Origin of the sequence: Streptomyces desertarenae, from assembly GCF_042681365.1 — a bacterium.
Taxonomy (GTDB): Bacteria; Actinomycetota; Actinomycetes; order Streptomycetales; family Streptomycetaceae; genus Streptomyces; species Streptomyces desertarenae.
In genome coordinates, this window is sequence record NZ_JBHUFU010000003.1 from 365479 (window position 1) to 422108 (window position 56630).

The 56630-nt window shown below is 75.5% G+C and carries 49 protein-coding genes and 1 riboswitch (2 of these 50 only partly in view); of the genes, 20 read left to right on the forward strand and 29 right to left on the reverse strand.

Annotated elements, in window-relative coordinates:
- The 8 genes from ACFSJS_RS07735 to ACFSJS_RS07770 form a co-directional block, all read right to left on the reverse strand.
- On the reverse strand, positions 1-228 hold the start of the coding sequence (locus tag ACFSJS_RS07735; protein WP_380898190.1) for a SpoIIE family protein phosphatase. 1890 nt of this gene lie to the left of the window's left edge; the window shows 228 of its 2118 coding nt (coding positions 1-228); it begins with the start codon at positions 226-228; the stop codon falls past the left edge of the window.
- A gap of 58 nt (positions 229-286) precedes the next feature.
- Positions 287-1933 carry an FAD-dependent oxidoreductase gene (locus ACFSJS_RS07740; RefSeq protein ID WP_380898337.1) on the reverse strand — a complete coding sequence of 549 codons (1647 nt, stop codon included), beginning with the start codon at positions 1931-1933 and terminating at the stop codon, positions 287-289.
- The gene (locus ACFSJS_RS07745; protein WP_380898192.1) at positions 1924-3258 is read right to left on the reverse strand and encodes a lycopene cyclase family protein; all 1335 of its coding nucleotides are present in this window, start codon (positions 3256-3258) and stop codon (positions 1924-1926) included. The genes ACFSJS_RS07740 and ACFSJS_RS07745 overlap by 10 nt, the downstream gene beginning before the upstream one ends.
- Positions 3259-3361: 103 nt before the next feature.
- The gene (locus ACFSJS_RS07750; RefSeq protein WP_380898195.1) at positions 3362-4375 is read right to left on the reverse strand and encodes a DUF5914 domain-containing protein; all 1014 of its coding nucleotides are present in this window, start codon (positions 4373-4375) and stop codon (positions 3362-3364) included.
- Positions 4372-5529, reverse strand: a complete 1158-nt coding sequence (locus tag ACFSJS_RS07755; protein ID WP_380898197.1) for a phytoene/squalene synthase family protein — start codon at positions 5527-5529, stop codon at positions 4372-4374. The genes ACFSJS_RS07750 and ACFSJS_RS07755 overlap by 4 nt, the downstream gene beginning before the upstream one ends.
- Positions 5526-7172: a phytoene desaturase family protein gene (gene crtI, locus ACFSJS_RS07760; RefSeq protein ID WP_380898199.1), complete on the reverse strand. Its 1647-nt coding sequence runs from the start codon at positions 7170-7172 to the stop codon at positions 5526-5528. The genes ACFSJS_RS07755 and crtI overlap by 4 nt, the downstream gene beginning before the upstream one ends.
- 22 nt (positions 7173-7194) lie before the next feature.
- Positions 7195-8523, reverse strand: coding sequence for a polyprenyl synthetase family protein (locus ACFSJS_RS07765; RefSeq protein ID WP_380898200.1), 1329 nt, complete (start codon positions 8521-8523; stop codon positions 7195-7197).
- A 391-nt stretch (positions 8524-8914) separates the two neighbouring features.
- Positions 8915-9484, reverse strand: coding sequence for a TetR/AcrR family transcriptional regulator (locus tag ACFSJS_RS07770; RefSeq protein ID WP_380898202.1), 570 nt, complete (start codon positions 9482-9484; stop codon positions 8915-8917).
- A 70-nt stretch (positions 9485-9554) separates the two neighbouring features.
- Between ACFSJS_RS07770 and ACFSJS_RS07775 the strand changes: the two genes are divergently transcribed.
- The 3 genes from ACFSJS_RS07775 to ACFSJS_RS07785 all read left to right on the forward strand — a co-directional run bounded on the left by ACFSJS_RS07775 (position 9555) and on the right by ACFSJS_RS07785 (position 11582).
- Positions 9555-10046 (forward strand): FBP domain-containing protein, encoded by a 492-nt coding sequence (locus ACFSJS_RS07775; RefSeq protein ID WP_380898204.1) that lies wholly within the window; start codon positions 9555-9557, stop codon positions 10044-10046.
- A gap of 95 nt (positions 10047-10141) precedes the next feature.
- Positions 10142-10873 (forward strand): class I SAM-dependent methyltransferase, encoded by a 732-nt coding sequence (locus ACFSJS_RS07780; RefSeq protein ID WP_380898206.1) that lies wholly within the window; start codon positions 10142-10144, stop codon positions 10871-10873.
- A 280-nt stretch (positions 10874-11153) separates the two neighbouring features.
- Positions 11154-11582, forward strand: a complete 429-nt coding sequence (locus ACFSJS_RS07785; protein ID WP_380898207.1) for an OsmC family protein — start codon at positions 11154-11156, stop codon at positions 11580-11582.
- A 102-nt stretch (positions 11583-11684) separates the two neighbouring features.
- Here the strand turns inward: ACFSJS_RS07785 and ACFSJS_RS07790 are convergent, their stop codons facing one another.
- Both ACFSJS_RS07790 and ACFSJS_RS07795 read right to left on the reverse strand, forming a co-directional pair.
- Positions 11685-12329, reverse strand: coding sequence for a class I SAM-dependent methyltransferase (locus ACFSJS_RS07790; protein WP_380898209.1), 645 nt, complete (start codon positions 12327-12329; stop codon positions 11685-11687).
- Positions 12329-13354: an NAD(P)/FAD-dependent oxidoreductase gene (locus tag ACFSJS_RS07795; RefSeq protein WP_380898212.1), complete on the reverse strand. Its 1026-nt coding sequence runs from the start codon at positions 13352-13354 to the stop codon at positions 12329-12331. The genes ACFSJS_RS07790 and ACFSJS_RS07795 overlap by 1 nt, the downstream gene beginning before the upstream one ends.
- Positions 13355-13452: 98 nt before the next feature.
- Here ACFSJS_RS07795 and ACFSJS_RS07800 point away from each other — a divergent pair, with 98 nt between their 5' ends.
- Entirely contained in the window at positions 13453-14043 is a 591-nt protein-coding gene (locus tag ACFSJS_RS07800; protein ID WP_380898214.1) for a helix-turn-helix domain-containing protein, read from the forward strand.
- 150 nt (positions 14044-14193) lie between these two features.
- On the opposite strand, the gene ACFSJS_RS07805 is transcribed toward ACFSJS_RS07800, so the two are convergent.
- Together ACFSJS_RS07805 and ACFSJS_RS07810 are read right to left on the reverse strand one after the other, a co-directional pair.
- Positions 14194-16431, reverse strand: coding sequence for a SpoIIE family protein phosphatase (locus tag ACFSJS_RS07805; RefSeq protein WP_380898216.1), 2238 nt, complete (start codon positions 16429-16431; stop codon positions 14194-14196).
- Between the two features lie 528 nt (positions 16432-16959).
- Positions 16960-17769: an SAM-dependent methyltransferase gene (locus ACFSJS_RS07810; protein ID WP_380898218.1), complete on the reverse strand. Its 810-nt coding sequence runs from the start codon at positions 17767-17769 to the stop codon at positions 16960-16962.
- A 191-nt stretch (positions 17770-17960) separates the two neighbouring features.
- Here ACFSJS_RS07810 and ACFSJS_RS07815 point away from each other — a divergent pair, with 191 nt between their 5' ends.
- Both ACFSJS_RS07815 and ACFSJS_RS07820 read left to right on the forward strand, forming a co-directional pair.
- The gene (locus ACFSJS_RS07815; RefSeq protein ID WP_380898220.1) at positions 17961-18509 is read left to right on the forward strand and encodes a DUF2165 domain-containing protein; all 549 of its coding nucleotides are present in this window, start codon (positions 17961-17963) and stop codon (positions 18507-18509) included.
- Positions 18510-18704: 195 nt separating this feature from the next.
- Entirely contained in the window at positions 18705-19322 is a 618-nt protein-coding gene (locus ACFSJS_RS07820; RefSeq protein WP_380898222.1) for a YceI family protein, read from the forward strand.
- Positions 19323-19401: 79 nt separating this feature from the next.
- Here the strand turns inward: ACFSJS_RS07820 and ACFSJS_RS07825 are convergent, their stop codons facing one another.
- The gene (locus ACFSJS_RS07825; protein ID WP_380898224.1) at positions 19402-20487 is read right to left on the reverse strand and encodes a glycoside hydrolase family 5 protein; all 1086 of its coding nucleotides are present in this window, start codon (positions 20485-20487) and stop codon (positions 19402-19404) included.
- A 300-nt stretch (positions 20488-20787) separates the two neighbouring features.
- On the opposite strand from ACFSJS_RS07825, the gene ACFSJS_RS07830 reads away from it, so the two are divergent.
- Complete coding sequence (locus ACFSJS_RS07830) at positions 20788-21291, forward strand: DUF6098 family protein (RefSeq protein WP_380898226.1); 504 nt, start codon at positions 20788-20790, stop codon at positions 21289-21291.
- Positions 21292-21408: 117 nt separating this feature from the next.
- Entirely contained in the window at positions 21409-21885 is a 477-nt protein-coding gene (locus tag ACFSJS_RS07835) for an ATP-binding protein (protein ID WP_380898228.1), read from the forward strand.
- A 172-nt stretch (positions 21886-22057) separates the two neighbouring features.
- Here ACFSJS_RS07835 and ACFSJS_RS07840 read toward each other — a convergent pair whose 3' ends face one another.
- On the reverse strand, positions 22058-22888 hold the full coding sequence (locus ACFSJS_RS07840) for an NAD-dependent epimerase/dehydratase family protein (protein WP_380898230.1): 831 nt from the start codon (positions 22886-22888) through the stop codon (positions 22058-22060).
- Positions 22889-23200: 312 nt separating this feature from the next.
- Between ACFSJS_RS07840 and ACFSJS_RS07845 the strand changes: the two genes are divergently transcribed.
- Entirely contained in the window at positions 23201-24163 is a 963-nt protein-coding gene (locus ACFSJS_RS07845; RefSeq protein ID WP_380898232.1) for a 5-dehydro-4-deoxyglucarate dehydratase, read from the forward strand.
- Between the two features lie 304 nt (positions 24164-24467).
- Complete coding sequence (locus ACFSJS_RS07850) at positions 24468-26030, forward strand: sodium:solute symporter family protein (RefSeq protein ID WP_380898235.1); 1563 nt, start codon at positions 24468-24470, stop codon at positions 26028-26030.
- A 107-nt stretch (positions 26031-26137) separates the two neighbouring features.
- On the opposite strand, the gene ACFSJS_RS07855 is transcribed toward ACFSJS_RS07850, so the two are convergent.
- Positions 26138-26641, reverse strand: a complete 504-nt coding sequence (locus ACFSJS_RS07855) for a hemerythrin domain-containing protein (protein WP_380898237.1) — start codon at positions 26639-26641, stop codon at positions 26138-26140.
- A gap of 265 nt (positions 26642-26906) precedes the next feature.
- Here ACFSJS_RS07855 and ACFSJS_RS07860 point away from each other — a divergent pair, with 265 nt between their 5' ends.
- Positions 26907-28121: an ATP-binding protein gene (locus ACFSJS_RS07860; protein WP_380898240.1), complete on the forward strand. Its 1215-nt coding sequence runs from the start codon at positions 26907-26909 to the stop codon at positions 28119-28121.
- A gap of 7 nt (positions 28122-28128) precedes the next feature.
- On the opposite strand, the gene ACFSJS_RS07865 is transcribed toward ACFSJS_RS07860, so the two are convergent.
- Positions 28129-28470 carry an SCO4225 family membrane protein gene (locus ACFSJS_RS07865; RefSeq protein WP_380898242.1) on the reverse strand — a complete coding sequence of 114 codons (342 nt, stop codon included), beginning with the start codon at positions 28468-28470 and terminating at the stop codon, positions 28129-28131.
- Positions 28471-28678: 208 nt separating this feature from the next.
- On the opposite strand from ACFSJS_RS07865, the gene ACFSJS_RS07870 reads away from it, so the two are divergent.
- Positions 28679-29344: a response regulator gene (locus tag ACFSJS_RS07870; RefSeq protein WP_380898244.1), complete on the forward strand. Its 666-nt coding sequence runs from the start codon at positions 28679-28681 to the stop codon at positions 29342-29344.
- Between the two features lie 266 nt (positions 29345-29610).
- Entirely contained in the window at positions 29611-29946 is a 336-nt protein-coding gene (locus tag ACFSJS_RS07875; RefSeq protein WP_380898339.1) for an SCO4225 family membrane protein, read from the forward strand.
- Positions 29947-29963: 17 nt separating this feature from the next.
- Here the strand turns inward: ACFSJS_RS07875 and ACFSJS_RS07880 are convergent, their stop codons facing one another.
- The 12 genes from ACFSJS_RS07880 to ACFSJS_RS07935 form a co-directional block, all read right to left on the reverse strand.
- Positions 29964-31319 (reverse strand): aminotransferase class V-fold PLP-dependent enzyme, encoded by a 1356-nt coding sequence (locus ACFSJS_RS07880; protein ID WP_380898246.1) that lies wholly within the window; start codon positions 31317-31319, stop codon positions 29964-29966.
- A 260-nt stretch (positions 31320-31579) separates the two neighbouring features.
- Positions 31580-31697, reverse strand: a riboswitch (SAM riboswitch).
- A gap of 110 nt (positions 31698-31807) precedes the next feature.
- The gene (locus ACFSJS_RS07885) at positions 31808-32608 is read right to left on the reverse strand and encodes a pectate lyase (protein WP_380898248.1); all 801 of its coding nucleotides are present in this window, start codon (positions 32606-32608) and stop codon (positions 31808-31810) included.
- Between the two features lie 280 nt (positions 32609-32888).
- A complete protein-coding gene (locus ACFSJS_RS07890) occupies positions 32889-33518 on the reverse strand; it encodes a hypothetical protein (protein WP_380898251.1) in 630 nt (209 codons plus the stop codon).
- A gap of 128 nt (positions 33519-33646) precedes the next feature.
- Complete coding sequence (locus tag ACFSJS_RS07895) at positions 33647-34270, reverse strand: GNAT family N-acetyltransferase (protein ID WP_380898253.1); 624 nt, start codon at positions 34268-34270, stop codon at positions 33647-33649.
- Entirely contained in the window at positions 34267-36513 is a 2247-nt protein-coding gene (locus tag ACFSJS_RS07900; RefSeq protein ID WP_380898255.1) for a penicillin acylase family protein, read from the reverse strand. The genes ACFSJS_RS07895 and ACFSJS_RS07900 overlap by 4 nt, the downstream gene beginning before the upstream one ends.
- The gene (locus ACFSJS_RS07905; protein WP_380898257.1) at positions 36510-38105 is read right to left on the reverse strand and encodes an MFS transporter; all 1596 of its coding nucleotides are present in this window, start codon (positions 38103-38105) and stop codon (positions 36510-36512) included. The genes ACFSJS_RS07900 and ACFSJS_RS07905 overlap by 4 nt, the downstream gene beginning before the upstream one ends.
- A gap of 6 nt (positions 38106-38111) precedes the next feature.
- Positions 38112-39941, reverse strand: a complete 1830-nt coding sequence (locus ACFSJS_RS07910) for an IucA/IucC family protein (protein ID WP_380898259.1) — start codon at positions 39939-39941, stop codon at positions 38112-38114.
- The gene (locus tag ACFSJS_RS07915; protein WP_380898261.1) at positions 39938-40510 is read right to left on the reverse strand and encodes a GNAT family N-acetyltransferase; all 573 of its coding nucleotides are present in this window, start codon (positions 40508-40510) and stop codon (positions 39938-39940) included. The genes ACFSJS_RS07910 and ACFSJS_RS07915 overlap by 4 nt, the downstream gene beginning before the upstream one ends.
- Positions 40507-41808 (reverse strand): lysine N(6)-hydroxylase/L-ornithine N(5)-oxygenase family protein, encoded by a 1302-nt coding sequence (locus ACFSJS_RS07920; protein WP_380898263.1) that lies wholly within the window; start codon positions 41806-41808, stop codon positions 40507-40509. Before ACFSJS_RS07920 ends, ACFSJS_RS07915 begins: the two co-directional genes overlap by 4 nt.
- Positions 41809-41830: 22 nt before the next feature.
- A complete protein-coding gene (locus tag ACFSJS_RS07925; RefSeq protein ID WP_380898341.1) occupies positions 41831-43333 on the reverse strand; it encodes a pyridoxal phosphate-dependent decarboxylase family protein in 1503 nt (500 codons plus the stop codon).
- 199 nt (positions 43334-43532) lie between these two features.
- A complete protein-coding gene (locus ACFSJS_RS07930) occupies positions 43533-44426 on the reverse strand; it encodes a siderophore-interacting protein (RefSeq protein WP_380898265.1) in 894 nt (297 codons plus the stop codon).
- Between the two features lie 85 nt (positions 44427-44511).
- Entirely contained in the window at positions 44512-45552 is a 1041-nt protein-coding gene (locus ACFSJS_RS07935; protein WP_380898267.1) for an ABC transporter substrate-binding protein, read from the reverse strand.
- A gap of 132 nt (positions 45553-45684) precedes the next feature.
- On the opposite strand from ACFSJS_RS07935, the gene ACFSJS_RS07940 reads away from it, so the two are divergent.
- From ACFSJS_RS07940 to ACFSJS_RS07955, 4 genes are all read left to right on the forward strand, one after another.
- Complete coding sequence (locus ACFSJS_RS07940) at positions 45685-46749, forward strand: FecCD family ABC transporter permease (protein ID WP_380898343.1); 1065 nt, start codon at positions 45685-45687, stop codon at positions 46747-46749.
- A complete protein-coding gene (locus ACFSJS_RS07945; protein ID WP_380898269.1) occupies positions 46746-47774 on the forward strand; it encodes a FecCD family ABC transporter permease in 1029 nt (342 codons plus the stop codon). The genes ACFSJS_RS07940 and ACFSJS_RS07945 overlap by 4 nt, the downstream gene beginning before the upstream one ends.
- An 83-nt stretch (positions 47775-47857) precedes the next feature.
- Positions 47858-48715 (forward strand): ABC transporter ATP-binding protein, encoded by an 858-nt coding sequence (locus tag ACFSJS_RS07950; protein WP_380898345.1) that lies wholly within the window; start codon positions 47858-47860, stop codon positions 48713-48715.
- 160 nt (positions 48716-48875) lie between these two features.
- Complete coding sequence (locus ACFSJS_RS07955; RefSeq protein ID WP_380898271.1) at positions 48876-49685, forward strand: SAM-dependent methyltransferase; 810 nt, start codon at positions 48876-48878, stop codon at positions 49683-49685.
- An 84-nt stretch (positions 49686-49769) separates the two neighbouring features.
- Here the strand turns inward: ACFSJS_RS07955 and ACFSJS_RS07960 are convergent, their stop codons facing one another.
- The gene (locus ACFSJS_RS07960) at positions 49770-52835 is read right to left on the reverse strand and encodes a SpoIIE family protein phosphatase (protein ID WP_380898273.1); all 3066 of its coding nucleotides are present in this window, start codon (positions 52833-52835) and stop codon (positions 49770-49772) included.
- A 335-nt stretch (positions 52836-53170) separates the two neighbouring features.
- On the opposite strand from ACFSJS_RS07960, the gene ACFSJS_RS07965 reads away from it, so the two are divergent.
- The 3 genes from ACFSJS_RS07965 to ACFSJS_RS07975 form a co-directional block, all read left to right on the forward strand.
- Positions 53171-54358 carry an ROK family transcriptional regulator gene (locus ACFSJS_RS07965; RefSeq protein WP_380898275.1) on the forward strand — a complete coding sequence of 396 codons (1188 nt, stop codon included), beginning with the start codon at positions 53171-53173 and terminating at the stop codon, positions 54356-54358.
- Positions 54359-54604: 246 nt separating this feature from the next.
- Positions 54605-56149: a sugar ABC transporter ATP-binding protein gene (locus ACFSJS_RS07970; protein WP_380898277.1), complete on the forward strand. Its 1545-nt coding sequence runs from the start codon at positions 54605-54607 to the stop codon at positions 56147-56149.
- Positions 56146-56630, forward strand: partial view of an ABC transporter permease gene (locus ACFSJS_RS07975; RefSeq protein WP_380898347.1) — the 5' end (the start) only. 565 nt of this gene lie beyond the right edge of the window; 485 of the gene's 1050 nt are visible here — the first part of the coding sequence; it begins with the start codon at positions 56146-56148; the stop codon falls past the right edge of the window. The genes ACFSJS_RS07970 and ACFSJS_RS07975 overlap by 4 nt, the downstream gene beginning before the upstream one ends.

Below are 56630 nucleotides of genomic sequence, written 5' to 3' on the forward strand. Positions count from 1 at the left end.
CTCGTCGAACAGCTCCAGCCAGTGGCTCTCCGCCAGGTCGGCGAACGCCTGCCGGACGGGCACGCCCAGGGGCCGGTCCCCGAAGACCTCCCGGTAGGCGGCGTTCAGGTACGTCAGCAGGTGCTGCCTGCCGCGGGTGACCATGACGCAGGCGGGAGCGGGGTCGAACACCTCCAGGGGGAGCCCGCTGGCCTCGACGGCCCCCGAGCCCGGACGGAAAAGCGACATATGGAACATTATCCAGTAAAAGCCTCCCGTTGTCGGAGGAGGAGCCGGGGCCGGCGCCTCACCGCCGGCGGCCGCCGGCGGCCCCCCGGTCCGCCGCGGCATCCGCGGCGGAGGGCAGGCGCCCCCATGCCGCGGCGAGCAGCCGCAGCGGGGCCGAGCGTCCCCTGAGCGGCACCGTCAGCAGCGGGTGCCCGCGCACCCCCCACAGGGCCAGCAGGGCGTTGGCCGCCTGGAAGCCCGTGGTCGCCGCCCGCTCCATCAGCGCGACCGGCAGCGGGGTGCGCACCAGGTCGCCGGCGAGCACGAGCCGGGGGTGGCCGGTGCGCACCCCGGGCCGGTCCCGCCAGGTGCCGACGGCGAACAGCGGGCAGTCCCGGCGCCACTCGTGCCGCTCGTCGACGGGGGAGGCACCGGCCGTCTCCGGGTAGACCCGGGCGAGTTCGGCCAGCGTCCGCCGGCGCACCGCGTCGCGGTCGGCGGCGGGGTCGACGGCGTAGGCGTGCAGTTCGACCACGCTGCCGCCCGTCCGAGCGGCCCAGCGGGCGGCCTCGCCCTCCCAGCGCTCCAGGACGCTGACGTTGTCCAGCGGCCCGTAGCCGCCGGTGCCCAGGAAACCGGGGCGGTCGGCGTCCACGGGGCGGTCCAGCCAGTAGCGGGAGACCAGGAACGGCGGCGCCTCCCGGAGCCGGCCCACCGCCGCCCGCCAGCCGGGCCCGCCCAGCCCGGGGGAGTCCTCGACCAGGGTGCGCAGCCCCGGCCCGTCCAGGGCGAGGACGACCGCGTCGTAGTGCTCGGCGCGCTCGCCGCCCGCTCCGCCGCCGGAGACGACGGTGAAGCCGTCCCGCTCCGGGCGCACCGTCCGCACGGCGGTGCCGGTGCGGACGGCGGCCCCCAGCCGCTCCAGCCGCCGGGCCAGCGGGTCCCACAGGGCGGCGGGGAACGGCTCGTTCGGCACGTCGAAGAGCAGCCCCTCGGCCGAGCCCAGGAAGTAGATGTGGAACATCAGCGCCAGCTCGGCGGCCGACAGCTCGCGCGGATCGGCGAAGAAGCTCCGCGAGAACACCTCGAAGGCCAGGTGGCGGGCCGCCTCCGGGAAGCCCGCGGAGTCCAGGAAGTCGGCGGCGCCGATGCCGTCGAGCCGCTCGTGGACGTCCGGGACCCGCACGTCCAGCAGGGGCAGCGCCGCGCGCGGATCCATGGACGCCAGCCCCGAGGGGGTGAACGCCGGGCTGAGCACGGTGAAGCCCAGGACGCTCCACGGCGGGGTGCGCGGGACGCGGGCGAAACCGTCCCGGGCGCCGCCGCTGTGCCGGAGCGGATAGTCGGGCAGCGCGGTGAGCATCGCCAGGTCCGGGTCGATGCGGCGCAACAGGTTCCGCAGGTTGTAGTACTGCCGGAAGAAGGCGTGGAAGCCCCGGCTCATGGTGACGGGCGTGCCGTCGGCGAGCCGTGTGGGCCAGCCGGCCACGCGCCCGCCCAGCACGTCCCGGCGCTCCATCAGGTCCACCGCCACGCCGCGTTCGGCCAGCGCGGTGGCGGCGGTGAGCCCGGCGATGCCGCCGCCCACCACGGCGGCGCGGACCGCGCCGGAGACCCGGGGCGCGCCGGCGGGCGCGGGCCGGTGGACGGCGGACCGGTCGCGGGCGAGCCGGGCACGGCGGGGCGGGAACGGGTGCGGGAACGGGTGCGGGAACCTCAACGGGATGCCTTTCTGTGGGCGGGGCCGGGAGGACCGGGGGTTCCGGGGGGACGGGAGGGCCGGGGCGGTCCGGGCGGCGGGCGGGAGGGGCCCGGCGCCCCGCAAGACGGCGCGCCGCCGGGCGCCCGGCGGCGCAGCAGGGGGAGTTCGGCCAGGGACAGGGCCATCGGCAGCACCGGGGAGCGCAGCCCGATCGCCACCTCCTCGCACGGCGACGATCCGCCGTCGAGGAAGCGCAGCACGCTGCGGAGGGGGGTGCGGCGGAAGAGGTCGGCGAAGAACAGCGCCCCGTCGATCCGCCCGGTGGCCAGGGCACGCAGCAGGGCGGCGTCCATGGCCAGGTGACGGCGGGCGTGCGGCCTGGGCGGCAGCGGGGTGCGCCCGGCGGCCAGCGCGGCGGCGATCCGGGCGCTCTGGCGCCGGGCGGCGGCGAAGGTGTAGCCGGTGGCGGGACGGGTCGCGCCGCCGGCCGTGCCGATGCGGAAGACCGACCGCCCGGCCCGGCGCGGGAAGTGCCCGTCGGTCATGGGGATGACGCCCTGCTCGGTGCCGGTGACGGTGAAGGCGCCCAGCGGCCGCACCCGCCGCGTGTAGTGCCGCAGCGCGGCCTCGTAGCCCGCGTCGTCCAGGACCGAGGGCGAGAACTCGGTGTACTCCACCAGGGCCTCGCGCGGTGAGAGCGGCAGCACGTAGGCGAAGGAGAGCCCGCACCGGGGCTGGGGCGTGCGCAGGTCCATCAGCTCGGCCGTCCGCGGGTCGAACCGGTCCTCCTCGGTGCGCACGAACCAGCCCCGGAAGTGCTGGAGCAAGGTGGTGCGGGCCGGCGGCAGCGCACCGGGCGGGCGGGAGTCGAAGACCCAGCGGCCGGCGACGGCGAAGGGCCGTCCGCCGTCGCCGGTGCCGGTCGCCCGCGCACCGCGCGGGCCGTCGGTGATCCCGGTGACGGTGCCCACGATCCGCACCACCCGCGGATCGGCGGCCATCCGGGCGTCGGCCGCACGGAGGAAGTCGGAGGAGCGGACCATCCGGTAGCGCCGGGGGGAGGCCCCGCCCGCGGTGCCGCCGTCGGGAGTGCGCACCAGCAGCCGGCCCCAGGAGGCGGCGACCAGGCCGTCGAGCCGCCGGGAGCCGGCGCTCCCGTCCGGGGTCTCGTCCTCCCAGAAGCACCAGGTGCGGCCGGGGCTGCGGACCGGCCCCGGGGGCGGCTCCACCACCGCGATCCGGTACCCCCGGGGCAACCCGGCGTCCAGCAGGTGCTCGACCAGCGACAGGCCCGCCGCACCCGCGCCGACCACGACGACGTCCGCCGCGACGACGTCCGTCTCCGTCACCTCCGCCTCCCTCCGGGGTGCGGCGCCACCGCGCCCTCCCCGCCCGCGCCCCCGGGCGGGAGCGGGCCGGCCGCGGGCGACCCGTGCGGGGACGGCGCCGCGGTCATGTCGCACCGGGGAAGCGGCCCTGGCCGCGCAGCAGCCGGCGGCGCTCGGCGTAGGCCAGGTCGTCGCGCCACAACCGGGCCGCGGCCCGCTGCATCAGCGGGCGCAGCAGCGGCGCGGCGGCCCGGGCGGCGGCGAAGCCGGGCCGCTCGGAGGTGGCCAGCACGGCCTCGACCACGGCGGTGCGGGGACGGGGGTCGCCGGGCGCGGTGAGGGGCGTGGCGTGGGTCTCCACCACGGACGACACACCCTCGCCGCCGACGATGCGCATCACCACCGTGCGCGGCTCCGGCGCGGTGAACTCCGCGCGCACCGGCACCCCCATCCGCGGGCCGACGCGGTAGGCCACGTCCACCAGGAAGCGGTCCCCGTTGACGGCCGGGTCGGGCTCCTCGACGACCGTCAGCCGGGTGAAGGCGTAGGGGTGGAACCAGGCGCCGTGCCACGGGTCCAGCCGGTTGGCGACCACGTCCTCCGGCTCGCAGTCGCCCACCACCGTCGTCACCGCGTCCACCGAGGCCCTGGGGTCCGGGCGTTCGGGCAGGCGGGGGAGCCCGGTCGGCTCCTCGCCGCCGGCGCGGTCCAGCCGCACCCAGACCAGCACCCCGTCGTCGTGGGCCGGGAAGACCTCCCAGCCGGGCATGCCCCTCCCGGTCAGGGCGAGGCCGTGCCAGTGGCAGATCAGCCTCCCGGACTCCACCACGCTGTCGCGCAGCGGCGCCCCCAGGTGCGGGCAGGCACCCGGTCCGGCCGCCACCCGGCCCGACTCCGTCCGCCACGCGACGACCTCCACTCCGGCGACCGTCCGCCCGAACGGGCGGCCCGGTCGGACCTCCCGGGCGGCCGCCAGGACGTACCAGTTGCCCGAGGGCCGGGCCGCGGCCCGCTTCAGCGCGTCGGCGATGAGCTGCGGCCGGGCCGCGCGCCAGGTGGGCTCCTGGCGGCTCCAGCCCGGATCGGGGATCGGCCGCAGCGGACTGAGCCGGCCGCGCCGGCCGGTCGGACGCTTCACGAGGGGACTCCTCCTGTGCGGTGGCGGGCACCCCGGGCGTGCCGGGGCTCCTCTGCGGGGGCGGGCGGGGCCGTGCGGGAGGCGGCGGCGGGGCGGGGCTCCGGGGCCCCCGGGTCGTGGACGCCCCGCCACCGCCACCGCCGCCGCCGCGGTCCGCTCGCGGCAGGGGGAGCGACGGGGGCGCCGGGCGGGCGGAGAGCGCCGGGCAGGTCGCCGGTGAGGGCGCCGCGGACGCGGGAGACGGCGATGCCGGCCGCCCCGCCGAGCACCACGGCCGCCCGCCGGCGCCGGGGCACCACGGCGCGCCGGTGCAGCACCGCGTGGCCGATGGCCTCGATCCGGTCCAGGATCCCCCCGTAGAGGACGAACGCGGTCCGCACGCAGGGCCGGGAGACCGGGTGCAGCATGGGGATGCCGGGCTCGGCCTCCCGGTAGACGCCGCGGGCGGCCTCGCACAGCTCCCGCAGCGCGGACCGCACCCGGGGGTCGGTGCGCCCGGTGCGGCGGCACCACAGCAGCAGCTCCCGGTCGACGCCGTGTGCGGCGAGCCGGTCCAGCGGCAGGTAGATCCGGCCGCGGTCCAGGTCCTCGCCCACGTCCCGCAGGAAGTTGGTGAGCTGGAAGGCGACCCCCAGGGCGGCGGCGTGCGGGGCGGCCTCCTCGCGCGGCGCCACCGTGTCCAGCACGGGCAGCACCTGGAGGCCGATCACGGCCGCCGAGCCGTGCACGTAGCCCATCAGGTCCTCGTGGGTGGCGTACTCGGTGACGTGCAGGTCCATGGCCATCGACCGCATGAAGTCGGCGAAGTGCCGCGGATCGACGGCGTAGCGCGCCGCGGTGTCGGCCAGGGCGGCGACCACGGGGTGGTCGCTGCGTCCGGTGCGCAGCGCCTCGGACAGCTTGCCGTCCAGCTCCGCCAGGGCCGCGGCGCGCCCCTCGGGGGTGAGGCCGGGGCCGAGGCCGTCGACGATGTCGTCGGCCCAGCGCGCGAAGCCGTACAGGGCGTGCACGGCCGGCCGCTGGCGGGGCGTGAGCAGCCGGGTGGCCAGGAAGTACGTCCTGCCGTGGCGGGCGTTGAGCTCCCGGCAGCGGGTGTAGGCGGCCCGCAGCGCCGGGTCGTGGATGCCCGCCGCGTCCAGTTCGCGGTCCGTCATGCCGGCGCTCCCCCGCCGGCGCCCCCCGCGGCCGGACCGGCGGGCTCCGCAGGGGCCGCGCCCGGTGCCGGGCACGTGCCCGGCAGCCGCGTCCGCGACGGCCGCGCGCCCGGCCGTCCCGCGCCCGGGGCGGCTCCCGCCCGCCCCGCCGACGCGCGGCCGCCGGGGCCGGTGACGCGGGCGGCGGCGAGTTTGCCGGAGACCACCACCGTGGGAACCCCGACGCCGGGCGTGGTGCCGCAGCCGGCCAGGACGACGTTCTCCCAGCCGCGCGGCAGGTTCCGGGGCCGGAACGGGCCGGTCTGGGCGAGGGTGTGGGCGGCGGAGAACGGGGTGCCCGCGGCGTGTCCCCGGCGGGCCCAGTCGGCCGGGGTGACCAGGCGCTCGGCCTCGATCGAGGCGCCGAAGCCCGTCAGGCCCCGGCGTTCCAGCTCGGCGACCAGCCCGTCGCGGTAGCGGGGGCCGAACCGGTCCCAGTCGCGCGGTCCGGTCACCAGGTTCGGGCAGGGCGCGAGCACGTAGTGCAGGTGCCTGCCCGGCGGCGCGAGCGCGGGATCGGTCGCGGTGGGTCTGGTGATCAGCAGCGACGGGTCGTCCATCGGCTCGCCGGTCCGGGTGAGACGGCGGAAGGTCCCCTCCCAGGACGCCCCGAACGACAGCGTGTGGTGGGCCAGTTCGTCCGGCCAGGTGCGGTCGCCGCCGGCGTGCAGCACCACGGCGGAGGGCGCGTAGCGCAGCGGCACCGGGCGGCGCGGGGCACCCCCCAGCAGCCGGTGGGCGGCGGGCAGGTCGCAGGTGAGGATCAGCGCGTCGCACGGGAGGCGCTCCCCGTCCGAGGTGCGGACCGCCGTGGCGCGCCCGCCCGGCGAGCGCTCCAGCCCCGTCACCTCGGCGCCGTACACGAAGCGCGCACCGGCGGCCTCGGCCGCGTCCGCCATGGCGCGGGGCACGGCGTGCATGCCGCCGCGCGGGAACCAGACGCCGGCGACGGTGTCCATGTAGGCGATGACGGCGTACGCGGCCAGGGCCCTGGTGGGCGGCACCCCGGCGTACAGCGCCTGGAAGGAGAAGACGCGGCGTAGCCGCTCGTCCTCCAGGAAGCGGGCGACGCGCCCGTGCCAGGTGCCGAACCCGCCGAGCGCCGCGAGCCGGGCCAGGTCGGCGCCGAGCAGGCCGAGCGGCGAGTCGAAGTTGGCGTCGATGAACGAGCGCATCTGCACCCGGTACAGGCGTTCCAGCCAGTCGCGCAGCCGCCGGTACCCGGCGGCGTCGGCGGGCCCGACGACCCGGGCGATCTCCGCCTCCATGGCCTCCGGGTCGGTGTGGACGTCGAGGGTGCTGCCGTCGGCGAAGCGGGCCCGGTAGGCCGGGGCGAGACCGGTCAGCTCGACGCGGCCGGCGAGCCCGCTGCCCACCGCGGACAGGGCCTCGTCGATCAGGTCGGGCATGGTCAGCACGGTGGGGCCGGTGTCGATCCGGTACCCCGACAGCTCCGTGCTCCCGGCTCGCCCTCCCGGCCCGGTGTCCCGTTCGACGACGGTGACCGAGCGCCCGGCGCCCAGCAGGTGCAGTGCGGCGGAGAGTCCCGCCAGGCCCGCTCCGACCACGACGACGTGGTCGCTCGGCTCGCGCAGCCGTTTCATCCAGGTCCCCTTCCGGGCTCGCTCAACGGGTGGGGGCGTGAAGGGCCCGGCGGGACCCGGCCGCGTCCCCCAGGGCGGTGCGGACCAGGGCCGCCAGCCGCCGGGCGGGGGAGCCGTCCGGGCCCGCCGGGCCGCCCAGCTCCTCCAGGGCGGCCAGCGCGCCGTCCGTCAGCTCGGCGATGTGCCGCTCCACGGCGGCGCGGGCACCCAGGTCGGTCAGGGCGGCGCGGATCCGCTCCAACTCGCCGGCGCTCAGCACGGGATCGCCGAGCGCGCGGTCCAGCAGGTCCCGGGCGGCCCGCCGCCCGCGTCCCCGCGCCAGGCGCAGGGCGACGGCCATCAGGTAGGTGGGCTTGCCCCGGCGGACGTCCTCGCCGGCCGGTTTGCCGGTGCGGTCCGGGTCCCCGAAGACGCCCAGCAGGTCGTCCCGCAGCTGGAAGGCGATTCCGGCGCACCGTCCCGCCCGCCGCAGCGCCGCGGTGGTGCGGGGGCCGGCGTCCGCCAGTGCCGCGCCCAGGTGCAGCGGGCGCTCCACGGTGTACAGCCCGCTCTTGAGGCGGGCGACGCGCAGGGCCGAGGAGGGCGAGGGGGCACCGGACGCCTGGCCGTGCAGGTCCAGGTACTGGCCGGCCACCATCTCGGTGCGCATCGCCCGCCACACCGGGCGGGTGCGGCGCCGGGCCTCCGGTGACGGGGACGCCTCGTCCCACAGGTCGTCGGCCCACACCAGGGCCAGGTCGCCGGCCAGGAGGGCCGCGGAGGCGCCGAACGCGGCGGGGTCGCCGTCCAGCCCCGCGGCCCGGTGGAGGCCGGCGAGGGCCACGTGGGCGGCGGGCGCGCCGCGCCGCAGCGGGGAGCCGTCCATGAGGTCGTCGTGGACGAGGGCGCACGCCTGGACCAGTTCCAGTGCCGCGGCCGCGTGCAGCACGGCCTCCGCGTCGCCGTCTCCCGGGCGGCCGCCCCCCGTGCGCCAGCCCCACCACAGGAAGGCCGGCCGCAGCCGTTTGCCGCCGCGCCGCACCAGGTCGATCAGGCGGTCGGCGATGTCGGCGGTGAAGCGGTCGCTGATCCGCGCGGCCTCCTCCCGGCGCAGCGTCAGGTAGCCGTCGAGCACGGCCTCCACGGCGGACGCGAGGTCGTGGTCGGGGTCGTGGTCGGAGTCGGAGTCGGGCCGGAGGGAGCCGGCCCGCGGGCCGGGGCCGCGGGGAGGGATGCCGCGGGTGCCGTCCGGAAGGCGGGGCGGCAGGGGGGCGGAACGGCCGTTCCGCTCCTGCTCCGGGGGAACCGGCGCGGGACGCGCGGGTGCGGACGTGGCGGGGACGACTGCCGGTTCGGCGGCCTGTTGCCGCATCGCGGCTCCTTCCCGGTGCGGGGCGGGGCCCCGACGCACGTACGAACATGAAGGTACACACCCGATATCTACTGAAATGTTCTCAGTTCGGATGCGGCAGACGGGCGAAGCTGCGGTGTCGGGTGTCGGGTGTCGGGTGTCGCGCGGCGCGGGCGGGTGGAGGGGCGAGGGGGCGGAGGAGGCGCGGCGGGCCGCGTGCGGTTCCGCCGGCCTCCCGGCCCCGGTCGCCGCCGGGTGCCCCGGGGCCGCCGGGGCAAACGGGTCCGCGTGCGACCGGCGCGGCCGGGTGTCCCGGCCCCGCCCGGCCGGGGAGGGCGGAGCGGGGCGCGACCCGGGCGCGGGCCGCGGCGGACCGGGCGTCGGACGGCTCGGGCCGGTACGGGCCCCGGGGTCAGGGGGCGGGCCAGTTCCGCAGCAGCGCGTCGAGGGCGTCCAGGACCCGGGACCAGGTCTCCTGCGTGTCGGGCGCGCTGTGGCTGAACCCGCCCCCCATCTCCAGGCTGACGTAACCGTGGAAGACGCTGCCCAGCAGCCGGACCGCGTGCGTCTGGTCCGGCTCCGCCAGGTCGTAGCCGCGCAGGAGCGCCCGTGTCATCTGCGCGTGCCTGGCGCCCGCGCCGGCGGCCGCCGTCTGCGGATCGAGCCTCAGCTGGGCCGCGGCGTAGCGGCCGGGGTGCTCCCGGGCGTAGTCGCGGTAGACGTTGGCGAGGGCGGTCAGGGCCTCCTTGCCGGCCCGCCCGGCCAGGGCGTCGGCGGCCCGGTCGGCGAGCTCCTCCAGGGCGAGCAGGGCGATCCCGGTCCGCAGCTCCCGGGAGTTCCTCAGGTGCGAGTACAGGCTCGGGGTCTTGACGCCGAACCGCCTGGCGAGCTCCGAGACGGTCACCCGGTCGAAGCCGATCTCGTCGGCCAGCTCCGCCCCCGCCCGGATCAGGCGTTCCCCGGTCAGTCCCGCGCGCCCCATGACCACCTCTCCTTCGGCTGCTGCGATTATGCATTTGCCTAATGCTTTTAGGCAATTTAGCCTCACCCTTATGAAGCCGCTGACCGAGCGGGAGATCCGCACCGCGTTCGTGAACTGCACCAAGGGCGAGGCGAAACGCCTGGCCGTCCCGCGTGACCTGGCCGACCGGCCCTGGGACGACCTGGACTTCCTCGGCTGGCGGGATCCCCGGGCGCCCGACCGCGCCTACCTCGCCACCGTGCTGGACGGCCGCCCGAAGGCCCTCGCGCTGCGCTGTCCCGGCTCCGCCTCCTGGCAGACGCGGCGCGGCATGTGCTCGATCTGCCTGACCGGCCACACCGGCGGCGTCTCCCTGATGGTCGCGCCGAAGGCGGGGAAGGCCGGGCAGCAGGGCAACTCGGTGGGCACCTACATGTGCAGCGACCTGTCCTGCTCGCTGTACGTGCGGGGCAGGAAGGAAACCGGCGCCGGCGCCCGCGTCCACGAGTCGATCACCCTGGAGGAGAAGATCCGGCGGACCGAGGCGAACCTCGCCGCGTTCATCGCCAAGGTGACCGCCTGACCCGGCGGCCCGGCGCCCGGGGCGGCCGCCGCTCCCGCGCGGGGGCGGCACGGAGGGCGGTGCCTCCCGCGCCGCCGACCGGTTACGGTGGGGCCGTGTTCTCACCGCAGGGACCCACCGCCCGCGAACTGGCCGTCCAGGCCCTCTCCTCCGTCGAGCGGGGATACGACCTGCTCGCCCCGAAATTCGACCGGACGCCCTTCCGCACGCCGGAGCGCGTACTGGACGCGGTGGCCGGCGCCCTGGCGCCGCTGGGGCCGTTCGGGGACGGGCTGGACGTCTGCTGCGGCACCGGCGCGGGCACCGCGGTCCTGCGGCGGCTGTGCGAGCGGCGGGCCGTGGGGGTGGACCTCAGCGCGGGCATGCTGGCCGTGGCCCGCCGGACCGCCCCGCCCGGCGGCGGGGGAGCGGCGGCGCACTGGGTGCGGGCCGACGCCCTGCGGCTGCCCCTCGCCCCCTCCTCCTGCGATCTGGCCACCAGCTTCGGGGCGTTCGGCCACTTCCTGCCCGCCCAGCGGCGCACGCTGTTCGAGCAGGTGCACGCGGTGCTGCGGCCCGGTGGCCTGCTGGCCTTCCCGGTCGGCGCGCCGCCCCGGGTGGGATCGCGGGCGTACTGGACGCTGTGGGGCTTCGACGCGGTGATGCGGGTGCGCAACGCGCTGTGGCGCCCGCGCTTCGTCATGTACTACCGAACGTTCCGGCTCCCGCAGGTGCGCCGCGAACTGGCCGACGCGGGGTTCGCGACGGGGACCGTCCCCCTGGAGGACCTGGGCCGGCGGCCGGACGGCAGTCCCCGCTGCCGGCTGGTGGTGGCCAGGCGCCGCTGAGGCGCGCCCGTACCGGCCCGGAGGCGTCCCCCGGCCGTGTATCCCCCGTCGAGGAGGGGGTAGGAGACCGGCTGCCCGGGCGGAGGGGCAGCCGGCCGGACGGCCGCGGATACGGACGGTGCCGGTGCGGTGAACACCGGACCACGCGCTCGTGGCGCCGGCCCGGCACCCGCCGGAGCGCGGCGGGTCCGGCGGGCCCGCCGCCGCCGGCCTGCCTAGACTGATCACCGCAGTCATCCACGCCCGGCTGGCACATACCGACCCATCAGGAGTGATCGCCATGGCAACCACCCGTACCGCCAAGACTCACTGGGAAGGCAACCTGCAGGAGGGCAAGGGCACCGTCGCCCTGGAGTCCTCCAAGATCGGCACCTACGACGTGAGCTGGCCGGCGCGAGCCGAGGAGCCCGGCGGCAAGACCAGCCCCGAGGAGCTGATCGCGGCGGCCCACTCCTCCTGCTTCTCCATGGCCTTCTCCGGCGCCCTGGCCCGCAAGGGCCACACCGCGGAGCGGATCGAGACCCAGGCGGACGTGACCTTCCAGCCGGGCGAGGGCATCACCGCCATCAAGCTGACCGTCCGCGCCGCCGTCCCCGGGCTGTCCGAGGAGGACTTCCAGGCCACCGCCCAGGACGCCAAGGCCAACTGCCCGGTCAGCCAGGCCCTCGCCGGGGTCAAGAACATCACCCTGGACGCGCAGCTGGTCTGAGGACCGCGTCCGCGCCCCCGGGCGGGCCGGCCGGTGCGGGAGCGCGCCGGCCGGCCCGCCCGCGCCGTTCCCGCGGGCGCCCCCGCCGCCGGCCGGCGGCTCTCAGCCGGCCGGACGGCGGAGCTTGACGGTGCCGTCCGTGAGTTCGGCCGGCCGCCCGTCGGGTCCGGTCACGGCGCGCCGGTGCGTGCCGCACACCAGCACCTCCCAGGTGCGCCCCGGCGTCCCGAGCTCCTCAAGGACCTCCTCGGGCGAGGGCAGGTGCACGTCGTGGCGGTGGTCGGTCTCCCACGGAGGAGGACCGACGTGCCCGACGACCAGCAGCACCCCGCCCGGTGACACGGCCGCCGCCGCGTCCCGCAGGATCCGCTCCCGGGGCAGGTCGACGCCGTCGGGGGAGTGCAGGAAGTGGGTGGAGACCAGGTCGTAGGAGCCGGTGGGGAAGGACTCGGCCAGGTCGTGCCGGCGCCAGTCGATCCGGTCGGCGACCCCGGCCTGCCGCGCGTGCCCGGCGCCGCGCTCCAGCGCCGCCCGCGCGACGTCGACCGCGGTGACCCGCCAGCCCCGCTGGGCCAGCCAGATCGCGTCGGCCCCCTCGCCGCACCCCAGGTCCAGCGCGGTGCCCGGGGCCAGGTCCGCCGCCTCGCGCACCAGGGCGGCGTTGGGCCTGCCGCTCCAGACGCGCTCGCGTGCGCCGTAGAAGTCCTCCCAGTACTCCCCGGCCGGGGAGCCGTTCGTCCGCTCCATCACACGGCCTCCTTCACACGGGCGGCGACGGCCCGGTCGGTCTCCTCGTCGAGCAGGTCGGCGTTGATCGCCGCCGCGGCCCGCACGCCCGCCGCCGCGGCGGCGACGACCTGGTCGGTCAGGGCGGTGACGTTGCCGGCCACCCACACCCCCGGTACGGAGGTCGCCCCGGTCGCGTCGGCCGGGACGCGGCTGCCGATGCCGTGGCCCCCGGCCTCCTGCTCCACCGCCTCCAGCCCGAGGCCGGCCAGGAGGCCGCCGCGGGCGGTCAGACGCGGGGCCACCACCAGGGCCTGCCGGGCAACGGTCCGGCCGCCGGCGAGCCGCACGCCGGAGAGGCGCCCGTCCGCCGTCTCCAGCCCGGTCACCTCGCCGTCGACGACCGCGATCCCGCGGGCGGCCAGCCGCTCGTACTCCTCGTCACCGGGTTCGGGCCCGGTGTGGAGGAACAGGGCCACGTCGTCGCTCCACTGGCGCCACAGCAGGGCCTGGTGCACCGCCAGCGGCCCGGTGGCCAGCACGCCGACCGCCCGGTCGCGGACCTCCCAGCCGTGGCAGTACGGGCAGTGCAGCACATCGCGTCCCCACAGCTCCGCCAGGCCCGGCACCCCGGGCAACTCGTCGGTCAGACCGGTGGTCACCAGCAGCCGGTCCGCCAGGACCGCCGTCCCGTCGCCGAGCACGAGGCGGAAGACCTCCCCGGTGCGTTCGGCGGACACCACGGTGCCGTCGACGACCTCGCCGCCGTACCCGGCCACCTCCGCGCGCCCCCGGGCCAGGAACGCGGCGGGAGGGGTCCCCTCGCGTCCCAGGTAGCCGTGGATGCCGTCCGCGGGGGCGTTGCGCGGGTGCCCGGAGTCGACGACCAGGACGGAGCGGCGTGCCCGCGCCAGGGTCAGCGCGCCGCTCAGCCCGGCCGCGCCGCCGCCGACCACCACCACCTCGTAGTGCCCCGCACCGGGGGAGGGGAGGGGGGACGAGGGGGACGGTGACGGAGAAGAGGAATGACCGTTCTCATATGACATGTCGTGAATCCCTTCGCTCAGGCACAGAGTGGACCCGCGGCCGACCGTGCGGCAAAATTCCTTGCCGGAGCGGCAAATCACGGCGAGGGGCGGCGAAGATGGCGGACGACGGGATCGCGCACGTGCTGACAGGGGTGGGACCGCGGCTGCGGGCGCTGCGCCAGACGCGGGGCACCACGCTGACCCGGCTGAGCGAGACCACGGGCATCTCGGTCAGCACCCTCTCGCGCCTGGAGTCCGGGCAGCGCAGGCCCACCCTGGAACTCCTGCTCCCGCTGGCCAGGGCCTACGACGTGCCCCTGGACGAGCTGGTGGGGGCGCCCCCGGCGGGCGACCCGCGGATCCGCCCTCGCCCCTTCACCCGGCACGGGCAGACCTTCGTGCCCCTCACCCGCAACCTGGGCGGCCTGCACGCCTACAAGCAGGTCATGCCCGCCGGGTACGGCGGGCAGGGCCGGCCCGAGCAGAAGACCCACGAGGGGTACGAGTGGCTCTACGTCCTGTCGGGCCGGCTGCGTCTGGCCCTGGGCGAGCACGACCTCGTCCTGCGGGCCGGGGAGGCCGCCGAGTTCGACACCCGCACCCCCCACGGATTCGGCAACGCCGGTACGGAACCGGTGGAGTTCCTGAGCATCTTCGGGCCGCAGGGCGAGCGGATGCACGTGCGCGCCAGGCCCGCCAACGGGTGAACCGCGGCGGGTGAGCCGTACGGGGGCGCGCTCCGCACGGGAGCGCGGGCGGCGGATCGGGAGCGGCCGGTCACGCCGGCCGAGCCGCGCGGCCGAGGACGGGCCGCCCCGGTGCCGCCCCGCGGGGCCGGGGCGCCGCGGGACCGGTTCTCACCGAGGGGCCGGAGGGCGTCGGGGACGGCCGGTGCCGTGGTGGGGGCTGAGGAGGAGCAGCGCGGTGTCGTCGGCGCGCGGTGCGGGCCGCCCGGCCCGGCGCAGGAGGGTGTCGGCCAGCGCCCGCATGTGCTGGTGCCCGGCGTGTTCGAGGTGTCCGGCGAACTCGGCGATCGAGTCCTCCAGGTCCGTGCCGGGCACCTCCACCAGCCCGTCGGTGTACAGGGCCAGGACCGCGCCCGGCGGCAGGGCGATCTCGGTGGTCGGGTAGTCGGCGGTGGGGTCGATGCCCAGCAGCAGGCCGGGCGGCAGGTCGAGGACCTCGGTGTGCCCGTCGGGGTGGCGCAGCACCGGCGGCAGGTGTCCGGCGCTGGCCAGGCGGGCCGTGTGGCGGGCCAGGTCGACGTGGACGTACAGGCAGCTGGTGAACAGGCCCGGGTCCAGATCGGTGAGCAGCCGGTTGGTGCGGGAGAGGACCTCCCCGGGCGGTGCCCCCGCGGTGGCGTGGACGGCGGTGCGGACCTGCCCCATGAGGGCGGCGGCGGTGACGTTGTGCCCCTGGACGTCGCCGATGGCCGCGCCGGCCGAGGCGGGCCCGAGGCGGATCAGGTCGTAGAAGTCGCCGCCCACCCCCATGCCGCGCCCGGCGGGCAGGTAGCGGGAGGCGACGTCCAGACCGGGGACCTGGGGCAGGGTGTGGGGCAGCAGTCCGGCCTGGAGCCGGTGCGCGAGCTGGTCCTTGACGTCGAAGAGCCGGGCGCGGTCCAGGGCCTGGGCGATCAGCCCGGCGATCGAGGTGAGGGCGGCGCGCTCGTCCGGGGCGAAGGCGTGGGGCCGGGCGTGGGAGAGCACCAGCGAACCGACGGGGCGCCCGGAGGCGATCAGGGGCAGGAAGGCCCAGGCCCCCTTGCCGGTCCACGCGGCCAGCCCGGGGTAGGACCGCTCCAGCTCCCCGGGGGAGTCGAAGAAGGCGGGCACCCCGGTGCTCAGGGTCCGTGCCGCCGGGCTCTCCCCGGTCGTCAGCCGCATCCCGTCGAAGTGGTCCGCGACCTCGGAGCCGTAGCCGCGGTGGCCGACGACGCGGAGTCTGCCGTGCTCGGCCACGAACAGCATGATGCCCTCGGCCCCGAAGGCGGGCAGCAGCTGGTCGGCCGCCCGGTCGACCACGTCCCGCGCTCCGACGGCCTCGGTGAGCGTGGCGGCCAGGTGCATCAGGTGGTACAGCGCGGTCACCCCGCTCGGGGTGGCGGGCGCGGGGGAGCGCGGCAGCCCCCCGGCGCCCCCCTCCACGCCTCCGGCGCCGCCTGCGTCCTCGGTGCCCTCGCCGTCCCGCGGTTCCCGCGGGGGCGGGGCCTCCTCGACGTGCTCCAGGGCCGGCAGGATCCGGACGCTGATGCCGGTGGCGTCCGGGTACAGCTGGAAGGAGAGCCAGTGGTCCGGGGGGCGCAGGGCCGTGAACGAGGTGGGCCGGCGGCCGATCACGGCGTCCCGGTAGCGGTCCTCGAAGGCCGGGTCGTGCAGCCACGGCAGGGCGCGCCAGGGCAGGGCGCCCAGGAGCTCGTCGACGTCCGCGCCGAGCAGTTCGGCGGCGGTGGAGTCGACGAAGGCGATCCGGCCGTCCAGCCGCAGCGAGCAGCACCCCTCGGGGAGCCGCTCGGCGAAGTCGGCGGCGGCCAGCGCCTCGCCCCGGCCGGGGGTGTGGGTGCGCGGGCGCGTCAGCACGTGGGGCTGGGGACCGGGCAGCATCGGACGTCCGGTGCCGGCGGCGTGGCCCAGCAGCAGCCCCATGCGGCGGCAGGCTGCGGAGATCAGCCCTCGCTCGTGGGGGCTGGGGCGGGACGGGTGGGAGCCCGGCCACATCAGCACCAGCCCGCCCCACACCGCGACGTCGGTGGAGACCGGGGCGGCGGCCATCACGAAGGAGTAGGGCAGGACGAGCGCGGGGCGCGGGTAGCGGCGCGCCATCTCCTCCCGGCCCCCCAGCCACACCAGGCGCCGTTCCCGCACGGCGTCCGCCACCGGGATCGGGGCGTCCAGGGAGACCCGGACCCAGGGGGTGACGATCTCGGGAGGAGCCCCGAGCAGCACCGCCAGCCGCAGGGTCCGCTCCCCCGGGGGCAGCAGGTAGAGCATGCCTCCCGAGGCGCCGGTGTCGCGCACCACCTGCGTGAACACCGGGTCCAGCAGCCGGGGGCCGGAACCCGCGGCGGGGCCGGGAGCGACGGGATCCCGCACCCTCTCAGCCCTTCCCGCCGGCTCCGGGCCCGGGGGCCGGTCCGGGGCCGCGAAGCCGCGGCGGCACCGCCGTCACCGCGCCGGACGCGGCGGTGCCGACCGGGCACGGCGGGTCCGGGGCGGCATGGACAGCGGTGAAAGAGTGCATAGGAAAATAATAGGAAATTATGGATTTTTGGCATCCTGTGCGGTTCCCCGGTCCGCGGCGCCGGCCGACCGCGCACGGCGCTTGCGGCGGAGGAAACGCACGGCACCTGCCGGGCGCGTCGCCGTCCGTGGGCCGCCGGTGCCGGAAAGGCCGGGGAGGTGCCGGCGACGCGGGCCTGGAGGCGGCCCTCGCCGGGACCGGCGGGCTCCAGGCGGTACGGGCGGCCGGTCCGCGGTCGGATCTGTTCACCGGCACCGCACCGAGGCCGCGGCCGGCCGGCGGGCGCGGGCGGAGGAGACGGGTCCGCACGTCCGCGCCCCGCCGCGGGCGGGCCCCCGGCACGGGGCCCGCCCGCGGCGGAGCGGAGTGCCGGAGGCGCCTCAGGGCTTGCGGGCCACGCCGCAGTAGAAGGCCACCTCGTCGGGGAGTTCGCCCGTGGGCGAGGGCTCCGGCCGCCACCGCGAGCACGACACCACGCCCGGCTCCAGCAGCTCCAGCCCCTCGAAGAAGCGCGCGACCTCCTCGGGGGTGCGCTGGTGCAGCTTGGGGGTGCCGACGCTGTTCCAGTACTCCACCGCCGCGTCCACGTCGTGCAGGCCGGGCGCGGTGATGGTGTGCGACAGCACCAGGTGGCTGCCGGAGGGAACCGCGTCCATCAGCCGCTTCACGATGGCGAGGGCCTGGTCGGTGTCCTCCACGAACATCACGATGCCCAGCAGCATGACCGCGACCGGCTGGGAGAAGTCCAGCGTCCCGGCCGCCCCCTTCAAGATGGCCTCGGGGTCGTGCAGGTCGGCGTCGAGGTAGTCGGTGGCGCCCTCCGGGGTGGAGGTGAGCAGGGCCCGGGCGTGGGCCAGCACGATGGGGTCGTTGTCGGTGTAGACGATGCGCGACTGCGGGGCGATGCGCTGGGCGACCTCGTGGGTGTTGTCGGACGTCGGCAGGCCGGTGCCGATGTCCAGGAACTGCCGTATGCCGGCCTCGCCCGCCAGGTATCCGACGGCGCGGCCCAGGAACGCCCGGTCGGCGCGCGCGTAGTCGAGGATGCCGGGATGGATCCTGCGCACCTGGTCGCCGGCGATCTGGTCGACCTCGTAGTAGTTCTTGCCGCCCAGCCAGTAGTCCCACATCCGGGCCGAGTGGGCGATGGTCGTGTCGATTCTCGCCGAGATCCGGTCGGACCTGGACATTGCGTCTTCCATGGGCGCGGGCCTCCTGCACTCCGGTTGTTGCTGCGGTCAACCTACGCGGCGTCAACTCCCGCATGCCACAGGGGTGGTGGAAAACGGGGATGGCGGCGGGAAGGTTCGGGAAACCCGGGCGCGGCCGCCGCCCCTCCTGTGAAGATGGGTGCCCGCAGGGGACCGACGGGGGAGGACGCATGGCGGACGACGGCAGGCACACCGGGACCCGGCTGGACCGGCTGCTCCGATCGGGGACCCCGTCCGTCGCGGCGGCCGCGCTGACGGCGACCGTCGCGCTCTACATGGCGCTGGTCGCCTTCGGCAACATCACGGACTTCGACACCAACCGGCAGTTCGTCCGGCACGTCCTGGCGATGGACACCACCTTCGGGGATCCGGACCTGATGTGGCGGGCGATCGAGTCGCCCGCCCTCCAGGACGCGGCCTACGTCGCCATCATCGTCTGGGAGACCCTCAGCGCCCTCGTCCTCCTCCTGGCCACCTGGCTGTGGGTGACGGGTCTGCGCCGGGGCGCCTGCGACCGGGCCCGCCGGGCGAGCACCCTGGGCCTGGTGATGGTCCTGCTGCTGTTCGGACTGGGCTTCATCGCCATCGGCGGTGAGTGGTTCGCCATGTGGCAGTCCTCGGACTGGAACGGGCTGGACGCGGCGGCGCGCAACGTCGCACTCGCGGCCTTCGCCCTCGTGGTGGTCCACCTCCCGGCCCGGCGCGGCGGGGACCGCTGACCCCGGGCCCGGCCGTCCGGGCGGGGGTCGTCCCGGACGGCCGGGGCGCCGGAGGCCGGGGCGACCTCCGGCGCTGCCCGGGAACTCCTTCGACCAAGATGTTGAACTTTCAACGGAATGGGTCTACGGTGGTCTTAGTTGAAAGTTCAAGTGCTTCGGTGAAGGCCGCGGCACACCGATCCCCGGGAGTTCGCCATGGGTCTCTTCGGCCGCAGGAACGCCGCCACCGCCACCGCCACCGCTGACACCGCGCCCGCCGCCGGCCCGGAGCGGGCCGCCCTCACCGGCGACTACACCATCGACCCCTCGCACAGCGAGCTCGGCTTCACCGCCCGCCACGCCATGGTCACCAACGTCAGGGGAGCCTTCACGGAGTACACCGGCACCCTGCACCTCGACGGCACCGACCCGTCCCGGTCGAGCGCCTCCCTCGACATCGTGATGGCGAGCGTCGACACCGGTTCCGCGGACCGCGACGCCCACCTGCGGAGCGCCGACTTCTTCGACGCCGAGAGCCACCCGGTCATGACCTTCCGCTCCACCGCCGCCGAGGCGCTGGGGGGTGACGGCTACCGCATGACCGGCGACCTCACCATCGCGGGCACCACCAGGCCGATCACCATCGACCTGGAGTTCAACGGCGCCGCCAAGGACCCCTTCGGGAACGAGCGCGTCGGGTTCGAGGGCCGGGCGGAGCTGCTCCGCTCCGACTTCGGGCTGACCTGGAACGCGGCGCTGGAGACGGGCGGAGTCCTCGTCTCCGACCGGATCAAGCTCGTCTTCGACGTCTCCGCGATCCGCGACGCGGCCTGACGGCCCTCCCGGCGGACCGACGGGCGGGGAGCGCGGTGCCGTGCTCCCCGCCCGCCCGTCGGTCTCCGCCCGGCGGCGGTCAGAAGTCGTCCGGCGTGCGCATGCGCTCACGGATCCACACCCCGGCCTCCTTGAGCACCGAGGTGCCGGTCCAACCGGTGTTCGCCGCGCAGGTGCCGGGCCGGAAGACCGCGCCGGACCGGTGGTCGTCGGAGAAGTTCCAGTTGACCCAGCCGATCTTCTTCTCCGCCATCAGGTCCAGGTAGCGCTGCGTCATGGCGAAGTCGTTCGGTCCCTCGCCGGCGTAGTCCTGGGTGCCGAACTCGGTGACGAACAGCGGCAGCCGGTCGGCCGCCCGGGAGAGCGTCCTCAGGTAGGCGTCGCGGTGCGAGGCGGCGTAGAAGTGGAACGTGTACATGATGTTGGACGCGCGTACCGGCGCGTTCACGATCTCCCGCTCGTCCGCACCGTCGGAGACGCCCAGGGAGGACCAGGCGCGGGTGCCGACCAGCACCACGCCGTCGGGGTCCTGCGCGCGCACGACGGGGATGATCTGCTCCGCGTAGTCCCTGATCCGCGTCCAGCCCACGCCGTTGGGTTCGTTGGCGATCTCGTACAGGACGTTGGGCTTGTCCCGGTGGCGCCCCGCGACCTCGGTGAAGAAGGTCCTGGCCCGGGCGAGGTTGTGGTGCGGATCGCCGGGGCTGAGCATGTGCCAGTCGACGATCACGTACAGGCCGCGTTCGGTGGCCTCCTCGACGATCCGGTGGACGAGGTCGGTGAAGCGCCGGGGGTCGGTCTCGTAGCCGCCCTCCTGGACGTAGGTGGAGACCCGCAGGACGTCCCCGCCCCAGTCCCGGGCGAGGGCATCCAGGGATCCGTCGGTGACGCAGTGGGCGTACCACTGGGTGCCGTGGGTGCTCATGCCGCGCAACTGGACGGCCTTGCCGCGGCTGTTGCAGAGCTTGGTGCCGCACACCGAGAGCTGCCCGTTGGCGGCGACCGGCGAACCGGGCGGCGCGGCGGCCGCGCCGGTCCCGGCTCCCGCGGCGGCCGCGGTGGGGGAGGGGGAGAGGGCGAGGAGGCCGCCGAGGAGGGCGGCGGAGGCGAAGGCCGCCACGGCGGAGGACAGGGACCTTGCGCGGATGCGCGGAGAAGCGGACATGGCTGACTGCTCCTTGGCCGAGCGTCGTGGGGGAGTGCATCGGTCGCCCAGCAGAAAACTGTCAGTAAGGTTTCCTGTCAATAGCTTCGGCGCACACGGCGGCCGGGAACGGGGAAGGGCATCCCGGACCGGGTCGGGCCGTGCCGGGCTGTGCACCGTACGGCCCACGGCCCGGTTTTCCCTCGCGCGAGCTGGGCACGCGGTCACCTGCCGGTCCGGTGGCACTGCCTCCGGTGGGAAAGACCTGGTCGCGGCAGGTACAACCGGCCGGTACGCGCGACGTGAGGAGCGAACCCCGGTATGACCGTCCCGTCCGAGCTGTCCACCGTCACCTCGCTCGACGAGCTGGCCCGTCTGGTGGAGAGCGGCAGGAACCTCTATGTGCGCTGGTCCCGCGGTCCACGGGCCGACCTGGGGGGCATGGCGAGCACCGACGACCTGACCGGCATCTCCCTGCCGGGCCTGTCGGCCAACGCGCTGGACGTCGAGCCCTGGTGGTCCCACCGGCCCGTGCGGCTGTGGGTCGCCCGCCGCCTGTACGACTACAGCCACCTGCGCAGCTCGAAGGGGCCCGGGGTGCGGCCCTGGGTGCTGCGCGGCAGCGAGGTGGGGCGCGGCCCCGACAACGAACCGCTGGTCCGGGACGTGGTGCCGATCGCCTGGATCGACGCCGGGGTGATCAACGACGCCGAGGAGGAGGTGGCCCGCCAGCAGGGGGAGTGGGGGCCCATGGACCGGGGTCTGAGCGGGGGATCCGGCGGTGCGGCCGGCGGTGCGGGAGAGGCCGGCGGCGGAGCGGCCTGAGGGCGCCGCGGGTGCCCGGAGGGCTCGGGTCGGGCAGTCGGAAAAAGATGGATTGCCGAGGGGGAGGCGGGGTAGACGGGGCGCGGTCCGATGGGGACGAACAGACAAGGGGCGGCCATGGCCACGCTGATGGGGAAAGGACCGGTGCTGGACGGCGCCGCCGCGGAATCGGTGGTTCCGCCACTGGTCGAGCGGGCCTGCGCGGCCTACGGGGGGAACCCGGAGTCCATCGCGGCCGCCCGCTGGTTCGCGGCCGACTTCCTCGCCCGCGCCCGGGCCGTCCACGGCTTTCCCGTCTCCTCCGGCACGGTCGGCGTGGCGCAGCTGGTGGTGAGCGAGCTGGTCACCAACGCGTGCAAGTACGCCCCCGGACCGTGCAGCGTGGACCTGGAGCTGCACCTGGATCCGGCGGAACCGGTGTTGGACATCGCGGTGTGGGACACCAGCCCGGTGCTTCCGATCGCCCGTGCGGCCGAGCCGGGCAGGGTCGGGCAGCACGGCCTGGAGCTCGTCCTGGCGCAGTGCGAGGGCTTCGACGTCCGGCGGGACCCGGTCGGCAAGCGGATCAGGGTGCGGATCGCGGTCGAGCGGTGACCCCCCGCCCGGCCCCGGTACGGCGGCCCGGCACCGGGCGGGGGCGCGGCGCGCCCCCGCGCCACGCGGGGCCGGGGGAGCGGCCCGCGGCGTAGCGCCCCTGGCGCGGCCCCGCCCGCCGCGCCGTCCCCCTTCCGCATGCGCTCACGGGCCCGTCCCGGTGGGCCCGGGCTCAGTGCGGCCAGCGGGGCGGGTTGGTGGTGAAGTGGCCGCCCAGGCAGGCGTGGTCGGGGTTGTCGGGGTCGAGTTCGCCCTGTTCGGCGATGAGCTTCGCCGCGTACGGCTCGGAGTCGTCCTGCGGTTCGTACCCCAGGGCGCGCGCCGAGGAGAGGTCCCACCACAGCCGGGTGTTGGCCGAGGACCCGTAGACGACGGTGTGACCCACGTCGGGGGCGGTCAGCGCGGCGTGGAAGAGGCGGGCCCCGTCGGCGGGGCTCATCCAGACCGAGAGCATCCGCACGGTCGTCGGCTCGGGGAAGCAGGAGCCGATGCGCACGGAGACGGTCTCGATGCCGTGCCGGTCCCAGTAGAGCTGGGCCAGGTCCTCGCCGAAGCACTTGGACAGACCGTAGAAGGTGTCGGGGCGGCGCGGTGTGTCGACGGGGATGAGCGGATCGCCGTCGCCCGGGCGGGGGGTGTAGCCGATGGCGTGGTTGGAGGAGGCGAAGACGACGCGGCGCACGCCTTCCTCGCGGACGGCCTCGTAGAGGTTGTACGTGCCCTCGATGTTCGCCTTCAGGATCTTCTCGAAGGAGGACTCCAGGGAGATCCCGGCGAGGTGGACGACGGCGTCCACGCCCCGCACGGCCTCGCGCAGCGCGTCGCGGTCGGCGAGGTCGGCGGTGATCACCTCCTCGGCGGGGCCTTCCCGGCCCGGGAGCGGCCCGACGGGCACGACGTCGAGGAGCCTCAGGGTGTGTCCGTGGGAGGGCAGCAGCTCCCGCATGAGGGTGCCGAGGCCGCCGGCTGCGCCGGTGAGCAGGACGGTGCGGGGAGCGGGCATGGGCGATCTCCTCGATGCCGGGGATCGGCGCGCGGGGCGCGGCGTGCGTGCGCATGCGCATGACGCGATTCGCATGCTTGGACGATGTTCAGAGCTATGGGCACGCTAAGGAGTCGGCGGGACGGCGTCAAGTGTATGCCGCGACCCCATCCCCATCTCGCCCTCTGCGATGGCCCGCCACGGTGGAGGAAGGGCGGGACGGACGGGCGCCTTGACCGCCGTACGGTGCTGTCCTACCGTATCTGTTCAGAAATATAAACAGCAATCATGAATGCGGACATCATCCGCCCTGCCGCAAGCCCAGGGAGTACCGTGACCACAGCCCCTCTCGCCGCCCGGCTCGACGGTCTGCTCTTCTTTCCCGTGACCGCGTACGGACCGGACGGCGCCCTCGACATCGACGTGTTCCGCCGCCATGTGCGCGAGGGCATCGACGCCGGCGCCGCCGCCGTCTTCGCCTGCTGCGGCACCGGCGAGTTCCACGCCCTGACGCCCGAGGAGTTCCGCCTGTGCGTCGCCGCCGCGGTGCAGGAGGCCGCCGGGCGGGTGCCGGTGGTGGCGGGCGCCGGATACGGCACCGCCCTCGCCGTCCGCTACGCCCGCGCCGCGGAGGAGGCGGGTGCCGACGGGCTGCTGGCCATGCCCCCCTATCTGGTGGTGCCGAGCCAGAGGGGGCTGCTGGACCACTACACCGCCCTCGCCGACGCGACGGGGCTGGACCTCATCGTCTACCAGCGCGACAACGCGGTCCTCACCCCCGCGACCGCCGCCGAACTCGCCCGCCATCCCCGGATCGTGGGCCTGAAGGACGGGGTGGGCGACCTCGACCTGATGCAGCGGATCGTCAGCGCCGTGCGCACCGCGGCCCCCGAGGAGGACTTCCTGTACTTCAACGGGCTGCCCACCGCCGAACTGACCAGTCTCGCCTACCGGGGCATCGGGGTCGAGCTGTACTCCTCCGCCGCCTTCTGCTTCGCCCCGGAGGTCGCCCTCGCCTTCCACCGGGCGCTGGCCGAGGGGGACGACGTGACGGTGCGCCGCCTCCTGGACGGGTTCTACCGCCCCCTGGTGGAACTGCGGGACAAGGGGCGCGGATACGCCGTCTCGCTGGTCAAGGCCGGTGTGCGGCTGCGCGGTCTGGACGTGGGCGGGGTGCGGCCGCCGCTGAGCGACCCCGAGGAGGAGCACGTCGAGGAACTCGCCGCGCTCGTCGAGCGGGGGCGCGCCCTCCTGGCCGGCGCCGCCGGTGAGGCCGCGCCGAAGAACGCGGCCTGAGGGGCCGAAGACCGCGGGGGCGGCCGGCGGACGTCCGCCGGCCGCCCCCGCACGGCTGCCGCGGCGGGCGGCTGTCCGGCTCCTGCGGTCCGCCCTCCCGCAGGAACCGGCAGGCGGTGGACCGGGGGCGGAGGCACCCTGACGGTCGTTCACATGGCAGAACATCCTGCCGGGAAAACTCCTACAACCGCCCCGGAGAAAGCCGGTTCCACGAGTATTGACGGCTCCCAGAGGCGCTTCTACTGTGTCGGCACCCGTTCATGAGCCCGACAGTCATTCACGTACGTGAACTTTAGGAGCCACCATGGCCACGCTGGACTGGATCGTGCTGGGTGCTTACTTCCTCGTCATGCTGGGCATCGGCCTGTGGTCGAGAAAGCGCGTCCACACCATCGCCGACTTCTTCACGGCCAGCGGCCGCATACCGTGGTGGCTCTCCGGCATATCGCACCACATGTCCGGCTACAGCGCGATCATGTTCGTGACCTTCGCCGCCGTCGCCTACGACCACGGCGTCACCGTCTACTTCTGGTGGCCGCTCACCATCGGAGTGGGCATCGGGGTCGGAGCCTTCCTCTTCGCCGCCCGCTGGAACCGGCTGCGCGCCCGGCACGGGGTCAACTCGCCGCTGGCGTACCTCGCCGTCCGCTACGACCTGCCCACCCAGCAGGTCCTCGCCTACAGCGGCGCCGCCCTCAAGGTCGTCGACATCGCCGCCAAGTGGGTGGCCATCGCCCTGCTGCTCCAGGGCTTCGCCGACATCCCGCTGGTGTGGGGCATCACCCTGACCGGTGTCTGCACCATGTTCTACATGGCCTTCGGCGGACTGTGGGCCGACGTCCTCACCGACTTCGGGCAGTTCGTCATCCAGGCCGTCGCCGGACTCGCGATGCTCTTCGCGCTCTTCGCCCACCTCGACGGCGTCGCCACCCTCTGGACGATGTGGGGCGACCTGCCCGAGGGCCACGGCGATCCGGTCAACGGCCCCGTCACCACCGGGCTGATCATGGCTTTCCTGCTGGTGAAGACCTTCGAGTACAACGGCGGCATGTGGAACCTGGCGCAGCGCTACATGGCCGCGCCCTCCGGTTCGCGGGCGAAGAGGTCCGCGCTGCTGTCCAGCTTCCTGTGGATCGTGTGGCCGTTCGTCCTCTTCGTGCCGATGATCGCCGCGCCGCTGGTCGTCCCCGGGATCGAGAACGGCGAGGAGTCCTACATCATGCTCGCCCGGGAACTGCTGCCCGCGGGCATCATCGGACTGCTCCTGGCCGGGTTCTTCTCCCACACCATGGCCATGGTCGCCTCCGACTCCAACGTCATCACCGCCGTCATCACCCGCGACCTGGCCCCCGTCCTCGTCCCGCGCGTGCGCCGGCTGACGCAGTCCGGCCAGCTGCTGTTCGCCCGGGTCACCACGGTCGCCTTCGTCACCGTCAGCATGGTGCTCGCCCTGCTCACCGACCCCGACGGCTTCATCATGACGGTCGTGGTGAGCATCGTCGCCGCCACCATGGGACCGATCTCCATCCCGCTGATGCTCGGCCTGCTGCCCTGGTTCCGGCGCCACGGCCCACTGGCGGCCCTCGTCTCCTGGGCCGGCGGCCTCGCCGTCTGGGCGTACCTCTACTGGGGTGTCGACGACGTCTCCCAGACCGCCAACGTCGGCCTGCCCGTGCTCACCTCGCTGGTGCTGTACCTCGCCGTCGGGTTCCTCCGGCCCGAGCGGAGCACGGCGCGCGACATCCTGGTCGACTCCCTCGGCAGCGACCCGTCGGAGGCCGAACGGGCCGCCCTGGAGAAGCGGCTGCACGACGCCCCGCCCGCCTCCGACGGCACCGCCGTGGCGGAGACGATCGCCACCCGCTGACCGCCCGCGGAGACCTCCCGGGGACGGACGCGCCCGCACCCGGCCGCCGAACCGCGGCCGGGTGCGGGCGCGTCCGTCCCCGCGACGGGGGCCGGGGGAGCGCGGGCTCAGCTCTCGGCGGACTCCACGAGCGCGCGCACCTTCTCCACGCTCCCGCAGTCGGCGGCCAGATGCTCCGCGCGCGCCTCCTCGAACTGCTTCCCCAACTGCGCGCGCCGCTCGTCGCTCACGTTCTCCCGCGCGTCGTTGAGCAGGGTGCGCTCCTCCTCGTCCGCGTGGTGGTTGACGGCCGTGACGAGCTCCTCCAGCTTCTCGTCCCACTCCTCCGAGGAGGTGTCCTCCACCTCGAGCAGGGCGAGCAGGGCCTCGTTGGCCTCCTGGTGCTCGTGCACGCCGTGCTCGACCTCCTCGTCGTCCACGTTCTTGTAGCGCCGCAGGGCCGGGTAGACCTTCTCCTCCTCGGCGCGGGCATGGGCCACCAGCAGCGCGGAGAACTCCGCCAGCGCACCGGCCCGGTCGGCCTCGGCATTGCGCATCGTGCGGAAGAGGTCCTCCATCCTGCGGTGGTCGCGCAGGATCAGCTCGACGACGTCGGTGGTGGCGGGCGACATGGCAACTCCTTAGAACGACCTGCGAACTGCACGGGCGGCAGCGGTGACCCGGCCCGGCGGATACCCCCTTTCCCGCACGTCAGACATCCCGGCGGCCACCCCCGAAGTGGCGGTCCCGCCCCGCCCGCGGTCACACTCCGGTACGTGACGGCACACACTGACGCCGCGGCACCCCGCGCCGCGCGCCTCCGCGCAGGAGGGCGCCCGCACCTGGAACGGCCGCGTCGCGGAACTGGCCGCCGGGTGCGCCGCGCTGGGCGGCCCGGTGGACGTCGACCTCCGCACCGACCTGCCCGGCCGGCTGGGCGAGACCGTCTTCGGCATCGTGCGGGAGGCCCTGACCAACGCCCTGCGCCACGCCCCGGGTTCGGCCGTCGAGGTCACCGTCCGGCGCTCCGGGGGCCGGGTGGAGGTGACGGTCGACGACGCCGGCCCGCCCGCCGGTTCGGCCGCGGGCCCCGGTCCCGCGCACGGCCTGGGGGCCGGGCGGGGCCTGGCGGGCATGAGGGAGCGCGCCGAGGCCGCCGGCGGGCGCCTCACCGCCGGACCCCGCCCCGACGGCGGCTGGCGGGTGAGCGCCGTGCTGCCCGGCGACGGCACCGCGCCTCCGCCGGGTGGACGGAGGCCGCGCCGCCCGCGCATCGCGTACCTGCTGCTGGCCCTGGTGGTCCTCCTCAACCCGCTGGTCCCCGCGCTGCTGCCGAAGACGACCGAGGCCACGGCGCACGGCCCGGCCGCCGACGCCCTGTACCTGCTGCTGGCGGCCGTCCACGGGGTACCGCTGCTGTGGCGGCGGCGCGCCCCCGGGGTGGTGCTGGCGGTGGTCCTGGCCGGCACGTCGCTGTGGCCGGCCGCCGCCGCGACCGGGGCGCTGCCCCCGGCGCTGCTGCCGGCCCTGTGGGTGGGCACGGCGGCGGTGTACGCCGTGGCGGCCCACGGCCGCCGCGGCGATCGGACGCGGTGGTGCGTGCCGGTGGCAGGGCTCGTCCTGGGCACGGCGGTGAGCGCGACGGCGGCCGCCGGAGGGCTGCTGCCGGACCGCCTGGCCGCACCGGGAGCGCACCTGCCGCTCACCGCGGCGGTCGCGGCCGCCCTGACCGCGCCGCTCGCGGCGGTGTGGCGGGCGGGGACCGCCGCGCGCGACCGCCGGGCCCGTACCGCGGACCGGGAGGGGACGGCGGTCGAGGAGGCGCTGCGTCAGGCGGTCGAGGCGGAACGCGCCCAGCGGCGGCACATCGCGGAGGGACTGCGGACGACCGTCCTGGGGAGGGCGGAGCGCGTGGTGCGCCACGCCGAGGAGGGGCGGCTGGACGACGTGGTGGCCGAGGCCCGCTCGGCGCTGGCCGCCATGCGCGAGCTGCTCGCCACCCTGCACGAACCGGGCGCCGCTCCCGCACGGGACGAGGGTGCCGGGACCGGGCCGGCACGGCCCTCCGCCGGTGGTGCGCGGGCGGACGCGGCCGGCGGGAGACAGGGGTGAGGCGGCGTCAGGAGGCGGCGCCGGAGCTCCCCCCGTGCTGTCGCGCCACCCGTACGCACCAGGTGATCAGGGCGGCGTTCACCAGCGCGGAGACCAGGACGGCCAGGACGAAGGCGGGCGCGCTGCCCTCGGGCAGCAGCAGGATGAGCGCGACGCTCAGCGGAGCGGTGGCCAGCAGCGGGACGATCCCCGCGAAGGAGGCGTCCTGGTGCTCCACGAAGGCGGCGTCCGCCAGCGCCCACAGCAGCAGGGCACAGCACAGCGCGAGGTAGCCGCGCGCCGTCCACGTTCCGGCCACGGCCGCCAGGACGCGCCGGGCGCCCCGCGAGCCGTCCGTCCGCCTGCCCATCGCGCCCGCCCCCTCGCCCTCCACGGGTCCCGGCCGGCGGACGCGCCGCCCGCCGGGTGCCGCCAGGCTACCGGCTCCCGGCCCCGCGACCGCCCCGGTGCCGCGGACGGCCGCACGGACGGGGGACCGCTCCGGGCGGAACCGGCCGGCGTGCGACGATGGCGGGTGCCGGCCGGTGCGTCCGCCGGCCCGTACCGGGGGTGGGCTCGTGATCCGCGTACTGCTCGTCGACGACCAGGCCGTCGTCCGCGCGGGATTCGCCGCGATCGTCGGCGCCGAACCGGATCTGACGGTGGTCGGCGAGGCGGGGGACGGCGCCTCGGCGGTGGCCCTGGCGGCGGAACTGCGGCCCGACGTGGTGCTGATGGACATCCGCATGCCCGGCGTGGACGGACTGACGGCCACCCGGCTGATCACCGCGGGGGGGAGCGGGGCCCGGGTCCTGGTCCTCACCACCTTCGACCTGGACGCCCACGTCTTCGAGGCGCTGCGCGCCGGAGCCTCCGGCTACCTGCTCAAGGACGCCCGGGTCGACGAGCTCCTCTCCGCGGTCCGGGTGGTGGCCGCCGGGGACGGCATCCTGGCACCGGCGGTGACCCGCCGCCTCATCGCCGCCTTCGCGCGCGGCGGTTCCACGCCCCCCGGGGCCGGCGCCGCGCTGGAGCGGCTGACCCCCCGGGAGCGCGAGGTGCTGATCCACGTCGCCTCCGGGCTGACCAACGCCGAGATCGGCGAGCGTCTGGGGGTGGCCACGGGAACGGTCAAGACGCACGTCAACGCGCTGCTGGGCAAGTTGGGCCTGCGCGACCGGGTCCAGGCGACCATCCTGGCGTACGACACCGGGCTGATCACGCCGCGCACCGCCGTGCCGTAGGCGCCCGGACCCCTCCCCGCCTCCGGTGGCGGGTGGGCCCGCGCACCCCGGACCCGTCGCGCCCCCGCCGGCTCGGCCGGTGGGAGGACCTCCCTCCACCCGGGGGTAGAGGAGCCGTTCCTGCCGGAGGCCGAGGAGGGGCGGGGGCTGCGGGCGACATCCTTGGGACACGGCGCCGACGCGGCCCGACCCCCGCACCGGGCGGGGCGAGCCGGCGGAACCGGAGCCGGAACCCGAGGACGACGAGAAGGACACAGGTGATCGAGATGACCGGACGGGACGACGCGGGCAGGGTCCGCGGGGCGCTCACCCGCGTGGCGGACAACCCGGCCGCCCGCCTGTACCTGGCGGTGTGCGCGGCACTGCTGGTGTGGGCGGTCGTGGACACGGCGTTCGTCCGGCACGACGACGCCTCCATGGCGGGGGTGTGGCCGTTCGCGGCCACCCTCCCGACCGGTCTGCTCGTCCTCGCCGTCCCCCTGCCCGGCAACCGGGTCGGGGCGGTGCTCCTCCTGGCCCTGCCGGCCGCGGCGGCCCTGGTCAACGCCTGGGCGATCAGCGCCGTGCTGCGCAGGCTCCGGGCGCGCGCCGCCCGCGTCTGACGGGCGGCGGGCCCGCCCTACCGGTGGCGCCGTGTCAGTTCCCGCACGGCGGACAGGAAGCGCTCGATGTGCTCCTCCGGCGTCCCCGCCCCGAAGCTGACGCGCACCGCGTCCAGGCTCCGCTCCCCGGGCAGGGGGGAGCCGGACGCGCCGCACGGCGCCGGCCGGGCCGCCGTACCGCCCAGCAGGGCGCGCACCAGCGGGTGGGCGCAGAACAGGCCCGCGCGGACGCCGATGCCGTACCCGTCGGAGAGCGCCTCGGCGAAACGGGCGCTCTCCCAGCCGTCCACGGTGAAGGAGAGCACGCCGACCCGGGGGTGGCGCTCGCCGAACAGACCGAGCACCCGCACCCCGGGCGCCTCGGCGAGGCCGGACCGCAGCCGGGCGAGCAGCTCCTCCTCGCGGGCGGCCAGCGCGTCCCGGCCCGCCTCCGTGAGGGCCCGGCAGGCGGAGGCCAGGGCGTGGGCGCCGACGACGTTGGGCGAGCCGGCCTCGTGCCGTGCCGGGCCCCGGTGCCACTCGACCGCCAGCGTGCCGTCCTCCCGGTGCTCCACGGTGCGGCCGGCGCCGCCGCCGGCCAGGTACGGTGCGGCGGCGTCCAGCCAGTCGGTGCGGCCCGCCAGCACCCCGGCGCCGAACGGGGCGTGGAGCTTGTGCCCGGACAGGGCCACCCAGTCCACGCCCAGCTCCCGCACCGACACCCGCCGGTGCGGGGCCAGTTGGGCGGCGTCCAGCACCACGCGGGCGCCGTGGCGGCGGGCGGCCGCGGCCAGGTCGGCCACCGGCCAGAGCTCCCCGGTGACGTTGGAGGCGCCGGTGACGCACAGCAGCGAGGGGCCCGCGGGCGCGGCCGCCAGGGCCTCTTCCAGCAGCGCCACCGCCTCGTGCGGCGACCGGGGCACGGGCAGGCAGACCGGGCGCAGCCCGGGACGGCGCCAGGGCAGCAGCGAGGCGTGGTGCTCGGAGGCGAAGGAGAACACCCGGGTGCCCTCGGGTAGGGCGGCGGCCAGCAGGTTCAGGGAGTCGGTGGTGCCCCGGGTGAACACCACCCGGTGGTCCGGGGGCAGGTCGAGGAAGCCGGCGACGGTCCGCCGGCTCTGCTCGTACAGGTCGGTCGAGAGCCGGGAGAGGTGCCCGGCTCCGCGGTGCACGCTGGAGTACAGGGGGAGATAGGCGGCCACGTCGTCCCACACCCGCCGCAGCGCCGGTGTGCTGGCGGCGTAGTCCAGCGCCGCGTAGGGGGCCCTCCCGCCGTCCGCCAGCGGCACCTCGACGTCCAGGCCCAGGACGGGGAGGGGCGCGCCGGCGGAGGAGCGCGGCGCGGCGGGGGAGGGGGCGGTGGGACGGGCTGCGTGGGCGGACCGGACGGTCACGGTGTCGCTCCTGGGGGTCGTGGCCCGCGCCGGGGCGTGCGCGGGCGGGTTGCGGCAGGGGGTGTGGAGCCGGAGCGTGCGGTGCGTGCCCGGCGTGCGGAGGCACACGGACGTGCGGCGCACCGGCCGGCGGCGGGGTCTCCGCGAGGCCGGGACGCGGGGGCGCCCGGCGGGTGGCGGGATGGAGGCCTCGGGCCTCTAGAGCATTCGCTTCGGCATGGTGCGTTCCCTCGTGACCAGGACCCCTGGACGGCGCGAGGGGTCCGCGCTTGCCGTACGGCGTCTGCCGCACGGCCCGGTCCTCACCCGGGGCACCCCGCCACGGACGGAGGGTTGCCGGACAGCCGGCCGGGGCCTGCGGGGCTGTCACTCGTGACCTGGACGGGATTATGGCACACGGTCCGCGCGTGCCGCCCGGACGCCCGCGGCCCCCGGACGCGGAGGGCGTCCGGGGGCCGCGGGCCTTCGGGGCACCGGGGGAGCGGAGGTCACCGGTAGGTGATGTCCGAGGCGCTGTACAGGCAGTGGGTCCCGTCGGGGCCGCTGCCGATCTTGGTGGGCTCACCGCTGGTGACGCCCTTGTAGCGCTCGCAGGGGACGATCCTGCGGTCGGGGTCGCCGGCGATCGTCACCCGCGACAGGCGGGCGGTGTCGCCGTAGTTGGAGTTGATCCCGGCCAGCGACTTGCCCGGTGCGGTGACGGTGACGTTCTCGATCACCACGTGGCGCTGGTACTGCTTGCTGCAGTTGCCGCACGACCGGTAGAGCTTGCCGAAGTCCTGGACCTGGAAGTTCCGGATCACCATGCGGCCGGGGCCGTTGTGCTGGAACACCTTGTCGGACGCCTTGCGGGCCCCGCCGCCGTCGATGGTCATGGTCTGGGACGAGGAGGTGCCCTTGAAGGTGGCGGCGTCCTCGCCGACATCCTCCCACCAGACGTTCTGCAGGGTGCAGGTCCCCCTGCAGTGGATCCCGTCGGCGGCCGGGGCGCCCAGAATCACGTTCTTCAGGACCGCCCCGTCGGCCAGTTCGAAGAGCGGACCCTGGTCCTCGTCCTGCCCGCCGGAGCCGAGGTCCCCGGTGCCGTAGTACCGGACCATCCCGCCGTCCCTGGTGCCGCTCACCTTGATGGTGCCGGAGACGGCCTGCTGCCCGGAGGCGGAGGGCCAGGAGGCGGCCGCCGCGGTGGAGCTCCCGGTGGTCAGGGCGGTGGAGAAGGCCAGGCCCAGGGCCGGGAGGAGTACGGCTGCGGCCTTGGCCGCGCGCCGTCGGTTCACGCTGGACACCACGATGCTCCTCTTCGCTCGCATGCACACGGAAGTTCGCATGCATGAACTCGTTGTGGTGGCATGAAAGTAGGGAGCAAGCGCTTTCTCGTCAACGAGGTGAACCTGAGCGCCCCAATTTTGCGCAGATGATGCGCATGTTTGACAACGCTGGTCGGCGAGGGGGTATGAGACTCCGTCACCCCAGGCCATCAGGAAGGCGAATGGTGTTCACATACGGGGACGGCACGCGGCGGTGCGGCCACCCGGCCCGGGTGGCCGCACCGCCGCGTGCCGCGAGGCCCTACGCGCCGGCGGCCGTGTCCTCGCCCGGCGCCTCCTCCGTCTCGCCCTCCGTCCCGTCCTTCGAGGACGATTCCTCGAAGTAGGCGTCCAGAACGGCGTCGAGCCGCTCCTCCCACTCCCTCAGGGCGCTCCGGGAGGGCGCCAGGACCTCGGCGTCGTACCAGCGGCGGGCGACGGTGTGGACGGTGACGGAGAACCGCCGGCCGAAGCGGGGAAGATCGATCTGGACCGCGCCGATCTCGTCCCAGTCGAACCGGGCCTCCTCGCCGTCCAGCCGGAACGTGACGCCGGAGCGGCCGGCGAGGATGGAGCCGCGGTGGTCGTGGACCTCGAAGACCGGACCGGTGCCGTCGTCCTCCTCGGCCTCCTCCCCGTCCCCCTCTTCGGCCTCCTCGTCCTCCTCGGCCTCCTCCTCCACCGTGCCGGGCTCCCCGGAGTCCTCGGCCGCGCCGGTGGCGGGTTCGGCGCCGGGGACCCCGGAGGGCCGCTCCGCGCTCCCCTCGGCTTCCCCGGCCCCGCCGGCGGCGTCCGCCGCGCCGGGCTCGGGCGCGGTGATGCCGGGGATGGCGGCCGGGTCCATTCCGGCGGCGGGCACGGGCGGGGTGATCTGACCTATGCGCTCTTCCACGGCGGGAAGTATGGCCGATGGACCGGTGCCGGCGACACCCGGGCCGCACCCCCTCACCGGCTCCTCCCACCCCCTCCGCACCGCGGCCGCGCGCCGTACCGGCCCCCCGCGCGCCGCCGGCACCGGACTCAGCGGGTGGTGCGGGAGAGGAAGGAGTCCCGGTCCAGGAAGGCCAGCCGGGCCCGCTTGTGCGGCAGCCGCACCTCGGGCCCGAGGACGAACCCGGCCCGCACCAGACGCGCCTGGGCCCTCTCGTTGCGGGCGTCGGGTTCGGCGACGATCCGCCTGCGGCCGGGGTCCTCGGCCAGCACGTGGGTGAGGAAGACGGTCACCAGCGTGCCGGTGAAGCCCGGCTCCGGCTCGCCCTCGGCGGGGCCGACCATCAGGTGGAAGCCGAAGTCCCCGGGCCGCACGTCGTAGTACTCGCCGATCGGGTCGGCCTCCGGCCGGTAGGTCTGGAAGAGCGCGACCGGCCGGTCGTCGCGGTGGATCAGGTAGGCGTGGTGCGTGGACAGGGAGTCCAGGTGCTCGTAGATCTCCCGGACCTGCTCGCGGGTGTGGTCGAGCATCCCCCAGAAGCGGGCCCGCTCCTGGGTCACCCAGCGGTACAGCAGATCGGTGTCGCGGGCGGGGTCCACGGGGACGACGCGGACCGTGCCGAAACCGTCGACACGGGTCTCGTGCACGGCCGCGCGGCGCCGGGGCGCGGGAGCCCCGGCGGAGTCGGGCGGGGGGACGGCGTCGGAGGTCACGGTTCTCCTCGGTCGGACGGTGCGTCGTGCGGCCCGGCCGGTTCCGGGGCGAGCCGGTCCCAGCGGGTGACGACGGGGGCGAGTTCGCAGCGTAGCCACAGGGGGAGCTGGTCGCGGTGGTGCGGGTGCCCGGGGACGCCCGAGGCGCCCAGCGGCACCACCCAGGCGCTGTTCTCCCGGTCGGCGAGGTCCCACACGAAGCGGGCCGCGGAGGCCCGGAAGCACAGGTCGGTGACGCCGGGCACGCTGGAGGAGGCCTGCACGCAGTCGTGGTCGCCGGACAGGCCCGGCCACGGGCCGGGACCGCCGTCCGCCCCGGAGGATCCGGCGGGCCCGTCCGGCAGGGCCTGCCACGGGGCGAGCCGGTGCGTGTCCCCCCACCGCGCGGGCGGCCCGTCCGCCGCGGCCCGGCGCGCCGCCTCCTCCTCCAGGGCCGCCCGCACCGCCCCGACCCGGTCCGCGAGCGGCAGCCGCTCCGTCACCAGCAGGTGCTCCAGGGCGTAGCCGACGCGCGGCACGAGCGCGAGCCAGGGACGCAGCACCTCCGGCAGGGGCGGGAGGTCCGCGAGGGGGCGCAGCAGCGGATGGTCCGCCAGCCGCCGTACGGTTCCGGCGCGGACGGCGGCGAACGCCGCGGCGTCGGCGCTGCCGGCGTCCATGCGGCGGTCCCAGCGCAGCAGCCGCTCCCGCAGCCCGCGGACGGCGCGGCCCGGCTCCTGCCCCGGGCCGCCGGGCCCCTCCGGGGCCTCCGCGTCCTCCAGCAGGGCCAGCAGCGGGGCGGCCGAGGCCAGCAGGGTGTCCCGGTGGACGGCGGCCATGGCGCCGGCGGACCAGCGGTCCGACTCCTCCAGCAGCTCCCGGATGCGCGCGGCCCGGTGCGCAGGAGCGAACTCCACACCGAGCGGCGCGGCGATCCCCCGCTGGTTGGCCATGACCGCCACCCCCTCGACGCGGGCGCGCGGCATCGGCCCGTACCAGCCCCGCCAGGCGTGGGCGGGGTCCCAGGCGGGCACGATCCGCAGCCGGTTGTCCGGGTGGCGCACCGGTACGGCGCCCGCCACCCGGTGCAGGGTCCCGCCGGCGGTGTCGGCGGCCAGGACGACGTTGACCGGTTCCACCCAGCCTTCCAGGGCCCGGTCCACCTCGGCCGCGCTGCGGGCCCGCAGCAGGGCGGGCAGCACGCCGAAGCCGAGGTCGCCGCGGACGCGCGGCGGATGGCGCAGGCTGATCGCCCAGCGGGTGCCGGCGCCGTCCGCGCCGTCCGGGAGGTCCCCGCCGTCCGCGGCCTCGGCGCACCAGGCGTCGGCCTCGGGGCCGTCGACGATCACCGGACCGCGCTCGGTCTCGATCACCTCGACCGCCACCGGGTCCGCCCCGGCCACCTCGATCGTCCCGGTGCGGCGGACGGCGGGCCGCCAGCCGTCCGGGCCCAGGGCCTCCACCCCGGTCCCGTCCGGTCCGGTGCGCCGGAGCCGCTCGCGGTACAGGTCCTGGTAGTCGGCCATGGCGTTGGTGATGGCCCAGGCCACGCGGCCGGTGTGGCCGAAGTGGGCGATGCCGGGGACGCCGGGGACGGCGAGCCCGACGACGTCGAACTCCGGGCAGGCCAGCCGGATCTGCTGGTAGACGCCGGGGTCCTCGACGAACCGGTGGGGATCCCCGGCGATGACCGCGGCACCGGTGGCGGTGCGCTCCCCGGTCACCAGCCAGCCGTTGCTGCCGGAGGTTCCGGGACCGTCGGTGGCGAACACCCCGACCCACTCGGGACCGAGGCGGCGGGCGACGGCCTCGCGCCAGAACTTGGCGGGGAACCCGGCGAACAGGATGTGCGTGGAGAGCCAGACGGCCAGCGGCGTCCACGGCCGCCAGGTGCCGGGGGAGAGGCCGACCGCGGCGAACTCCGGCGCCCTCCCGGCCCCTTCGGCGAGGCCGTCGTTGACTCCGTCGACGTAGGCGCGCACCCACGCGGCGGTCCTCGGGTCGTCGCGCTCCAGGGTGTCCATGCAGCGCCGGGCGGTGTCCTCCAGACACGCCTGCCGCGCGAACCGGTCCCACGCGACGGCGGCCGGCCCGAGGAACGCCGCCGTGGTGCCCCGGGCGCGGTGCCGCTCGACCTCGATCTGCCAGGCGCGGTCCACCGCCGCGTTGCGCCCCTGGGCCCGGGCCAACTCGTCGGCGCTGTCCGCGCGCAGGTGCGGGACGCCCCACCCGTCCCGGTAGGTTCCCGTGTCCGTCCCCCTCATCCCGTCCCCTCCCGTACGGAGTCCCGGAGTTCCCCGCGCCGCCGCGGCCGCGCGGCGCGGCCCAGCAGCAGTCCGGCCGCGCAGCCGCCCAGCAGCACCGCGGCCGCACCGGTCAGCTGGCCGGTGCGCAGCCCCGAGGCGAACGCCTCACCCACCACCGCGCGCTCCGCCGCGCCGGCGGCCCGCGCCAGCGCGGCGGGCAGCGACTCGGCGGCGCCCGCCGAGTCCGGCAGCAGGGCGGTGAACCGGGAGACGAGGACGGCACCGAGCACGGCCACGCCCAGCCCGGTGCCCATCTCCGACAGCGTCCCGTTGACGCCCGCGCCCGCGCCCGCCCTCTCCTTGGGGATCGCACCCATGACGGCCTCGGCGATCGCCGGGTTGGCCACGCCGCAGCCCGCCCCCATCAGGACCAGGCCGGCCAGCACCCCGCCGTAGCCGCCGTCGCCGACGAGGGCGACGAGGGCGAGCCCGGCGGCCATCACCGCCATGCCGGAGGCGATCGCGAGCGGCAGGCCCAGACGGGCGATGAGCCGGGCGGAGGCACCGGTGAAGTTCACCAGCACCACGGTCAGGGCGAAGGGGGCCAGGTTCGTCCCGGCCTCGAGCGGGGAGTCGCCGCGGACGAACTGGAACTGCTGGGTGAGCAGGTACAGGGCGCCGCCGCTGCCGAAGGTGATCAGCACGACGCCCGTCACGGCCCCGGTGAAGCGGCGCTCGCGGAACAGGGCCATGTCGAGCATCGGATGCTCGGCGCGGCGCTCCCACAGGACGAAGGCGCCCAGCACGGCGGCGCCGAGCAGGGCCGGGACGAGGACCCCCGGCGACGTCCAGCCCTCCTCCGGCCCGGTGATGACGGCGTAGACCACCGAGGTCATGCCGACGACGGAGAGCGCCACGCCCGGCAGGTCCGGCCGGCCGGCGTGCGGTTCGCGGCTCTCGGGAACCAGGACGGCGACGGCGGCGAGGCCGAGCAGCACCACCGGGATGTTGATCAGGAAGATCGCCCCCCACCAGTAGTGGCCGAGCACCGCTCCGCCGACGACCGGGCCGGCGGCGTAGGCGAGGGCGTTGACGGCCCCCCACACGCCGATCGCCTTCGTCCGCTCCTCGGCCTCGAAGACCTGCATCACCACGGCGAGCGTGGTGGTCAGCAGCAGCGCCGCGCCCACGCCCATCCCCGCGCGGGCCGCGATGAGCCCGCCGGCGGAGGTGGCGAGACCGGCGGCGAGCGAACCGGCCCCGAACAGGGCCAGCCCGGCCAGCAGCATCCGCTTGCGGCCGTAGCGGTCGGCTGCGCTGCCCGCAGCCAGCAGCAGGCCCGCCTGTACCAGCGCGTAGGCGTTGATCATCCACTGCACGTCGGCGGTGGACGCCCCCAGCTCGGAGGTGAGCGAGGGGATCGCCACGTTGAGCACGGTGTTGTCGAGCACCACCACCAGCTCGGCCAGGCAGACGACGGCCAGGATCGCCCAGCGGGCCGGGTGCCCGCCCCCCGGCCCGGCGTCGGGGACGTCGGGGACGGGCCCGGGGCCGGGGGCCGGACCGGGGAACGGGGCGGCCGCCCCGGCGGCCGGGTCGGTCGTCGTCATGGCGCCTCAGGACCTCGCGGGTGCGTAGGGGGCGATGGGGTTCCTCAGGGTGCCGACGAGCTGGAGCGCCCCGGAGGGGTCGGCCAGGTCCACCATCTGCCGGTTGTTGCGCAGCTGGAGCCGGTTGAGGCAGGACAGGGCGAACTCCTCGGCGAAGATGTCGTACCGCTCGAAGCGCTCGGCCAGCTCCGGCACGGACTCCTGGTAGCGCGTCACCGCCCCGGCGACGGTGCGCCAGAAGGCCTCCTCGGTCAGCACCCCCCGGTCCGCGAGGATCGCGCCCAGGTGGCGCAGGAAGCAGTCGAAGACGTCCGTGAGGATCGACAGCAGCCTCATGTCCTCGGGCACCTCGGCGCGGATGCGCTCCACCGCGGGCGGCAGCGGCACGTCCGGGTCCATCACCACGATCTCCTCGGCGATGTCCTTGAACACCGCCCGGGCCACGGCGTCGTCCTCCAGGACGAGGATGACGTTCTCGCCGTGCGGCATGTACACCAGGTCGTGGGCGTAGAAGCTGTGCAGCAGCGGGGTGAGGTAGGCGTCCAGGTAGCGGCCCAGCCACTCCTCGGGGTCCAGCCCGGAGCGGGCGATCAGCGCGGCGGCCAGCGAGCCCCCGTCGCGGTCGACGTGGAGCAGGGAGGCCATGGTGGCCAGCCGCTGCCCCTCGGCCAGCTGCGGCACGGGGCTCTCCCGCCACAGGGCCGCGAGCATCTTGCGGTAGGGCGAGTAGCGGTCGGTGGCGGCCTCGTACCCCGGGTGGCGGTAGCCGACGGCGGCGTGCTCGCGGATGACGCTCAGCCCGGTGGCGCGCAGCACGGGGTCGCCGGCGATCAGGTCGGCCAGCCAGTCGTTGATGGCCGGGGTGGCCTCCATGTAGGCGGCGGACAGGCCCCGCATGAAGCCCATGTTGAGCACGGACAGCGCCGTCTTGACGTAGTGCTTGGCCGGGTCGCTGGTGTTGAAGAAGGTCCGGATGGACTGCTGGGCCAGGTACTCGTCCCCGCCCTCGCCCAGCGGGACGATGCGCCGCCGGGCGACCTCGGCGGAGAAGGTCACGGCGAGCTTGTTCCACCACTGCCAGGGGTGGACCGGTATCAGCAGGTAGTCCGCCGGGTCCAGGCCCAGGCCGCGCAGCACGGAGGCGAAGCGGTCCACGGTGGCCTCGCCGAGCTCGGCGCGCACCAGCGTCTCGTAGTCGGTGTCGTCCGAGCAGGTGAAGGTGGTGTGGTCGCGGTGGGCGGCCACCCACAGCAGCCGCACCGGGGAGGCCGCCTCGGGGGCGTAGGCCAGGTACTCGTGGGCGCCGAAGCCGAGCCGGCCGTTGTTGGCGACGAAGCAGGGGTGGCCCTCGGTCATGCCGGTCTCGATCGCCTGGAAGTCGGCGCCGGCCAGCTCCTCGGCGGTGACGGGCTTCTTCGCCAGCTTGTACGCGGTCCCGGCGAGGGTGGAGCTGACCTCCTCCAGGTAGACGGGGAGGACCTCGTCGCTCAGTCCGAGGGTGCCGCGGAACTCGGTGAAGAAGGCGAGCCCGTCCAGGGGCACCTCGGCGCCGTCGCGCCGGCGGGTGATGCTGTCGGCGTCGATCTGCCAGTGGTCGAGCGCCATCAGCCGGGCGGTGAAGCGGTACTCGACGGTGCCGTCGTCGCTGGTGACGGCGTAGTGCCCGGCACCCAGCGCGGTGGGGGAGAGCAGGCGCTCGTGCGAGAACTCCGACAGGGCCTTGCGCAGCAGCAGCCGCACCGCGGTGTCCCAGTTGCCGGGGGTCAGGTGGGCCACGGCCTCGTGCGGGGCGGGCAGCGGTGCGGGGCCCGCGGTGGGGCGGGGGGAGGGGGTCACAGGGCGGCTCCTCGTACGGCTTCCTCGAACTGCCGGCGGGTGCAGATGCTGAGCAGGGCTTCCTTCTCGGGCTTGGCGATCGTCCCGACGACCTCGAAGCCGACGGCGGCGTTGAGGGCGTGCACCGCGGTGTTGCGGACGTCGGGTTCGACGACCACGCGCCGGGTGGCCGGATCGGCGAAGAGCATCGCCATCACCGTGGTGATCACGGCCCGGGTGAAGCCGTGGACGGGCCGGTCGGACGGCGCGGTGAGGAAGTGCATGCCGACGTCGCCCGCCTGGTGGTCGTACAGGCCGGCGAGCTCCACGTGGGCGGGGTCGTAGCGCTCGACGAGGAATGCCGGGCGGCCCCGGTGCAGGCCCAGGAAGGCGTCGTGGTGCGGGTGCTCGGCGATCTTCTCGTACTCGTGGGCGACCTGCGCCTCGTCGGCGTCCTGCATCAGCCAGTACGCGGCCTTGGGGTGGGTCACCCAGGAGTGCAGCAGGGGGGCGTCGGCGCGGGGGTCGAGGGTGACCACGGAGAACCCGCCCAGCCCGGGGTCCTCGCGGTGGAAGAGGACGTCGCTCACGCGATGCCCCCCTCGGGGGCGCCGAAGTCCTGGAAGGCGATGGACTTCTCGACCGGGTAGACCTCGCGGCCCAGGATGTCGCGGATGATGCAGGAGTTGCGGTACGGGCCCATGCCCAGGTCCGGCGAGGTGACGCTGTGGGCGTGGACGGCGCCGTTCTGCAGGAAGACGCCGCGGCCGGTGACGTCGATGCTGTAGTTGCGGGCGACGTCGAAGCGGCCCGAGCCGTCGTAGCGGAGCCGGTCGCGGACGCCGCCGAGGAAGGCCGGTTCGCGGTGGCGGTAGCCGGTGGCCAGGACCAGGCCCTCGGTGGTGAGGGTGAACTCCTTGTCCTGCTCGACCTGGTGGAGGCCCAGGGTGTAGGTGCCGCTCGCCTCGTCGTGGGAGGCGGAGGCGAGGGCGGTGTTGGTCAGCAGCCGGGTGGGGACGGGGCCGTTGACGCTCTTGGCGTACAGCAGGTCGAAGATGCCGTCGATGAGGTCGGAGTTGATGCCCTTGAAGAGCCCCTTCTGCTCCCCCTCCAGCCGGTGGCGGGTGGCCTCCGGCAGGGCGTGGAAGTAGTCGACGTAGTCCGGGGAGGTCATCTCCAGCGTCAGCTTGGTGTACTCCAGCGGGAAGAACCGCGGGGAGCGGGTGACCCAGTTCAGCCGGTAGCCGCGGGCGTCGATGTCCGACAGCAGGTCGTGGTAGATCTCGGCGGCGCTCTGGCCGCTGCCGACGACGGTGATGCTCCGCTTGGCCTTCAGGGCCTCCCGGTGCTCCAGGTAGCGGGAGTTGTGGATCATGTCGCCGCCCAGTCCCTCGCAGGCCTCGGGCACGTAGGGCGGGGTGCCGGTGCCGACCACCAGGTGGCGGGCGCGGTACTCGGTGTGCTCGCCGGTCGCGGTGTCGCGGACGGTGACGGTGTAGAGGCCGTCGCCCTCGTCGTAGGAGGTGGCGACGGCCTCCTTCCCGAAGCGGACCGAGGAGAGCCGGGCGGCGACCCAGCGGCAGTAGGCGTTGTACTCGGCGCGCAGCGGATAGAAGTTCTCACGGATGTAGAACGGGTACAGCCGCCCGGACTGCTTGAGGTAGTTGAGGAAGGAGTACGGGGAGGTCGGGTCGGCCATGGTCACCAGGTCGGCCATGAAGGGCGTCTGCAGGGTGACCCCGTCCAGCAGCATGCCGGGGTGCCAGGTGAACTCCGCGCGACGCTCCAGGAAGAGGCCGTCGAGGTCGTCGATCGGCTCGGTGAGACAGGCCAGGCCCAGGTTGAAGGGGCCGAGCCCGATGGCTATGAAGTCGTGCTGGGTGGACACGTCGTCTCCGTGTGAGGGGGTGTCAGGCGGCGGGTGTGCCGGTGAGGCGGGCGGCGCTGCCGGCGAGGTGGTCCTCGGCGTGCGCGGCGAGCAGGTCCAGGACGGCGCGGATGTCGTCCAGCGTGGTCTCCGGGTTGAGCAGCGTGAACTTCAGGTGGTGGCGGCCGTCCACCACCGTCGCGGCGACCACGGCCTCGCCGGAGGCGGCGATCGCCTCGCGGGCGTGGAGGTTGGCCAGGTCCACGGCCGTCTCGTCCGGGACCGGGCCGTCGTCCCCGGCGCGGGCGGGGACGTAGCGGAAGACCAGGGTGGAGAGGGTGGGCTCGGTGACGACCGCGAAGCGGGGGTCGTCCTCCAGCAGCCGCCAGGCGTCGGCGGCCAGGTCCACGACCCGGTCGAAGAGTTCGCCCACGGCGTCGGCGCCCATGACGCGCAGGGTCAGCCAGAGTTTGAGGGCGTCGAAGCGCCGGGTGGTCTGGATCGACTTGTCGACCTGGTTGGGGATCTGCTTCTCGGCGCTGCGGGCCGGGTTGAGGTAGTCCGCGTGGTACGTGGCGTGCCGCAGGGCGGTGCCGTCACGGACGACCACGGCGCTGGAACTGACCGGCTGGAAGAAGGACTTGTGGTAGTCCACGGTGACCGAGTCGGCCCGTTCGATGCCGTCCAGCAGGTGGCGGCGGGTGGGGGAGGCCAGCAGCCCGCAGCCGTAGGCGGCGTCGACGTGGAACCACGTCCCGTACTGCGCGCACAGGTCGGCGATCTCCGGGAGGGGGTCGATGGAGCCGAAGTCGGTCGTGCCGGCGGTGGCCGAGACGGCCATCACCGTCAGCCCCTCCTCGCGGCAGCGGCGCAGCTCGCGGGCGAGGGCGTCGGTGCGCATCCGGCGGGAGGGGTCGCAGGGGACGGAGATGACGGCCTCCGGCTCCAGGCCGAGGATCTTGGCGCCCTTGAGGACGGAGAAGTGGGCGGCCTCGGAGGCCAGGACGCGCAGCGTGGGCAGCATCGCGGAGACCGGCGGCGGGGTCGCGGAGTTCTTCCGCAGGGTCCGGAACGCCTCCTCGCGGGCCAGCAGCAGGGCCTGCACGTTGGACTGGGTGCCGCCGCTGGTGAAGACGCCGTCGGCGGCCCGGCCCAGACCGATGCGGGCGGCCGTCCAGTCGATGAGCCGGCGCTCCATCAAGGTGCCGCCCGCGCTCTGGTCCCAGGTGTCCAGGGAGGAGTTGACGGCGGAGAGGACGGCCTCGCCCAGGAGGGCGGGGAGCACCACCGGGCAGTTGAGGTGGGCCAGGTAACGGGGGTGGTGGAAGTAGACCGCGTCGCGGAGGTAGACCCGCTCCAGCTCGTCGAGGGCCGCGGCGGCATCGCCCAGGGGCCGGTCGAGGTCGATGGCGTCCACCACGGGCGCCAGCTCCTCGGGGGTGACTCCGGTGAACGGACGGCCGGTTCCGGCGATGGTCCGGGCGACCCGCGCCACGCTGTCGGACACCAGGCGCCGGTACTCCTCGGCGGTGGCGTTGTTCAGCAGGTGGGAGCGGGGATCGCCGGCGGGGCGGCCGGCCGCGTCGGCAAGAGCGAGGGGGGAGGTGGGTCCCTGGGGGCTCACGCGAAGGTCCTCCGGATCGGGGGCTTTTAGTTAGGTAAGCCTATCCTAAGTTACAACTGATCATGTGGGAGCCCCGCGTACCTCTCCCGGTGCGCGGGGCTCCACGCGAGGCCGCTCCGCCTCAGGCGGCTCCGGCGAGCGCCTCGGTGCGCAGGTCCTCCTCGGAGGCCCCCAGCCGCCAGTAGCCGGAGAAGGACACCCGGCCGCGGGCGAGACCGCGTTCGTGCACCAGGTGGCGGCGCAGCGCCCGCACCGCGCCCGACTCCCCGGCCACCCACGCGTACGGGTCGCCGCCGGGCAGCGCGGCCGCGCGCACGGCGTCGGCCACCAGTCCGTGCCGCTGCTCGCCCTCCCTGGGCAGCCAGGTGATCCCGGCGTCGGCGGCGGTGGGCAGGTCGCGGACGTCCTGCGCCCGCGGCACCTCGATCCACGCCCGCACCCGGATCCCCGCGGGCAGCCAGGCCAGGATGCCCTCGACGGCGGGCAGCGCCGTCTCGTCCGCCGCCAGCAGCACCCAGTCGGCGTCCGGCGGCAGGCGGAAGCCGACGCTCTTGTTCTCCGCCGTCCGCGGCCCCAGCATGCGCACCCGGTCCCCCGGCAGCGCGCCGCGCGCCCACCGGGTGGCGGGCCCGGTGTCGCCGTGCAGTACGAAGTCGATGTCCACCTCGCCCTCCCCGGGGCGCTGCCCGGCCACCGTGTAGGAGCGCATGACGGCGCGCACCGCGGGGTCCGTGGCCCGCCAGGCGGCGAACCAGGCGTCGCCCAGCTCCACCGGGACGACCGGTTCGGTCTGGCCGGGGTGCGGCAGGAAGAGCGAGAGGCTCTGGTCCCTGCCGCCGCCGGCGAACTCCCGCAGCTGCTCGCCGCCGAAGGTGATCCGGACCAGGGACGCCCCGAGCCGCCGGCGGCGCACCACCGCGGCGTCGAAGAAGCGGAACGGCGACTGTGCACGAGCGGCGGGGCGGCGGGGCGGCGCCGGCCGGGGGGCGGGCGGGACGGCGGTGCGCGGCGTCATCTGCGGGGCTCCTTCTCGGAGGTGGCTGTCCTGCGCGGTCGGGGAGGGAGCGGGTGCGGGCGCCCGCCGGCGCCCGCACCCGGCGTCAGCCGAGCTTCCTGGCCTTGCCGATGGCCTCGGCCAGGTTCTCCAGCAGCGGGGCGGCGCCCTGGTAGGAGAAGCGCGGGACCGGGTCCCACTCGGCGACCTGGCCGGCCTTGACGGCCGGGAGCGCCGTCCAGGTCGGCTTGGACTCCAGGTCCTTGGGCTGCAGCGCGGTGTCGCGGTTGTCGAGGATGATCAGATCCGCCTCGTACTGGCCGGCGTTCTCCCAGCTGAGGCTCTCGAAGTACCCGCCGGAGGCCTCGATGTCCTTGGGGACGACGAAGTTCACGCCGAGCTCGGCGAAGTACTTCAGGTCGGCCGCGGGGGCGGGGGTGGAGACGTAGAAGTAGTCCGCGCTGCCGGAGGCCGCCAGCACCCGCAGCCCGTCGCCGGCCTTGGCGGCCCTGCGGAGCTTCTCGGCCGCCGCCTCGAAACGGGCCTTGGCGTCGGTGACCTGCCGGGACTTCAGGTCGGCGCCGAGGGACTCGGCCAGCTCGGCGTAGCGCTGGATGGGCTTGAGCAGGGAGACGTTGGCCACCTGGACGGCGACGCTGGGGGCGAGCTTGAGGATCTTGTCCTTGCTCTCGTCCGGCACGTACCACAGCGAGCCCTCGTCGTACTGGTGGGTGACCAGCAACTCGGGGTTCAGCGCCGCGTACTTCTCGATGTCGAACTCGCCCCAGACGTTGCCGATGACCTCGATCTTCTTCACGTCCAGGTCGCCGGCCTGCGGGTGGGCCGAGCCGTCCTCCAGGGTCGTCTCGCCGAAGACGCCGACGATCCTGTCCTTCAGGCCGAAGTCGGCGAGGGCCGCGGCGGTCCCGGTGAACGCCACGATGCGCTCGGGCGCCCTGTCGGCGGTGACCTTCTGCTTGCGGTCGTCGGTGAAGGACCAGGGCCCGCCGTCCTTGCCGGAGGCCGCGCCCGCCGTCCCCGAACCGCCGTCGTCCCCGCACGCCGAGAGCAGGGCGCCCAGACCGAGGGCGCCGCCTGCCGCGAGGAGGCCCCGACGGGAGAGGTTGACGGTTCTTGCGTGGGACATGGCTGTGCCTCTCTAGCAAACGCACATGGATGCGAAGGGTCGGACCCCCGTTCGCGGCTGTTAGGTTAACCTAACCAAAGTCCGAGCCCAAGGGGGCGTCCACCCCGGCACCACCGGAGTCCGCACGTGTCAGTGATCAAGTCACCGCCCGCACGGCGGGGCGCGGCAGCGGAGCCGCCGCCTCCCGCCGGGAGCCGTCCTCCCGGGTCCCGGAACGCCCTGCGCTCCGCCGGTCTGGCCGGTGCCGTGGCGGTCCTGTTCGTCCTGCTGCTGCTGAGCCTGGGCTTCGGCGCCCGGTCGCTGTCGGCGGGCCAGGTCTGGGACGGCCTCTTCGACAGCACCTCGCCCACCTGGGCCGTGGTCCACGAGATGCGGCTGCCGCGCACCCTGCTCGGGCTGCTGATCGGTGTCGCGCTCGGCCTGGCCGGAGCGGTGATGCAGGCCCTCACCCGCAATCCGCTGGCCGACCCCGGACTGCTGGGCATCAACGCCGGTGCGTCGGCGGCCGTCGTCACCGGCATCACCTTCCTCGGCGTGACGGGATTCACCGGCTACGTGGGCTTCGCCATGGTCGGCGCCGCCGCCGTCTCCGTCCTCGTCTACACGATCGGCGGCGGGCGCGGCGCCACCCCGGCGCGGCTGGCCCTGGCCGGTGCCGCGCTCAACGCCGCCCTGTTCTCCTACGTCAACGCGGCGATGATCATGGACAGCGCCTCGCTGGAGCGGATGCGCTTCTGGACCGTCGGCTCGCTGGCCACGGCCCGGACGGACACCGTCGTGCAGGTGCTGCCGTGGATGGCCGCCGGCGTACTGACCGCCCTCGCGCTGGCCCGCCCGCTCAACGCCCTGGCGCTCGGCGAGGACCAGGCCCGCGCCCTGGGCTCCCGGCCCGAGCGGGTGCGCATCGCCTCCATCGTGGCCATCACCCTGCTGTGCGGCGCCGCCACCGCGGCCGCCGGCCCCATCGTCTTCGTCGGTCTGATGGTCCCCCACCTCGTCCGCGCCGTCACCGGCCCCGACCTGCGCTGGATGCTGCCCTACTGCGCGGTGCTCGCCCCCGTGCTGCTGCTCGGCTCCGACGTGCTCGGCCGGCTCCTGGGCCGTCCCGGCGAACTCCAGGTCGGTGTCGTCACCGCCGTCCTGGGCGGCCCCCTCTTCCTCTACATCCTGCGGCGGCGGAAGGTGGCGGCGGTATGAGGACCCTCCGTGTCGGACAGGCCCTCAGCCTGCGCTACCGCCCCCGGACCCTGGCGGCCGCGGCCGGCTGCCTGCTGGGGGCCCTGGTCGTCGGCGTCGTCACCATCGGCAGCGGCGACTACCCCATGGACCCCGCCGAGGTGCTCACCACCCTCACCGGCGGCGGCACCCCCTCCCAGGACTTCATCGTCAACGAGCTGCGGCTGCCCCGGGTGCTGGCCGCGCTCCTGGTCGGAGCCTCCCTCGGGCTGGCCGGAGCGGTCTTCCAGTCCGTGGTGCGCAATCCGCTCGGCAGCCCCGACATGCTCGGCCTCACCCAGGGGGCCTCCACCGGAGCCCTCCTGGTCGTCCTCGCCGGCGGCAGCAGCGCCGCCCTGGCCGGCGGCGCCGTCGTCGGCGGCCTGCTGACCGGGGCGCTGATCTACGCCCTCGCCTGGCGCCGGGGCGTCCACGGCTACCGCCTGGTCCTCACCGGCATCGGCGTCATGGCGATGCTCACCGGCGTCAACAGCTACCTGATCACCCGCGGCAAGCTGATGGAGGCGTCCCGCGCGATCCTGTGGATGACCGGCAGCCTCGACGGCCGCGGCTGGCCCGAACTCACCCCCCTGCTCATCGCCCTGACGGTGCTGGGGCCGGTCGTCGTCATCGGCTACGGGCGCAGCCTGGTGATGACGGAGATGGGCGACGACGCCGCCCACGCCCTGGGCGTCCGCGTCGAGCGGTCCCGCGCCGTGCTGCTGGGGGCCGCCGTCGTGCTGACCTCCTTCGCCGCGGCCTGCGCCGGGCCGGTCTCCTTCGTGGCGCTCACCGCGCCCCAGCTCGCCAAGCGCCTCACCCGCACCCCCGGCCCCAACCTCGTCCCCGCCGCCTGCATGGGAGCGGTCCTGCTGGTGACGGCCGACTGGGCCGCCCAGAACCTCTTCGCGGGACGGCAGCTCGCGGTGGGCGTGATCACCGGCATGCTCGGCGGCGGGTACCTGATCTGGCTGCTGGCCACCCAGCGGAAGGCGGGACGCATATGAGGACGCGCACGAAGACCCCCGCGCACCCCCTCCGCACCACGGCGGACACCGACGGCGGACACCCCCAGAACGGAGCAGAACCGATGACGCAGGGCAACCGCACCGCCCCCGCGGCGGCCGGGGAGACCAGGCTGGGCGGCGAGGGCCTCACCCTCGCCTACGACCGGCGGACGATCGCCGAGGACCTCACGGTCGCGATCCCCGACCACTCCTTCACCGTCATCATCGGCCCCAACGCCTGCGGCAAGTCCACCCTGCTGCGCGCCCTGTCCCGGATGCTCAGGCCGGCCGCCGGCACGGTGCTCCTGGACGGCAGGGACATCTCCTCGCTCAACGCCAAGCAGGTCGCCCGCACCCTCGGCCTGCTGCCGCAGTCCTCCGTCGCGCCCGAGGGCATCTCCGTCTCCGAGCTGGTCTCCCGCGGCCGCTACCCGCACCAGGGGCTGCTGCGCCAGTGGTCGGCCGAGGACGAGCGCGTCGTCGCCGAGTCCATGGCCTCCACCGGGGTCGCCGAACTCGCCGACCGCGCCGTCGACGAACTCTCCGGCGGGCAGCGGCAGCGGGTGTGGATCGCCATGGCCCTGGCCCAGCAGACCCCTCTGCTGCTGCTGGACGAGCCGACCACCTACCTCGACCTCGCCCACCAGATCGACGTCCTGGACCTGTGCGCCCGCCTCCACGAGGAGGAGGGCCGCACCCTGGTCGCCGTCCTCCACGACCTCAACCACGCGGCCCGCTACGCCACCCACCTGATCGCCATGCGCGACGGGCGGGTCGTCGCCGCGGGGCCGCCCTCGCGGATCGTCACCGCCGAACTGGTGGAGGAGGTCTTCGGCCTGCCCTGCCGGGTCATCGACGACCCGGAGACCGGGACCCCGCTGGTGGTGCCCGCCGCGCGCCGCGGGGCACGGCAGCCGGTGGGGGCCGGCAGCCCGGCCTGACGCCCGCCCGCCCGTCCCGCTCCGGGACGGGCGGCCGCCGCGAATCCGCCCGGAAGGTGCCGCGATCCGGTTGATCTTTCCCGGCGGTACCCGGAAGCATGGGCGCGGACGCCGCGGCACCCGCCGCGGCGCAGTCCGCGGGACGAGGGCGGGAGAAGGCGTGAGGGAGAGCGGCAGCGGTCCGGCCACGGTGAACGAGCACGTGGCGCACAACGCCCGGGTGTGGAACTACTGGTTGGGCGGCAAGGACTACTACGCGGTGGACCGCAGGGTCGGCGACCACGTCGTCGGCATGTACCCCGCCATCCGCGAGGTGGCCCGCGCCGACCGGGCCTTCCTGGGACGCGCGGTGCGGTACCTGGCCGGGGAGGCGGGCATCCGGCAGTTCCTGGACATCGGCACCGGGCTGCCCACGGTCGAGAACACCCACGAGGTCGCCCAGCGCATCGCGCCCGGGAGCCGGATCGTCTACGTCGACAACGACCCCGTGGTGCTGGTGCACGCCCGTGCCCTGCTCACCAGCTCCCCCGAGGGCGCCACCGACTACATCGACGCGGACGTGCACGATCCGGACACGATCCTGCGCGCCGCGTCGGAGACGCTGGACTTCACCCGGCCCGTGGCGATCATGATGCTGGGCATCTTGAACTTCGTCCCCGACACCGGCCGCGCACGGGCGGTCGTCAGGCGGCTGCTGGACGCCGTCCCGTCCGGGAGCCACCTGGCCGTCACCCATCCCACGCTGGAGCTCGGCGGGGCGGCGAACGCCGAGGCGATGCGGTTCTGGAACGAGAACGCCACGCCTCCGATCACCGCCCGGAGCAGGGCGGAGGTCGCCTCCTTCTTCGAGGGCACCGAGCTGCTGGAGCCCGGCATCGTCTCCTGCGCCCGCTGGCGGCCCGAGACGGCGGACGGCGGTGCGGAGCCCCCGGAGGTCGCCCAGTTCGGGGCAGTGGGACGCAAGCCCTGAGGAACCCACCCGCCCGGCGGCCGCCGGGGCGCACCGGGGCGCCGGAGGTGCGGCGGCCCCGGCCCCCGGCCCGTTCCGGGGCCGTCAGCCGGGGTCGTCGAAGGCGGCCAGCAGCATCCGCTCGTCCGCCTCCGGCTCCTGCGCCTCCGGGTGCCGCGCCTGCTCGGCCCAGACCGTCTTGCCCTGCGGCATGAACCGGGCGCCCCAGTTCCTGGTGAACCGGGCGACCAGGAACAGGCCCCGCCCGCCCTCCTCGGTCACCGCGGCGCGCCGGATGCGCGGGGAGGAGTTGCTGCGGTCGGAGACCTCGCAGATCAGCGCGTCGTCGTCGCGCAGCAGCCGCAGGCAGACCGGGCCCCCGCCCCCGTACCGCACCGCGTTGGTCACCAGCTCGCTGACCACCAGGCCGGTGCCGTACTCCAGGTCCGCGAGCCCCCACGCGTCGAGCCGCCGCCTCGTCACCGCCCTGGCCTCGGCCACCACCGACGGGTCGGCGGGCAGCTCCCAGGAGGCCACCCGGTCCTCGGGCAGTGCGCGCACGCGGGCCAGCAGCAGGGCCACGTCGTCGCGGGAGCCGCCGGGCAGCAGCGCCTCCGTGACGCGGTCGCAGGACGCCTCCAGCGACGGCGGCGTGTCGCGCAGCACCTCCAGCAGCCGCCCGGTGCGCGCATCGGTGGCCCCGTAGGCGCGCCCCTCCTTCAGGAGGCCGTCGGTGTACAGGGCCAGCAGGCTCCCCGCGGGCAGGCCGACGGTGGCGGACTCGTACGGCTGGAGCCTGCCGAACCCCAGCGGCGGGCCGGTGGGCAGGTCGAGCAGGCGCGGCCCGCCCCGCGGCGGCACCACGACGGGCGGCGGATGCCCGGCCACGGCGGCCGTGCACCGGCAGGACACCGGGTCGTACACCGCGTACAGGCAGGTCGCCGCCATGGCCGGGTCACCGGGGGAGCGGCCGACCAGGTCGTCCAGGTGGGCCAGCACCTCCTCGGGCGGCAGGTCCAGGTCGGCCAGGGTGCGCACCGCCGTGCGCAGCCGGCCCATGGTGGCCGCCGCCTGGAGCCCGTGGCCCGCCACGTCGCCGACGACCAGGGCCACGCGCAGCCCGGAGAGCGGGATCGCGTCGCACCAGTCCCCGCCCACCCCGGTGCCGGGATCGGCGGGCAGGTAGCGGAAGGCGAGGTCGGCGGCGGTCAGCCGGGGCATCTCCCGCGGCAGCAGGCTGCGCTGCAGGGTCAGCGAGGCGTCGCGCTCCCGGGCGAAGCGGCGGGCGTTGTCCACGCTCATCGCGGTGCGGGCGGCCAGCTCGCCCGCCAGCGTCAGGTCGTCCTCCTCGTAGGGCCGGTCCCTGCCGCGGCGGTAGAAGCCGACCAGCCCCAGGACCGCGTTCCCGGCGCGCAGCGGGGCGCCCAGGTACGTATGCGCCCCCTGGCCGAGCAGCCCGACGGGGTGCCCGCCCTCCGCGGCGGGGTCGGCCAGGGCGGCGGTCAGCACCGAGTCCGCCACGGGGCGGCCGGCGTCCAGACAGCGCGCCTGGGGCGTGCCGGCCGGGTAGCCCACGGTGACGCCCTCCCCTTCGGCCCGGTCCCCTTCGGCCCGGGCGGCGGTGTCCTCGGCGGCCCGGGCGGCGGTGTCCTCGGCGGCCCGGACGGCGGCGTCCTCGGCGGCCCGGACGGCCACCCGGCGCATCACCGTGCCGGTGCCGGACGGCCCCGGCCGCGGTTCCCGGCCGGCCAGGACGTCCTCGAACAGGTCCACCACGGCGACGTCGGCGAACTCCGGCACCGCGATCTCCGTCAGCTCCGCGGCGGTGCGCCGCACGTCCAGCGTGGTGCCGACGCGCGTACCGGCCTCGTTGAGCAGCGACAGGCGCCTGCGCGCCGCGACGGCGAGCCGGCCGACCCCCGGTTCCCCCACCAGCAGCGGCCATGCGTCGGACCGGCCACCCGGCTCGCCGTCCGGCCCGGCACCACTGTCCGGCCCGGCACCACCGTCCGGCCCGGCACCACCGTCCGGTCCGCGCGCGCCGTCCGGCCCGGCACCACCGTCCGGTCCGCGCGCGCCGTCCGGCGCGGCACCACCGTCCGGCGCGGATCCGCCCGGGACGGGCACGGCCGGCGCGCGGTCCCCTCCGGGTGCCCCGCGGAGCGCCGGGGAGAGGGCGGACGGGCGCAGCAGGGGCACCCGGCGGTGGTCCGGAGCGACCGCCGTGGCGGGGGAGGGGGCCTCCGCACCGGTTCCGGCCCCGGCGGCGAGGCCGTAACCGCCGTTCGCGCCGTGGAAGCTGACCTCCACGGCCGCCCCCTCGGCGTCGCCGTGGTGCAGCCGCCTGCGGCGCAGCACCGCCACCCGGCCGCCGGCCAGCGGCACCTCGCTGAGCGCCGCCCCACCGGAGGAGATCAGCTCGGTGGCGGCCTCCATCAGGGCCAGGTGCTCCCGGCGGGTCAGCTCGGGCGCCGTTCCGCGGGCGTCCTCCAGCCTCCCGGAGCGGAGGTCGACGGCCGCGTGGCGGCCCTGCCTCCTGGCGTGGAGGAAGGCGTCCACCAGGGCGCGCTCCCTGGCCGTGCTCAGCTCCAGCAGCCGCTCGCCGATGCGGTCCGTGGCCCCCTGGAGCGCCAGCGCCATGCCGGGATCGGCCATCTCCATGGGCACGGAGAGGTTGACCGCGCCCTGCACGGTTCCGCCCACCGGGTCGCGGACGGGGGCGGCCATGCAGGTCAGCGCCTTGAGGTTGTGCAGGAAGTGCTCGTGGCCGACGACCACGAACGGCGCCATGGTGCTCAGCACCATGCTGACGCTGCTGGTCCCCATGAACCGCTCGTCGACGTTGGCGCCGGGCACCAGGAAGGCGGCGTCCATGAGCTCCAGGCCCTTGGGGTCCCCGCGCCGGTCCACGATGACCGCCCGGGCGTCGGCCAGCGCCACGGTGACGGGCAGGTCGGAGAAGCGCTCGTACAGGCGCTCCAGCACCGGGGCGGCGGCCCTGACCAGGCGCGTCTCGGGGTCGAGATCCCTCTCGACCGGCAGCTGCGCGCCCTCGCGGTCGATGCCCAGCCGCTGGGAGCGCTGCCAGGAGGCGAGGATCTCCGCGCGCAGCCTGGCTTCGGGCGGCCGCCGGCGGCGGCCGCTCCCCGCGGGTGTCGGACGAGGGCCCACCCCTCCAGAGTAATCGGACAAAAGCTGCATTTCTCTCCGGCGGCGGGTGGCGGGCGGCGCCGGCGCTCGGCGGGTGTGCGGGACGCCGGAGGTGAGGGGGCCGAGGAGGCCGTCCGGGCCGGCTGCGGGGGCGCCCCTCGCCGGAACGGAGCCGCATCCGGCTTTGTCCTGGGAACGGAGAAAGTGGAAGCAGAACCGTGCACAACTTCTTCCCCGTTCCGGCGGGCGCTGCTATGTTCCCCCGTGAAAGCCCGGCGGAACCAAGGACGTTCACCGGGGCCGGAACGATGCGGCATTCCCCAGCACGAGCCGGGAGGGAGGGCGGCGTGAGGCGGATGACGGCACGACCCGCGAACGCACACCAGGCCCGACTGCTCCGTCTGCTGCGCGACGGGGGCCCCAGCTCCCGCGCACAGCTGGGCGACCGGGTCGAGCTCTCCCGCTCCAAGCTCGCCGTGGAGATCGACCGCCTGCTGGAGACCGGCCTCGTGGTCGCCGACGGGCTCGCCGCCTCGCGCGGCGGACGCCGCTCCCACAACATCCGGCTCGCCCCCCAGCTGCGCTTCCTCGGCGTCGACATCGGCGCCACCTCGGTCGACGTGGCCGTCACCAACGCCGAACTGGAGGTCCTGGGCCACCTCAACCAGCCCATGGACGTACGGGAGGGGCCGGTCGCCGTCTTCGAGCAGGCCCTGGCCATGGCCGCCAAGCTCCGCGCCACGGGAGTGGCCGAGGGCTTCGACGGCGCGGGCATCGGAGTGCCCGGGCCGGTCCGCTTCCCCGAAGGCGTCCCGGTCGCGCCGCCGATCATGCCCGGCTGGGACGGCTTCCCCGTGCGCGAGGCGCTCAGCCAGGAACTGGGCTGCCCCGTCATGGTCGACAACGACGTGAACCTCATGGCGCTGGGGGAGCGGCACGCGGGCGTGGCCCGGTCGGTGCAGGACTTCCTCTGCGTCAAGATCGGCACCGGTATCGGCTGCGGCATCGTCGCGGGCGGCGAGGTGTACCGGGGGGCGACGGGCAGCGCCGGCGACATCGGGCACATCCAGGTCGAGCACGGTCCGCAGGGCCGCCAGTGCGCCTGCGGCAACCGCGGCTGCCTGGAGGCGTACTTCGGCGGCGCGGCGCTGGCGCGCGACGCCGAGGACGCCGCCCGGGAGGGCCGTTCGCCGGAGCTGGAATCCCGCCTCCGGGCGGCGGGACGGCTGACGGCCGCCGACGTGGCGGCCGCCGCGGCGGCGGGGGACACCGCGTCCCTCGAACTCATCCGCGGCGGCGGCAACCGCATCGGCCAGGTCATCGCGGGCCTCGTCAGTTTCTTCAACCCCGGCCTGGTGGTGATCGGCGGCGGCGTGACCGGACTCGGCCACAACCTGCTCGCCAGCATCCGCACCCAGGTCTACCGCCAGTCCCTGCCCCTGGCCACCGGAAACCTCCCCATCGTCCTCGGCGAACTGGGCGCCGTCGCCGGAGTCACCGGCGCGGCCCGGCTCATCAGCGACCACCTGTTCTCCCCGGCCTGACCACCGGCCACGGCTCCACCCGTCCGACCCCGCCCCCGGCGCACCGCCAACGCACCCGAGCCGCACCACCCGCCACCCCGCCGGCGCGGCACCACCGTGCCGCATCCGCCGCACCGCCGCACCGCCGCACCGCCGTACCGCCGAACCCGCCGCGAGCCGCACACCACGCCCGGCCGCGTGCGCGCTCCGCCCTGCCCCGAACCCGCCCCGCCCACCTCACCGGCCGCACCAGCCGAGGAGCCCGCCATGGCACCAGAGCACGTCCCCCCGGACCCGGCACCGAGCCCGGCCCCCCTGCTGACGATGTCCGGCATCACCAAGTCCTTCCCCGGCGTCCGCGCCCTCGACGGGGTCGACCTCGACGTCACGGCCGGAGAGGTGCACTGCCTGCTGGGCCAGAACGGCGCCGGCAAGTCCACCCTGATCAAGGTGATCGCCGGCGCCCACCGGCCCGACGGCGGCGAGATCACCTGGCGCGGCGAAGCGGTCCGCCCGAGATCGCCCGTCGCCGCCGTACGGCTGGGCATCGCCACCATCTACCAGGAACTGGACCTGGTGGAGCACCTGTCGGTGGCCGAGAACGTCTTCCTCGGCCACGAGACGGCCACCGCCGGCTTCGTCCGGGCCCGCGAGGCCCGCGCCCGCACCGCGGCCCTCCTACAGCGGCTCGGCCACGGCGGGATCGACCCGGACACCCCCGTCGGCGCCCTGCCCGCGGCCGGACAGCAGATCGTCTCCATGGCCCGCGCCCTCTCCCACGAGGCACGCCTGATCGTCATGGACGAGCCGTCCGCCGCGCTCGGGCCCGACGAGGTCGCGGGCCTCTTCCGGGTCGTGGAGGCCCTCACCGCCGACGGCGTCGCCGTCCTGTACATCTCCCACCGGATGGAGGAGATCCGCCGCATCGGCGACCGCGTCACCGTGCTCAAGGACGGCCGCACCGCCGCCCGCGGGCTGCCCGCCCGCACCACCCCCACCCGCGACCTCGTCGCCCTGATGACGGGCCGGGACGTGGAGTACGCCTTCCCCGAGCGCCCGCCCCGTCCGCCGGAGGCCGAGCCCGTGCTGCGGGTCGAGGGGCTGGCGCGCAGGGGGGAGTTCGAGCCGCTGGACCTCCAGGTGCGCCCCGGGGAGATCGTGGGACTGGCCGGGCTGGTCGGCTCCGGCCGCTCGGAGATCCTGGAGACGGTCTACGGCGCCCGCCGCCCCGACGCCGGCCGGGTCCTGGTCGACGGCCGTCCCCTGCGCCCCGGCAGCGTCACCGCCGCCGTCCGCGCCGGGCTCGGGCTCGCCCCCGAGGAGCGCAAGGCCCAGGGGCTGCTGATGCTGGAGTCCGTCACCCGCAACGTGACCCTGTCCACGCTGCCCCGGTTCGCCCGCGGCGGCTGGCTGGACCGCGCCCGCGAGCGAGCCGCCGCCCACGCGGCCGTCCGCGAGCTGTCCCTGCGCCCCGACGACCCCGACCGCCCGGTGCGCACCCTCTCCGGCGGCAACCAGCAGAAGGCCGTCCTGGCGCGCTGGCTGCTGCGCGACTGCCGGGTCCTGCTGTTGGACGAGCCGACCCGCGGCGTCGACGTCGGCGCCCGCGCGGAGCTGTACGCGCTGATCCGCGGCCTCGCCGAGGCCGGCCGCGCCGTGCTGCTGGTCTCCAGCGAGGTGCCCGAGGTGCTCGGCCTGGCCGACCGGGTGCTGGTGCTGCGCGAGGGCCGCGTCGTCCACACCGCCCCCGCCCGGGAGCTCGACGAGCACCGGGTCCTCGACCTCGTCATGGAAGGGAGCACGCCGTGCTGAGCGCCGCGCCCGCCGGGAAACCCGCCAAGGAGCCCACCGGGAAGCCCACCGGGGGCGGGGCGGCCCCCGCGCCCCCGTCCCGCCGGAGCAGGGCCGGGTCCCTGCCGGTCGACCTGCACCACCTCTCCCTGCTCGGCGTCCTGGCGGTGCTGGTGGCCGTCGGAGCGGTCACCTCCCCCGAGCAGTTCCTGAGCACCGGGAACCTCCAGCTCGTCCTCACCCAGGCCTCCGTCATCGGGGTCGTCACCGTCGGCGTCACCTTCGTGATCATCGGAGGCGGCATCGACCTGTCCGTCGGCGCGATCGTCGCCCTGGCCTCGGTGTGGGCGACCACGGTCGCCACCCAGGACTTCGGGCTGGGCGGGATGCTGCTGTGCGCGCTGCTGGTCGGGCTCGGCTGCGGACTGGTCAACGGCCTGCTCGTGGCCTACGGGCCGATGGTCCCCTTCATCGCCACCTTGGCCATGCTCGCCTCCGCCCG

Coding starts and splice junctions, on each gene's coding strand:
- ACFSJS_RS07755 (WP_380898197.1), bottom strand. CDS start 5,529: ATGACGGACCGCGAACTGGACGCGGCGGGCATCCACGACCCGGCGCTG.
- crtI (WP_380898199.1), bottom strand. CDS start 7,172: ATGAAACGGCTGCGCGAGCCGAGCGACCACGTCGTCGTGGTCGGAGCG.
- ACFSJS_RS07765 (WP_380898200.1), bottom strand. CDS start 8,523: ATGCGGCAACAGGCCGCCGAACCGGCAGTCGTCCCCGCCACGTCCGCA.
- ACFSJS_RS07770 (WP_380898202.1), bottom strand. CDS start 9,484: ATGGGGCGCGCGGGACTGACCGGGGAACGCCTGATCCGGGCGGGGGCG.
- ACFSJS_RS07775 (WP_380898204.1), top strand. CDS start 9,555: ATGAAGCCGCTGACCGAGCGGGAGATCCGCACCGCGTTCGTGAACTGC.
- ACFSJS_RS07785 (WP_380898207.1), top strand. CDS start 11,154: ATGGCAACCACCCGTACCGCCAAGACTCACTGGGAAGGCAACCTGCAG.
- ACFSJS_RS07790 (WP_380898209.1), bottom strand. CDS start 12,329: ATGGAGCGGACGAACGGCTCCCCGGCCGGGGAGTACTGGGAGGACTTC.
- ACFSJS_RS07795 (WP_380898212.1), bottom strand. CDS start 13,354: ATGTCATATGAGAACGGTCATTCCTCTTCTCCGTCACCGTCCCCCTCG.
- ACFSJS_RS07800 (WP_380898214.1), top strand. CDS start 13,453: ATGGCGGACGACGGGATCGCGCACGTGCTGACAGGGGTGGGACCGCGG.
- ACFSJS_RS07810 (WP_380898218.1), bottom strand. CDS start 17,769: ATGTCCAGGTCCGACCGGATCTCGGCGAGAATCGACACGACCATCGCC.
- ACFSJS_RS07815 (WP_380898220.1), top strand. CDS start 17,961: ATGGCGGACGACGGCAGGCACACCGGGACCCGGCTGGACCGGCTGCTC.
- ACFSJS_RS07820 (WP_380898222.1), top strand. CDS start 18,705: ATGGGTCTCTTCGGCCGCAGGAACGCCGCCACCGCCACCGCCACCGCT.
- ACFSJS_RS07825 (WP_380898224.1), bottom strand. CDS start 20,487: ATGTCCGCTTCTCCGCGCATCCGCGCAAGGTCCCTGTCCTCCGCCGTG.
- ACFSJS_RS07830 (WP_380898226.1), top strand. CDS start 20,788: ATGACCGTCCCGTCCGAGCTGTCCACCGTCACCTCGCTCGACGAGCTG.
- ACFSJS_RS07835 (WP_380898228.1), top strand. CDS start 21,409: ATGGCCACGCTGATGGGGAAAGGACCGGTGCTGGACGGCGCCGCCGCG.
- ACFSJS_RS07840 (WP_380898230.1), bottom strand. CDS start 22,888: ATGCCCGCTCCCCGCACCGTCCTGCTCACCGGCGCAGCCGGCGGCCTC.
- ACFSJS_RS07850 (WP_380898235.1), top strand. CDS start 24,468: ATGGCCACGCTGGACTGGATCGTGCTGGGTGCTTACTTCCTCGTCATG.
- ACFSJS_RS07855 (WP_380898237.1), bottom strand. CDS start 26,641: ATGTCGCCCGCCACCACCGACGTCGTCGAGCTGATCCTGCGCGACCAC.
- ACFSJS_RS07865 (WP_380898242.1), bottom strand. CDS start 28,470: ATGGGCAGGCGGACGGACGGCTCGCGGGGCGCCCGGCGCGTCCTGGCG.
- ACFSJS_RS07875 (WP_380898339.1), top strand. CDS start 29,611: ATGACCGGACGGGACGACGCGGGCAGGGTCCGCGGGGCGCTCACCCGC.
- ACFSJS_RS07900 (WP_380898255.1), bottom strand. CDS start 36,513: ATGAGGGGGACGGACACGGGAACCTACCGGGACGGGTGGGGCGTCCCG.
- ACFSJS_RS07905 (WP_380898257.1), bottom strand. CDS start 38,105: ATGACGACGACCGACCCGGCCGCCGGGGCGGCCGCCCCGTTCCCCGGT.
- ACFSJS_RS07930 (WP_380898265.1), bottom strand. CDS start 44,426: ATGACGCCGCGCACCGCCGTCCCGCCCGCCCCCCGGCCGGCGCCGCCC.
- ACFSJS_RS07935 (WP_380898267.1), bottom strand. CDS start 45,552: ATGTCCCACGCAAGAACCGTCAACCTCTCCCGTCGGGGCCTCCTCGCG.
- ACFSJS_RS07945 (WP_380898269.1), top strand. CDS start 46,746: ATGAGGACCCTCCGTGTCGGACAGGCCCTCAGCCTGCGCTACCGCCCC.
- ACFSJS_RS07950 (WP_380898345.1), top strand. CDS start 47,858: ATGACGCAGGGCAACCGCACCGCCCCCGCGGCGGCCGGGGAGACCAGG.
- ACFSJS_RS07965 (WP_380898275.1), top strand. CDS start 53,171: ATGACGGCACGACCCGCGAACGCACACCAGGCCCGACTGCTCCGTCTG.
- ACFSJS_RS07970 (WP_380898277.1), top strand. CDS start 54,605: ATGGCACCAGAGCACGTCCCCCCGGACCCGGCACCGAGCCCGGCCCCC.